General features: G+C 22.7%; 68 protein-coding genes and 1 pseudogene (2 of these 69 running past the window's edge). 37 read left to right on the forward strand and 32 right to left on the reverse strand.

What is annotated here, in order from left to right; genetic code table 4:
- The 4 genes from ACXUB0_RS06155 to ACXUB0_RS06170 form a co-directional block, all read right to left on the reverse strand.
- On the reverse strand, window positions 1–293 hold the 5' end (the start) of the coding sequence (locus tag ACXUB0_RS06155; protein WP_252319521.1) for an ISNCY family transposase. 952 nt of this gene lie to the left of the window's left edge; the window shows 293 of its 1245 coding nt (coding positions 1–293); it begins with the start codon at window positions 291–293; its stop codon lies beyond the left edge, outside the window.
- A 68-nt stretch (window positions 294–361) separates the two neighbouring features.
- Entirely contained in the window at window positions 362–733 is a 372-nt protein-coding gene (locus ACXUB0_RS06160) for a hypothetical protein (RefSeq protein WP_458258110.1), read from the reverse strand.
- 22 nt (window positions 734–755) lie between these two features.
- Window positions 756–1232 (reverse strand): hypothetical protein, encoded by a 477-nt coding sequence (locus tag ACXUB0_RS06165; RefSeq protein ID WP_458258111.1) that lies wholly within the window; start codon window positions 1230–1232, stop codon window positions 756–758.
- On the reverse strand, window positions 1217–1555 hold the full coding sequence (locus ACXUB0_RS06170) for a hypothetical protein (RefSeq protein WP_458258112.1): 339 nt from the start codon (window positions 1553–1555) through the stop codon (window positions 1217–1219). Before ACXUB0_RS06170 ends, ACXUB0_RS06165 begins: the two co-directional genes overlap by 16 nt.
- 312 nt (window positions 1556–1867) lie before the next feature.
- Here ACXUB0_RS06170 and ACXUB0_RS06175 point away from each other — a divergent pair, with 312 nt between their 5' ends.
- The 5 genes from ACXUB0_RS06175 (at window position 1868) to ACXUB0_RS06195 (ending at window position 7373) form a co-directional block, all read left to right on the forward strand.
- Complete coding sequence (locus ACXUB0_RS06175; RefSeq protein WP_458258113.1) at window positions 1868–2179, forward strand: HU family DNA-binding protein; 312 nt, start codon at window positions 1868–1870, stop codon at window positions 2177–2179.
- A gap of 30 nt (window positions 2180–2209) precedes the next feature.
- The gene (locus ACXUB0_RS06180) at window positions 2210–3223 is read left to right on the forward strand and encodes an alpha/beta hydrolase (RefSeq protein WP_338988026.1); all 1014 of its coding nucleotides are present in this window, start codon (window positions 2210–2212) and stop codon (window positions 3221–3223) included.
- Window positions 3224–3284: 61 nt separating this feature from the next.
- Window positions 3285–4742, forward strand: coding sequence for an FAD-dependent oxidoreductase (locus ACXUB0_RS06185; RefSeq protein ID WP_458258114.1), 1458 nt, complete (start codon window positions 3285–3287; stop codon window positions 4740–4742).
- 198 nt (window positions 4743–4940) lie between these two features.
- On the forward strand, window positions 4941–6461 hold the full coding sequence (locus ACXUB0_RS06190) for a dicarboxylate/amino acid:cation symporter (RefSeq protein WP_458258115.1): 1521 nt from the start codon (window positions 4941–4943) through the stop codon (window positions 6459–6461).
- A gap of 408 nt (window positions 6462–6869) precedes the next feature.
- On the forward strand, window positions 6870–7373 hold the full coding sequence (locus ACXUB0_RS06195) for a hypothetical protein (RefSeq protein ID WP_458258116.1): 504 nt from the start codon (window positions 6870–6872) through the stop codon (window positions 7371–7373).
- Between the two features lie 29 nt (window positions 7374–7402).
- Here ACXUB0_RS06195 and ACXUB0_RS06200 read toward each other — a convergent pair.
- Window positions 7403–8642 (reverse strand): annotated as a pseudogene (locus tag ACXUB0_RS06200) (IS256 family transposase).
- 634 nt (window positions 8643–9276) lie between these two features.
- Between ACXUB0_RS06200 and ACXUB0_RS06205 the strand changes: the two are divergent.
- From ACXUB0_RS06205 to ACXUB0_RS06240, 8 genes are all read left to right on the forward strand, one after another.
- Complete coding sequence (locus tag ACXUB0_RS06205) at window positions 9277–9765, forward strand: hypothetical protein (RefSeq protein ID WP_458258117.1); 489 nt, start codon at window positions 9277–9279, stop codon at window positions 9763–9765.
- 11 nt (window positions 9766–9776) lie between these two features.
- Window positions 9777–9905 (forward strand): hypothetical protein, encoded by a 129-nt coding sequence (locus ACXUB0_RS06210; protein WP_458258118.1) that lies wholly within the window; start codon window positions 9777–9779, stop codon window positions 9903–9905.
- A 39-nt stretch (window positions 9906–9944) separates the two neighbouring features.
- Window positions 9945–11065, forward strand: a protein-coding gene (locus ACXUB0_RS06215) for an IS3 family transposase (protein ID WP_458258119.1) whose coding sequence is annotated in 2 segments (ribosomal slippage) — window positions 9945–10221 and window positions 10221–11065 — 1122 coding nt in all. Because the reading frame shifts where the segments join, the coding sequence is not laid out codon by codon here.
- A gap of 106 nt (window positions 11066–11171) precedes the next feature.
- A complete protein-coding gene (locus tag ACXUB0_RS06220; protein WP_458258120.1) occupies window positions 11172–11696 on the forward strand; it encodes a hypothetical protein in 525 nt (174 codons plus the stop codon).
- A 117-nt stretch (window positions 11697–11813) separates the two neighbouring features.
- The gene (locus ACXUB0_RS06225) at window positions 11814–11996 is read left to right on the forward strand and encodes a hypothetical protein (protein ID WP_458258121.1); all 183 of its coding nucleotides are present in this window, start codon (window positions 11814–11816) and stop codon (window positions 11994–11996) included.
- Window positions 11997–11999: 3 nt separating this feature from the next.
- On the forward strand, window positions 12000–12161 hold the full coding sequence (locus ACXUB0_RS06230) for a hypothetical protein (protein ID WP_458257587.1): 162 nt from the start codon (window positions 12000–12002) through the stop codon (window positions 12159–12161).
- 134 nt (window positions 12162–12295) lie between these two features.
- Window positions 12296–12532, forward strand: a complete 237-nt coding sequence (locus tag ACXUB0_RS06235) for a DUF3800 domain-containing protein (RefSeq protein ID WP_458258122.1) — start codon at window positions 12296–12298, stop codon at window positions 12530–12532.
- Window positions 12523–12729 carry a hypothetical protein gene (locus tag ACXUB0_RS06240; protein ID WP_458258123.1) on the forward strand — a complete coding sequence of 69 codons (207 nt, stop codon included), beginning with the start codon at window positions 12523–12525 and terminating at the stop codon, window positions 12727–12729. Before ACXUB0_RS06235 ends, ACXUB0_RS06240 begins: the two co-directional genes overlap by 10 nt.
- Before the next feature lie 999 nt (window positions 12730–13728).
- Here the strand turns inward: ACXUB0_RS06240 and ACXUB0_RS06245 are convergent.
- The 3 genes from ACXUB0_RS06245 to ACXUB0_RS06255 all read right to left on the reverse strand — a co-directional run bounded on the left by ACXUB0_RS06245 (window position 13729) and on the right by ACXUB0_RS06255 (window position 17976).
- Window positions 13729–16941 (reverse strand): hypothetical protein, encoded by a 3213-nt coding sequence (locus ACXUB0_RS06245; RefSeq protein WP_458258124.1) that lies wholly within the window; start codon window positions 16939–16941, stop codon window positions 13729–13731.
- Window positions 16913–17446 carry a hypothetical protein gene (locus tag ACXUB0_RS06250; protein ID WP_458258125.1) on the reverse strand — a complete coding sequence of 178 codons (534 nt, stop codon included), beginning with the start codon at window positions 17444–17446 and terminating at the stop codon, window positions 16913–16915. Before ACXUB0_RS06250 ends, ACXUB0_RS06245 begins: the two co-directional genes overlap by 29 nt.
- 146 nt (window positions 17447–17592) lie before the next feature.
- Window positions 17593–17976: a hypothetical protein gene (locus ACXUB0_RS06255; protein ID WP_458258126.1), complete on the reverse strand. Its 384-nt coding sequence runs from the start codon at window positions 17974–17976 to the stop codon at window positions 17593–17595.
- Between the two features lie 123 nt (window positions 17977–18099).
- Between ACXUB0_RS06255 and ACXUB0_RS06260 the strand changes: the two genes are divergently transcribed.
- Window positions 18100–19275 carry an Mbov_0401 family ICE element transposase-like protein gene (locus tag ACXUB0_RS06260; protein ID WP_458258127.1) on the forward strand — a complete coding sequence of 392 codons (1176 nt, stop codon included), beginning with the start codon at window positions 18100–18102 and terminating at the stop codon, window positions 19273–19275.
- 722 nt (window positions 19276–19997) lie between these two features.
- On the opposite strand, the gene ACXUB0_RS06265 is transcribed toward ACXUB0_RS06260, so the two are convergent.
- Genes ACXUB0_RS06265 through ACXUB0_RS06280 form a run of 4 tightly spaced genes read right to left on the reverse strand, consistent with a single transcriptional unit; the run spans window position 19998 to window position 24780 of the window.
- Window positions 19998–20519 (reverse strand): hypothetical protein, encoded by a 522-nt coding sequence (locus ACXUB0_RS06265; protein WP_458258128.1) that lies wholly within the window; start codon window positions 20517–20519, stop codon window positions 19998–20000.
- A gap of 20 nt (window positions 20520–20539) precedes the next feature.
- Window positions 20540–23203 (reverse strand): cation-translocating P-type ATPase, encoded by a 2664-nt coding sequence (locus ACXUB0_RS06270; protein WP_458258129.1) that lies wholly within the window; start codon window positions 23201–23203, stop codon window positions 20540–20542.
- Between the two features lie 2 nt (window positions 23204–23205).
- Window positions 23206–24102 carry an aldo/keto reductase gene (locus ACXUB0_RS06275; protein WP_458258130.1) on the reverse strand — a complete coding sequence of 299 codons (897 nt, stop codon included), beginning with the start codon at window positions 24100–24102 and terminating at the stop codon, window positions 23206–23208.
- Between the two features lie 27 nt (window positions 24103–24129).
- Window positions 24130–24780 carry an NAD(P)-dependent oxidoreductase gene (locus tag ACXUB0_RS06280; protein WP_458258131.1) on the reverse strand — a complete coding sequence of 217 codons (651 nt, stop codon included), beginning with the start codon at window positions 24778–24780 and terminating at the stop codon, window positions 24130–24132.
- Between the two features lie 402 nt (window positions 24781–25182).
- Between ACXUB0_RS06280 and ACXUB0_RS06285 the strand changes: the two genes are divergently transcribed.
- Entirely contained in the window at window positions 25183–25824 is a 642-nt protein-coding gene (locus ACXUB0_RS06285; protein WP_458258132.1) for a PGDYG domain-containing protein, read from the forward strand.
- A gap of 55 nt (window positions 25825–25879) precedes the next feature.
- On the opposite strand, the gene ACXUB0_RS06290 is transcribed toward ACXUB0_RS06285, so the two are convergent.
- The 6 genes from ACXUB0_RS06290 to rpsL all read right to left on the reverse strand — a co-directional run bounded on the left by ACXUB0_RS06290 (window position 25880) and on the right by rpsL (window position 31829).
- A complete protein-coding gene (locus ACXUB0_RS06290; protein ID WP_458258133.1) occupies window positions 25880–26725 on the reverse strand; it encodes a hypothetical protein in 846 nt (281 codons plus the stop codon).
- A complete protein-coding gene (locus ACXUB0_RS06295) occupies window positions 26700–27347 on the reverse strand; it encodes a nitroreductase family protein (protein ID WP_252320126.1) in 648 nt (215 codons plus the stop codon). Before ACXUB0_RS06295 ends, ACXUB0_RS06290 begins: the two co-directional genes overlap by 26 nt.
- A 102-nt stretch (window positions 27348–27449) precedes the next feature.
- On the reverse strand, window positions 27450–28706 hold the full coding sequence (gene tuf, locus ACXUB0_RS06300) for an elongation factor Tu (protein WP_286641788.1): 1257 nt from the start codon (window positions 28704–28706) through the stop codon (window positions 27450–27452).
- 103 nt (window positions 28707–28809) lie between these two features.
- Window positions 28810–30912, reverse strand: coding sequence for an elongation factor G (gene fusA, locus ACXUB0_RS06305; RefSeq protein ID WP_458258134.1), 2103 nt, complete (start codon window positions 30910–30912; stop codon window positions 28810–28812).
- 15 nt (window positions 30913–30927) lie between these two features.
- Entirely contained in the window at window positions 30928–31395 is a 468-nt protein-coding gene (gene rpsG, locus ACXUB0_RS06310) for a 30S ribosomal protein S7 (protein ID WP_458258135.1), read from the reverse strand.
- 14 nt (window positions 31396–31409) lie between these two features.
- Entirely contained in the window at window positions 31410–31829 is a 420-nt protein-coding gene (gene rpsL, locus ACXUB0_RS06315; RefSeq protein ID WP_458258136.1) for a 30S ribosomal protein S12, read from the reverse strand.
- Between the two features lie 712 nt (window positions 31830–32541).
- Between rpsL and ACXUB0_RS06320 the strand changes: the two genes are divergently transcribed.
- From ACXUB0_RS06320 to ACXUB0_RS06330, 3 genes are read left to right on the forward strand one after another with little or no spacing between them, the layout of a single operon-like run.
- Entirely contained in the window at window positions 32542–32820 is a 279-nt protein-coding gene (locus ACXUB0_RS06320) for a transposase (RefSeq protein WP_353306568.1), read from the forward strand.
- Window positions 32821–32861: 41 nt separating this feature from the next.
- Window positions 32862–33314, forward strand: a complete 453-nt coding sequence (locus tag ACXUB0_RS06325; protein ID WP_458257953.1) for an IS3 family transposase — start codon at window positions 32862–32864, stop codon at window positions 33312–33314.
- Between the two features lie 14 nt (window positions 33315–33328).
- Entirely contained in the window at window positions 33329–33472 is a 144-nt protein-coding gene (locus ACXUB0_RS06330; RefSeq protein ID WP_458258137.1) for a hypothetical protein, read from the forward strand.
- A 317-nt stretch (window positions 33473–33789) separates the two neighbouring features.
- Here the strand turns inward: ACXUB0_RS06330 and ACXUB0_RS06335 are convergent, their stop codons facing one another.
- Complete coding sequence (locus ACXUB0_RS06335) at window positions 33790–34194, reverse strand: hypothetical protein (RefSeq protein ID WP_458258138.1); 405 nt, start codon at window positions 34192–34194, stop codon at window positions 33790–33792.
- Between the two features lie 320 nt (window positions 34195–34514).
- On the opposite strand from ACXUB0_RS06335, the gene ACXUB0_RS06340 reads away from it, so the two are divergent.
- Window positions 34515–34757 (forward strand): hypothetical protein, encoded by a 243-nt coding sequence (locus tag ACXUB0_RS06340; RefSeq protein WP_458258139.1) that lies wholly within the window; start codon window positions 34515–34517, stop codon window positions 34755–34757.
- Window positions 34758–34978: 221 nt separating this feature from the next.
- Here the strand turns inward: ACXUB0_RS06340 and ACXUB0_RS06345 are convergent, their stop codons facing one another.
- On the reverse strand, window positions 34979–35902 hold the full coding sequence (locus ACXUB0_RS06345) for an Mbov_0401 family ICE element transposase-like protein (RefSeq protein ID WP_458258803.1): 924 nt from the start codon (window positions 35900–35902) through the stop codon (window positions 34979–34981).
- A gap of 1011 nt (window positions 35903–36913) precedes the next feature.
- Entirely contained in the window at window positions 36914–37180 is a 267-nt protein-coding gene (locus ACXUB0_RS06350) for a hypothetical protein (RefSeq protein WP_458258140.1), read from the reverse strand.
- 123 nt (window positions 37181–37303) lie between these two features.
- Here ACXUB0_RS06350 and ACXUB0_RS06355 point away from each other — a divergent pair, with 123 nt between their 5' ends.
- The 16 genes from ACXUB0_RS06355 (at window position 37304) to ACXUB0_RS06430 (ending at window position 51638) form a co-directional block, all read left to right on the forward strand.
- The gene (locus ACXUB0_RS06355) at window positions 37304–37669 is read left to right on the forward strand and encodes a hypothetical protein (RefSeq protein WP_458257906.1); all 366 of its coding nucleotides are present in this window, start codon (window positions 37304–37306) and stop codon (window positions 37667–37669) included.
- 138 nt (window positions 37670–37807) lie between these two features.
- Complete coding sequence (locus ACXUB0_RS06360; RefSeq protein ID WP_458258141.1) at window positions 37808–38359, forward strand: hypothetical protein; 552 nt, start codon at window positions 37808–37810, stop codon at window positions 38357–38359.
- 14 nt (window positions 38360–38373) lie between these two features.
- Window positions 38374–39693 (forward strand): hypothetical protein, encoded by a 1320-nt coding sequence (locus tag ACXUB0_RS06365; RefSeq protein WP_458258142.1) that lies wholly within the window; start codon window positions 38374–38376, stop codon window positions 39691–39693.
- A gap of 2 nt (window positions 39694–39695) precedes the next feature.
- Window positions 39696–39983 carry a hypothetical protein gene (locus ACXUB0_RS06370; protein ID WP_458257610.1) on the forward strand — a complete coding sequence of 96 codons (288 nt, stop codon included), beginning with the start codon at window positions 39696–39698 and terminating at the stop codon, window positions 39981–39983.
- Window positions 39952–40737 (forward strand): hypothetical protein, encoded by a 786-nt coding sequence (locus tag ACXUB0_RS06375; protein ID WP_458258143.1) that lies wholly within the window; start codon window positions 39952–39954, stop codon window positions 40735–40737. Before ACXUB0_RS06370 ends, ACXUB0_RS06375 begins: the two co-directional genes overlap by 32 nt.
- Complete coding sequence (locus ACXUB0_RS06380; protein WP_458258144.1) at window positions 40737–41648, forward strand: hypothetical protein; 912 nt, start codon at window positions 40737–40739, stop codon at window positions 41646–41648. The genes ACXUB0_RS06375 and ACXUB0_RS06380 overlap by 1 nt, the downstream gene beginning before the upstream one ends.
- Window positions 41649–42167 (forward strand): hypothetical protein, encoded by a 519-nt coding sequence (locus ACXUB0_RS06385; RefSeq protein ID WP_458257607.1) that lies wholly within the window; start codon window positions 41649–41651, stop codon window positions 42165–42167. It abuts the gene before it with no gap.
- 3 nt (window positions 42168–42170) lie between these two features.
- Window positions 42171–42509, forward strand: a complete 339-nt coding sequence (locus ACXUB0_RS06390; RefSeq protein WP_458257606.1) for a hypothetical protein — start codon at window positions 42171–42173, stop codon at window positions 42507–42509.
- A 43-nt stretch (window positions 42510–42552) separates the two neighbouring features.
- A complete protein-coding gene (locus tag ACXUB0_RS06395) occupies window positions 42553–43515 on the forward strand; it encodes a hypothetical protein (protein ID WP_458258145.1) in 963 nt (320 codons plus the stop codon).
- Between the two features lie 142 nt (window positions 43516–43657).
- Window positions 43658–44548 carry a hypothetical protein gene (locus ACXUB0_RS06400; protein WP_458258146.1) on the forward strand — a complete coding sequence of 297 codons (891 nt, stop codon included), beginning with the start codon at window positions 43658–43660 and terminating at the stop codon, window positions 44546–44548.
- A gap of 4 nt (window positions 44549–44552) precedes the next feature.
- Window positions 44553–46025, forward strand: coding sequence for a hypothetical protein (locus ACXUB0_RS06405; RefSeq protein WP_458258147.1), 1473 nt, complete (start codon window positions 44553–44555; stop codon window positions 46023–46025).
- Between the two features lie 2 nt (window positions 46026–46027).
- On the forward strand, window positions 46028–47389 hold the full coding sequence (locus ACXUB0_RS06410; protein WP_458258148.1) for a hypothetical protein: 1362 nt from the start codon (window positions 46028–46030) through the stop codon (window positions 47387–47389).
- The gene (locus tag ACXUB0_RS06415; RefSeq protein ID WP_458258149.1) at window positions 47319–50231 is read left to right on the forward strand and encodes a hypothetical protein; all 2913 of its coding nucleotides are present in this window, start codon (window positions 47319–47321) and stop codon (window positions 50229–50231) included. The genes ACXUB0_RS06410 and ACXUB0_RS06415 overlap by 71 nt, the downstream gene beginning before the upstream one ends.
- A gap of 37 nt (window positions 50232–50268) precedes the next feature.
- Complete coding sequence (locus tag ACXUB0_RS06420) at window positions 50269–50451, forward strand: hypothetical protein (protein WP_458258150.1); 183 nt, start codon at window positions 50269–50271, stop codon at window positions 50449–50451.
- A 258-nt stretch (window positions 50452–50709) separates the two neighbouring features.
- Window positions 50710–51177: a Panacea domain-containing protein gene (locus ACXUB0_RS06425; protein ID WP_458257589.1), complete on the forward strand. Its 468-nt coding sequence runs from the start codon at window positions 50710–50712 to the stop codon at window positions 51175–51177.
- Window positions 51165–51638 carry a hypothetical protein gene (locus tag ACXUB0_RS06430; RefSeq protein WP_458257588.1) on the forward strand — a complete coding sequence of 158 codons (474 nt, stop codon included), beginning with the start codon at window positions 51165–51167 and terminating at the stop codon, window positions 51636–51638. The genes ACXUB0_RS06425 and ACXUB0_RS06430 overlap by 13 nt, the downstream gene beginning before the upstream one ends.
- 80 nt (window positions 51639–51718) lie before the next feature.
- Here the strand turns inward: ACXUB0_RS06430 and ACXUB0_RS06435 are convergent, their stop codons facing one another.
- The 11 genes from ACXUB0_RS06435 to ACXUB0_RS06485 form a co-directional block, all read right to left on the reverse strand.
- Window positions 51719–51961 carry a hypothetical protein gene (locus ACXUB0_RS06435; RefSeq protein ID WP_458258151.1) on the reverse strand — a complete coding sequence of 81 codons (243 nt, stop codon included), beginning with the start codon at window positions 51959–51961 and terminating at the stop codon, window positions 51719–51721.
- A gap of 3 nt (window positions 51962–51964) precedes the next feature.
- Window positions 51965–52147 carry a hypothetical protein gene (locus ACXUB0_RS06440; protein WP_458258152.1) on the reverse strand — a complete coding sequence of 61 codons (183 nt, stop codon included), beginning with the start codon at window positions 52145–52147 and terminating at the stop codon, window positions 51965–51967.
- Entirely contained in the window at window positions 52147–52704 is a 558-nt protein-coding gene (locus tag ACXUB0_RS06445) for a hypothetical protein (protein ID WP_458257584.1), read from the reverse strand. Before ACXUB0_RS06445 ends, ACXUB0_RS06440 begins: the two co-directional genes overlap by 1 nt.
- The gene (locus ACXUB0_RS06450) at window positions 52697–52858 is read right to left on the reverse strand and encodes a hypothetical protein (protein ID WP_458257583.1); all 162 of its coding nucleotides are present in this window, start codon (window positions 52856–52858) and stop codon (window positions 52697–52699) included. Before ACXUB0_RS06450 ends, ACXUB0_RS06445 begins: the two co-directional genes overlap by 8 nt.
- A 285-nt stretch (window positions 52859–53143) precedes the next feature.
- Window positions 53144–53293: a hypothetical protein gene (locus ACXUB0_RS06455; protein WP_338987125.1), complete on the reverse strand. Its 150-nt coding sequence runs from the start codon at window positions 53291–53293 to the stop codon at window positions 53144–53146.
- A 429-nt stretch (window positions 53294–53722) separates the two neighbouring features.
- On the reverse strand, window positions 53723–54451 hold the full coding sequence (locus tag ACXUB0_RS06460) for an ERF family protein (protein WP_458258153.1): 729 nt from the start codon (window positions 54449–54451) through the stop codon (window positions 53723–53725).
- A complete protein-coding gene (locus tag ACXUB0_RS06465; RefSeq protein WP_458257579.1) occupies window positions 54451–54627 on the reverse strand; it encodes a hypothetical protein in 177 nt (58 codons plus the stop codon). The genes ACXUB0_RS06460 and ACXUB0_RS06465 overlap by 1 nt, the downstream gene beginning before the upstream one ends.
- A 15-nt stretch (window positions 54628–54642) precedes the next feature.
- On the reverse strand, window positions 54643–54849 hold the full coding sequence (locus ACXUB0_RS06470; protein WP_458257578.1) for a hypothetical protein: 207 nt from the start codon (window positions 54847–54849) through the stop codon (window positions 54643–54645).
- Window positions 54850–54851: 2 nt separating this feature from the next.
- Complete coding sequence (locus ACXUB0_RS06475) at window positions 54852–55034, reverse strand: hypothetical protein (RefSeq protein WP_458257466.1); 183 nt, start codon at window positions 55032–55034, stop codon at window positions 54852–54854.
- A 132-nt stretch (window positions 55035–55166) separates the two neighbouring features.
- Window positions 55167–55655, reverse strand: coding sequence for a hypothetical protein (locus ACXUB0_RS06480; protein WP_458258154.1), 489 nt, complete (start codon window positions 55653–55655; stop codon window positions 55167–55169).
- Between the two features lie 325 nt (window positions 55656–55980).
- A complete protein-coding gene (locus tag ACXUB0_RS06485) occupies window positions 55981–56292 on the reverse strand; it encodes a UPF0236 family transposase-like protein (RefSeq protein ID WP_458258155.1) in 312 nt (103 codons plus the stop codon).
- Between the two features lie 485 nt (window positions 56293–56777).
- Here ACXUB0_RS06485 and ACXUB0_RS06490 point away from each other — a divergent pair, with 485 nt between their 5' ends.
- Both ACXUB0_RS06490 and ACXUB0_RS06495 read left to right on the forward strand, forming a co-directional pair.
- Window positions 56778–57182 carry a hypothetical protein gene (locus tag ACXUB0_RS06490; protein WP_458257568.1) on the forward strand — a complete coding sequence of 135 codons (405 nt, stop codon included), beginning with the start codon at window positions 56778–56780 and terminating at the stop codon, window positions 57180–57182.
- A 310-nt stretch (window positions 57183–57492) separates the two neighbouring features.
- Window positions 57493–57671, forward strand: the start of a protein-coding gene (locus ACXUB0_RS06495) for an NUDIX domain-containing protein (RefSeq protein ID WP_458258156.1). It continues 703 nt past the right edge of the window; only the first 179 of its 882 coding nucleotides appear in the window; its start codon is at window positions 57493–57495; its stop codon lies off the right edge, out of view.

Genomic DNA, 57671 nt, shown 5'->3' on the forward strand with positions numbered 1-57671 from the left:
TTAATTAATTTCTCATGGAAATGTTGAAAATTAAAATTATAATATTTGGTTTTATACAAGTTTATAATTTCATTTTTAATTTTAATATTTGTTGCTTTATTAGAAATTTTATTACGTGATTTATGAATAAAACCAATTTTACCTTCTCTATTAAAAATTTGAATTAATTGATTAATTCTTCTAATAGTTAAGTTAAGTTTACTTTTAGCTTGATGCTTAGATAATTTTTTAATAGTAATGTCGTTTATAATCTTATATTTATATTTTTCTTTCATAGTCATGCTTCTTTCCATATTTATCACCAAGTATATTTAACTTCACTTTTGGGAAATTTTACTCGATAACTAATAGGAAATTATCACTAAATAATGACACTAGAAGTTGATGGTTGTAATTCTTGTTGAGCATTACTTTCTTTATAGTTATTAAACTGTTTTATACTTTTTAAAAATTCACCATATTTATTTTCTCCAAAAAAAGTAGTGAAATTCTTGATAATAATTTTAAGTGCAGCATCATAATCAGTAACTATTGATATAGAATTTTCAATTTTAGAGTTTTTAATAAAAAAATATTCACCTAAAAATTTATCTATTTGTTCTTTTATTGTAATGAAAAACTTAAAATCTTCTTTTATTTTTTCATGAAAAGTTTTAAATTCATTAAATAAATTAATAATATCATTACTCTTTTTGGTTATATTCAATTTATTTTCACTAAAACAACTATTCATTTTATTATTAATTTCACTTAATTTATCCCTTATTTCTTTTATATTTTTTTTCAATTTTATGTTTAATTTTTTTTATATCAATTTCTAACTTTAATTGTTCTTGCGTTAGTAATATTATTTCTTTTTTTTGGTTTTTAATACTACTTTCGTTTTCCAAAATTTGTTTTTTATAACTTGAAATTTTTGTTTCTAAAATTTGAATTCTTTCTTTTGCATTTTTAACTTTATTATTATAATCGATTCATAATGCATCTCAATGCTTTTGTATGTTTGCATCACTTGAATTAACTTCAATTAAGGTTGATACTACTTCAACATATTTTATTTTTGTTCTCATAGTAGCTTGGAAATCTTCAATATTTTTTTGAGTTTCTTGAAAAGTATCTTTATCTATCTTTGTGATTTTTTCTTTAAACTCTTCTTTATCTTTTTGCAAAGCTTTAATTTCTTTTCTTATTATTTTTAATTCTTTTTGAACTTTTGCTATTTTTTCATCCAATGTTTGATTTCTAAGTTGATTATTAGTGCTACTTTTGTTAAATCTTCAATATGACTTTTTAAGTTTTTTAAATCATCTTCTTTATAAGCTAAATCCTTTTCATATTTACTATTTTCTAATTCTTCTTCTGATAAAATATCTTGATATCTTTGTTTATAATTACGTTGTTCCTCAACACTTTCATTTATGAAAAATGTGAATTCTTTTTTAAAAATTTCTAAATTTTCTTTAAATTTTCTAATCTTATTTTCAATATCACTTATTGAAACATTTGTTGTCGCTATATCTAGAATAATTTTAAACCTCTCTTTCTTTTCTTTCAAAAATAAAAAACCACTTGCTTTAAAACTAAAGCAATGGTCAAACACTTTTATTTTTGTAATTACATTTTATAGAAATTATAATTATAGTTAAGGAATATACTTACTTATACTATTGAATATAATAAAGAAATTTTTATCTTTGATTCTTATTATTTTTAATGTTAAAATTATTCAAATTAAATATGTAAAATGCCTTTTATATATAAAATTATTAACAAGCAAAGTACGAAAAATTTAAAGATTACATTTTATAAATAAAATAATATAAAATAATATTAGAAGGATATGGGCAAACAGATAGGGTTGATTTTTATGAACGCAAAAGAATTAATTGCAAGAGTATCAGATAAAACTAAATTTAACATTCAAGATATTGAAATAGTTTTTAATTGTGTAATTGAAGAAATTAAAAATATTAACCAACTAGGTAAAGTAATTACTATTCCTAATTTTGGTACTTTTAAAATCAAAAAAGTAAAACCCTGTTTACGACGAAATAGTAAAAATAATGGACAACACGTAGTTAGCAAATACAAATATATTAAATTTATACTTTATAAAAAATATAAAAAATATATTCGTTGTAAACCAAAACCAACAATACTAAATAATGTCGACTATTAAAATGTATGACCTAAAATGTGAGGAAAACAAATGAAACAAAGTAGTATTAATAGAATAAAATTAAGACAAAAAGTTAATATAAATTCAATTGAAATGTTTAAAGCATGCTTGCAATATAATTCACAATTTCAACCGAAAGTTAAAATTGAATTAGCAAAATGGCCAATGTATTTTGAATATTGAGAATACCTAGAAAAACATGAAAATATAATTCCTTTTTCAATTAAAACATCAATTGATAATTTAACATTATACGGTAATCTTTTAAAAAGTCCTCTTAAAAATGAAAATAATAATAAAACAATAATTCTATTACACGGAATAACTAATACAAGATTTTGAATATTTAAACAAGCTTTCATTTTTTTACGTGCTGGCTACAATGTTATTTGATATGATGCTCGTAACCATGGTGAAAGTGATGCATCACCAACAACTTTTGGTTTAAAAGAATCACAAGATTTACAAGACATTATTGAATACTGTTGTAAAACATATAAACAAGAAACTACTGCTTTAGGATTATATGGTTTTTCATTAGGTGGCGCAACAGTAGTAATGTGAAGCAATTTATATGCAAAACATAAAATTAATCAAAAAGTAAAATTCATTATTTCTGATTGTACATTTAGTCGCTTAGATCGTACCTATAGTGAAAAACTATACAACTATGCTTTCTTACCTACTAATTTAATGCTGAAATTAAGTCGTAAAAAAGCACAAAAAACATTTGGTGTTGATGGTTTACAAGAAATACAACCAATTAAATATTTAAAACTAATACCTGATATGCCAATGTTATTTCTTCACGGTCAAAATGATCACTTTATTAACTACACTAATGCTAACGAATTATTTCAAGAAAAAATTCGCTATGAAATACCAAAAAAAAGTTCATTATACACTATCCTTGATGCTAACCACGGTCAAAGTTTTTTAATTGGTGATTTAGACCACACAGTTGTTAATGAATATAATTTAGTAACTGATAAGGGTATTAGTGACACTACTTTAGAATTTGTTCAAAAATGAATCAATACTTAAGATAAACACTATTAATTGATTTTTTTATTAAATATATATTATAATTAATGAGAGTGGAGCGATGATAAAAATGAAAATTAAAGTTATTATTATTGGTGCTGGTGCGACTGGGATGGGAGTTGCGAGTAAATTATTACGTAGTGAAAAAAATAGTGATAAAAACTTTGATATCCATGTTTATCAAGAAAAAAACTATATTTCACTTGGTGCTTGTGGTATTCCTTATTATATTGCTAATGAATTTAAAGATAAAAAACTTTTAAATGACCGTACAAAAAAAGATTTTTCAGAAAAAACTAATAATAAAAATAAAATTAAAATTCATTTAAATCAAAATGTTATTAAAGTCGATACAGCAAAACAAGAAATTCATGTCAAAAAAACAATAGACGATAAAACTAAAGCAAAAGTTGTATCTTATCATGCCTTAGTTATTGCAACAGGAGCCAAACCAAAAATTCCGCCACCTTTTAGTCATGGTATTTTACCACATAATGTTTATAATGTTTTCACTAAAGAAGATGCCATAAATCTAAAAAAAGCAATGAAAAATGCTAAAAAAATAGTTATTATTGGTGGTGGATTTATTGGCATGGAAATGGCAGAAGCGTGCTTAAAACAAAAAAAAGATGTCACAATCGTTGAAATGAAAGATCGATTAATGGCAGACGTTGTTGATAAAGAATTTAGTCAATTAATTTATGATGAACTAACCAAAAAAAATATTAATCATAAAACTAAATCAAAAAACAATGTCACTATTTTACTAAACTATCAAGTTGAAGAACTAATGATGACTCATAATAATGTTAATGATTTGCGTTTAAGAAGTGTAAATGATAAAAAAAATGGAAAAACAATACCTTGTGATTTAGTAATACTAGCAGTTGGTTTTGAACCAAATACGAATTTTTTACAAAATAGCAATATTGAATTAAACAAAAATAAAGCAATTATTATTAACGAATTCTGTCAAATTCCTTCTAAAGAAAATGTTACAAAAAAGTTTTCAAATATGTATAGTGGTGGTGATTGTACACAAATATATAGTCAATTTGATAAATCATCAATATATGTTCCCTTGGCAACTAATGCTAATAAAATGGCACGTATTATTGCTGATAATATTAAAAACCCAGAACATAAATATCCAGGAACTTTAGGGTCAAGTATTTTACGTGTTGGTAATTTAGAAATAACAAAAACTGGTAGTTTTGATACGATTGATAAAAATAAAATTGGTAGTGTTTATATTAAAGATTATGATCTACCAAGATACTTAAAACAATCTCGTCCTTTATACTTAAAACTATTTTATGATAAAACAAATTTCCAATTACTGGCAGCACAAATGGCAGGTTATAATCATGCCACATTAAGAATTAATGCTCTTGCTACTGCCATTTGAAATAAAATGGACATCCGTGATTTACAAAATTTAGATTTAGTTTATTCACCTCCTTTTGCTCGTACTAGTGATATTATTCATATAGCAAGCAGAAAAGTAACATCGTCATAACCTATAAAAAATAAAAAGAATGAGGTAGCAACTATGACAACTCTTAGTAGTGACAATATTAACTTATTAAGAGACTTTGTTGGTATTTCACACTGACAAAGTCTAATCGGGATAATTGTCTTTTTTAGTATTATCCTAGCACTTTCTATTTTTATTAAAAAAACTAAACCTAAATTTCCAATTCGTATTTTTACTGCAATGGGATTAGGACTAATTTTTGGTATTACTATCCAAGCTATTACTGGTTTTAATAGTCATAACATTACTTATCCTAACTTACCTGGAACACCAATAAAACCTAATCCTGACTATATACCCTGAGTTGCAGAAATTGTACACTGAATTGAATTATTAAAAACTATTTTTATTATTGGTATTACTATGTTAACTATTCCATTAGTATTTTTAGCTATCGCTAGAATTACTAGTAAAAAAAATAGTAACTCAAAAACAATAACTAAAGTTTCAGGAGTTGGTATTACTATTTTATTAATAAATGTGGCTATTGCTTTTACTATTGCCTTTGGACTAGGAATTGCTTTTAAAATTGGCCAAGGTTTTAATTTAACTGATGGTGGTAGTTACGATAAAACTACTGCCAAAACAATTCCCGAAATTATCATTAGTTACGTTCCTAGCAGCTTAATTGGTGTTTTTACTCAAACATTAATTATTCCAATCATTGTCCTTGGTGCTTTAATTGGATTTGCAATTAAAAAACTAACTAAGCATAATGAAGAACGAATGGACAAAGCAAGAAACACTTTAGAAACAATGTGAAAAATTATTATTTCAATATTAATGATGTTTATTAAAATTATGCCATTTGCTGTTATGAGTATGCTAGCAACAGCAATTATTAATCAACCAATTGGTGCACTTGCTAATATTGGCATTATTATTGGAGTTGCTTATTTAGCACTACTTATTACTTTCTTATGACATTTATTATCATTATATTTATTTGGTATTAATCCTTATCGTTGATTAGTAAAAGCACAGAAACCAATTATTGCTGGTTTTACAACGCAGTCTTCTAATGCCGCTTTACCAATCGCTATGAATACTTTAAAAGAAGATTTAAAAGTGAAAGAAGAAGGTAGTGATACAGTAATGCCGCTTTCAACAACAATAGGTTTAAGTGGCTGTGCTGGAGTGCAAGCTGGAATTATTTTATCTTTCTTATGATTTAGTGTTATCCTTCCTGGTAATTTTCCCAACTGAACAATCGCTATTTTATTTATTAATGGTTTAATTGTAACACTAGTTGCTTCATTAGGAATTGCGGGAGTACCAGGAACTGCTGCTGTTGTAACAGCTGGTGTTTTAGGTGGTCTTGGTTTTGGTAGCTATTATGCTGCTGTTTATGGTATTATTGGTGCCTTAGATGGTTTATTTGATATGGGCAGAACTGCAGTTAATATTTCTGGTGGTTTACAAGCTACTGTTATTGCTTCTCGCAATCAAGAATTAATTGAAGATGAAAAACTTTTATTAAAAAAATACCCTTTTAGGGGTTTACACATTTTAACAAAGAAAGTTGGAACCAAATTGTTAATTAGATCTGAAAAAAATGATAAGATTCAAGCATTAAAAAAAGATACTAAAGTTAAAATTGAAGCATTAAAAAAAGTAAAAAATAGTGAGAATGATATTAAATTTTTAAAAGAACAGTTAAAAAAAGATATTAAAGCAATTAAGAATGACAAAGACATCTAAAATATAAATTTTATTTATAAAAAATAAAACCATTTAGAAATGTAAATTAATAATTTCATAATTATGTTATATTATTATAGTTAAAATTATTTTTTAAATTATAAAATAATTTTATTTTTTTATATTACTTTTTTCATTATATCTTAATATTACAAAATAAGAAAATAAAAACCTATTTACTTAAAATATTGATAATATAAAACATTACACACATTTATTTTCTACTTGACTTTTTAAAATTTAAATTATGGAATAAGTCTAGTTCTTTATTGCTTTATTTTTATAAAATTTTATAATCTCAATAGATATTTAGATTAATAAAAATGTAAAAACTTAAAAAAGGTTTTTTAACTATTGCTTTATTTTAAAAATAAATGAGTTTTTATGTTTAAACAAGAGGTATTTAAAATGAAGTATTTTAGTCCAACTTATTGATTTAAGTTACTAATATTAAGTGCACCATTTTTTAATGAAGAAACTACCAAATCAATTGATAATAAAGATATTAAAGATTGAACAAATACTAGTTTAGATTCAATAAGTGATCAATTAAATTTTATAATTAATAATCAAACAAATTTCATGAATTATCAACAATCTTTAAAAACACAAACATTAGATAATAATTTAAATTCAGAAAATTCAATAAATAAATATAAACCACATTATACATCTACGATGAAAAGAGATAATTATAATTTAAATCTAGAAGATATAATTCCACAAATACAAACATTTACTACAAAACAAGTACAAGAGTTTACTGAAGAACAAATGATAGTATTTGATGAAAAAAGACAATTAAATAATAATACTATAAAATTAATCAATAAAGAACAAGATTTACCAACAATTGCTAATCATACAGATGAAATTTCAAAAAATATTAAAATATCTTTAGAGGCTTTTTAGAAATCTGTGTATCTTTGTTTTACAAAGTACTAGTTAAGATTAATTCTATCTTCAAATTTTATCATAAAATGAGCAATTGCTGTATTTCAATTTTGAATGGGCATTGTTCATTTTTTTGTTATATTTTCAATTGCTAAATAAAATGTTTTCAATTCTTCCATATCATTAGGAAAAACTTTTTTATTTCTGATAACTTTTCGTAATTGACTATTAACAGATTCAATAGCATTTGTGGTATAAATTACTCTTTTAATTTCTGTTGGATAACTAATAAAAACTATCAAATTTTCTCAATTTTTATATCAAGATTTAGCAATTTGAGGATATTGTTTATTTCACTTATTTTCAAATGTTTCTAAAGCCTGCATTGCTTGTTCTTCACTACCATGCAGTATAAATTGGTTTTAAATCTGCAACTAGAGATTTTCTATGCTTATATGAGACATATTTCAAACTATTTCTAATTTGATGAACGATGCATAATTGATGTTCTGTTTTAGGATAAACTGATTGTATTGCTTCTGACATTCCTGTTAAATTATCACTACAAGCAATAAGAATATCATTTAAGCCTCGATTTTTCATTTCTGTGAAATTGGCTAATCAAAATTTAGAACCTTCATTTTCACTAATTCATAAGCCTAAAACATCTTTTTTACCTTCTAAATCAACTCCTAAAGCTATATACACAGATTTGTTAATAATGCGTTTATCTTGTCGTATTTTAACTACTATGCAATCAAAATAAACAATCGGATAAATACTATCTAATGGTCGATTTTGCCATGCTTTTACATCATCAATAACATCATCAGTAATTTGACTAATAACACTTTCACTAATATCAGCACCATGATATAACTCTTGTAATTGCATTCTAATATCTGATAATGTCATACCTTTTGCATATAAAGAAAGAACTTGTTGATCAAAACCATCAAATCTTCTTTGTCTTTTTGCAATTATTACAGGATTAAAATTACTATTGCGATCTCGTGGTACATCAATCTCAATTTTACCTTGTTGAGTTATTAATTTTTTTGAACTTATACCATTACGAGCATTGTCACTATTACTATGTTGATTCTTATCATATCCTAAATAATTTTGCATCTCAGAATTCAACATTTTTTCTACTAATCTTTTTGTTAATTCTTTATACAAACCTCCCTCTTTAAAAACTGTTGTTAAATCTTCAGTATTTTCTAATAATAAATCTACTGCTTTTGATATTGGATCATTATTATTAATATTTTGCTTTTTAGCCATCTGTAATTCACTCTTTCTAGTTTTATTATAGAATTAATTAAACATAGTTATTTTTGTAAGTTACACAAATTACTAAACATTACCTATCTTTTTATAACATATTATAAATTTTAATTAAATCTATAAATATTTATTTAAATGTTTTGAATAGTGTTGTTACTACTTCTATCGGTTCTTCCATTTTTAATAACACTAATGTTTTTGAAACTTCTACCACTTTTATACAAACTTCTGCTTTGGTTCTAGCTACAGTAACTTTATTTCATAATAGGCCGAATAAAAAATTGGTATATTTTATAAAAATGACATGAGAGATAAAACTCTCATTTTTAATTGTTGAACAATTATAATTAATTATTTTGATAAATCTGTACTTTATTAAAGTAATTAATTATTACATAACTAAATAAAAATTATTAAAGGCTATAGTGCAGATATAACTAATAGTAATTTTTGTGTTGCTCTTTTAAAACTTGATATTTTTTGGTTCCCTTCCCCTAGAACCCCTACCCTCCAAGGCTTTGCTACTTACAGTAGCATAAGCCTTACGTATAGTAGTAGAAGTATTTAGTTATTAGTATATAAGCCTTTTATCACTGTAGGTGATAAGGCTTATACATAGAAAGGATTCGTAATGATTAATGTTAATTTAGATATTAAAAATAAAGTAAGAGAAACAACTAAAGGTATGTTATTAGAAATTGGTGAATATGAAACATGATTTCCAATTAAAGATACTATTATTAATCAAAATAATAAAAAAATAACATTAAAAATAATTGAAGATTTTAATTATAAATTAGGTAAAAAATCAATTACAAAAGATATTGAAAGTATTAAAGGTAGTGAAATTTTAAAATATATTAAAAATATTTCAGATATTACTACAAATGAAAATAAATTAATATCTTGTGAATTTTATGAACAATATAATGGTTATTATATTTTTACAAATGATAAAAATCAAGAATGTTTTAAATATAACATTACATCAGAAAAAGATATGAAAAGTTTTAAAATAAATAATCCATATAAAGATAATGATTTAGTAATAAATTATATTGTTACACCAATGAAAGATATAAATACTCATAATGAAAAAATATTTTATTTAAAGTATTAAAGGAAAATAATATGTTATTAAATGTTGAAAAAATAGAATTAATTAAAAATTTATGTAATGAAAAATTACTTAAAAATAAAAAATATATTGAAATACAAGAAATTGGATGGGTTACACTTTATTGGACACTAATTACGTAGACAAGTGAACAAATTAGTGAAAAGAAAGGAAGTATAATTATGGCCAATATTAACTCATATTCAGATGAATTTAAAAAACAAATAGTAGCTTTATATCAAAGCGGTAAGTCAGTGTCTTGTCTTGCTAAAGAGTACAATGTTACAAGAGCAGCTACTTATAATTGAATTAAGCAATTTACTAATTCAGGTAGTTTTAAAACTAAAGATAATCGTTCTGTTGAAGAAAATGAATTAATTAAATTAAGAAAAGAATTAAAACAATTAAGAATGGAAAATGATATTTTAAAGCAAGCAGCACTAATAATAGGCAGAAAATAAAAATTATTGTCAAAAATAAAGTTAAATATAAAATTCGCACAATGTGTCGTTTTTTGAAAATATCTAAATCAACATATTATTTTAACTTAAAGAAAAAAGAAAATAAAATCAAAAATAATATGTATGATGAAGCTGTTATTAGTGCTTTTAAAGAAAATAAAGAAGTTTATGGTACTAGAAGATTAAAAAAAATTTTAGAAAACCAAGAAATTTATTTATCACGCAGAAAAATTAAAGAAATTATGAATAAGCATAATTTAATATCAAAATACACTAAATTATCATTCAAAAATCATCATAATAAAGTCAATAATAGTCAAATAACCAATCTTGTTAATAGAAACTTTAATAATAGGGTTAAAAACGAAGTTATTGTTAGTGATTTAACTTACGTTCAAGTTAATGGTAAATGAAACTATATTTGCCTATTAATAGACCTATTTAACCGCGAAATTATTGGACATAGTGTTGGAGTTAAAAAAGATGCATTACTAGTATATCAAGCATTTATGCAATCAAATCGCTGTTTAAAAGATATCCAAATATTTCATAGTGATCGAGGTAATGAATTTAACAATAAAATTATTAATAATCTTTTATTAGCATTCAATATTACTCGATCTTTAAGCAAAAAAGGTTGTCCTTATGATAATGCTGTTGCTGAAGCAACTTTTAAAACTTTCAAAACTGAATTTATTAATGATAAAAATTTTACATCATTAATCCAATTAAAATTAGAATTATTTGATTATATCAATTGATACAACAACATAAGAATCCACAGCACTTTAAACTACTTAACTCCTATCAAATATCAAGAACAAGTGTCTACCAAAAAATAGTCCTAAAAAGTGTTGCCATTCCATAAATTTGAAATAAATAAACTTTTTAATAGACTTTATGAATTAGAAAAGTGATATGAAGCTATTATAAATGGAGAATTTGATAATGAATAATTATTTACTTTCAATTGACCCAAGTATTAAAAATACTGGATTTACTTTTTGAGAAAATAGAAGACCAATATTAGTGAAAAGTTGTAGTTTTAAAAAAAATAGTAACGATTTTATAAATATAACTAATGTTTTATATGAATATTATTATTTACGAAATTTACGAATTAATATTTTTTATGAACATTTAAATTTAATTATTGAACGTGGTACTTTTCATTCAAAAAATGGTATTGGTTATGAAACTCAAGAACATTTAAGAGGTTTTATTGCTGGACAATTTAATAAATTATTAACAAAAAATATGTTAATAAGTCCTTCTTCATGAAAAAAATGATATAAAAGTCAATCATTTATAAATATTTTAATTAATGATGAATGAGATAAAGAAAGTTCAATAAGACTAGCAACAGTATTAATTGAACAAAATAACTGAAATATAACTATATCAAATCATGATGAAGCAGATAGTTTATTAATTGGTTGATATTATTTAAATAAGGAGAATAAAAATGACTAAACAAGATATTTTAGAAATAATAGATAAATTAAAAGAATTAAAAAATTTAAATGGATTAACTATTAATATAAATATTGAAGATATTAATATAGAAAATAATTAAGGAGTATTTGATTAATGCAAAAACAAAAACAAGAAAAAGTATTACTTAAATGTATTGTTAAAGATTGTAATAGTAAAGTATTAGTTACTTTAAAAACTTTAAATATAGAAGATAGTGTAGTTCAATTTTTTAATATGTGTTATTTTCATAAAAAACAATTTAAAAATAAAGTAAAAGAAATAACAAATAAGGAGTAAATAATGACTAAAGAAATTGAACAAAAAATTATAGAATTTACTAATCAAATAAGTCATAAATTAAATACAACTGAACAACAAGTATTAAATAAAATTATTAATAATTATATAAATTTAAGTAAAACTTTAAATAAAATAACAGATAATCATATAAATAATCATTAAATTATCTATATTAAATATAGAAAATATGATTTAATTAATAAAGAGAAATTACTCATTCCTAAATAATTTCTCTTTTTTTATTTTTTTAATTTATAATATTATTAACTAATAAAAATAGGAATTAGTTTTTATTTATGAGTAATAATGAGTATTGAATATTTATTGATGATAGCGGTAATCTTGAATTATCAGATAAAGAAACTAAATATTTTGTATATGGAGCATTATTGTTTAATAATAAAAATGATTTAGAAAATTTTAAAGAAGAATATGAAGGAACTTTAATTATTTATTTTGGTGATAATGTTGAAAAAAAAGGAGCAGATGATATTGAAGATAAAAAAAGAGAAAAAATATATAATTGATATTAAATAATAATTGTAAATTATTTGCAATCATTGTAGAAAAAGATAAAACATATAAATTAAAAGTTATTGAAGAAAATTATAAAAAATCAACGAAATCTAAAAAAAAGAAAAAAACTGAAAGAAGAAAAGAATATGGTTTACATAAATCTTATTTAATTGCACAATTAATAACAATAAAAAATAAAAATATTAAATTATAATATATCAAATTTCATATTTTTTCTGATAAAGAAACTATTTTTATTAAAGGAAAATATGATACTCTAGAAGAATATTTAAAAAATGGTAATTCTATATTAAAAGAGTTTTCTAATTTTAATTATATATATAAAATGAAAGATTCAAAAACTGATTATTGTATACAAGGTGCTGATTTTATTGCAAATGCTTTATATAAATTTTATAATAAAAAAAATGATAAATGAGTTAATTATATTACTGTGAAAAAATGTATAAATTTAAAATTTTTACCTTGAAATCATTATAAAAATTTATAAAATATGATATAATTTAAATTAGAGAAGATAGCCGTAGAAATAAATTTTTAATTTTATTTTGTAGAGCGGTGATATATGATGAATTTCATGTCTTCTTTTTTTATTTAAATAAATATAAAAAAAGTTACCAATTAAGGTAACTTTTTAATTAGGTGCCAACCTAATTATTTAGAACTAATATAATAAATTTGAGAACTTTTTTATTTCATATACTTACAAAAGTAAGTATTTTTATTATACATTGTTTAAGATTGCGGGGAAATATTATTTTGATTAGATTTTCTTTTAAATTTAAAAAATAGATTTTAATTTTGGGAATTTTTGAATTAATTTTAAAATTATTGGAATAAAATAAAAATATAATAACTCAATACATGCAAAAATGATAAATATATAATAAACATTTTTTATATTTAAATTATTAGCAAAAAAATAAAAAAGTAAAGGACATATAAGAAAAAAAGTTAAACTAGCATATATATATATATATATATTTTAAAATTCTTATTATCACAAAAACGAATAAATAATTTGTATGGTACAAACATTAGAAATAAAAATGTTAGAGATATAGCGATTGAAATTGTGTAAGGAGAATTTATAAAATCATTTCATCATGGTCAAAATTCATTACGATTTAAAAAAAACATTTTTATTCACTTCCTAGAATCTACAATTTAATTATATTTTAATTTTACCAAATTATCTTGCATTTAAAACTATTTTATTAATATTAGATTTAATATTTGATATATATCTATATGCTCAACTTTTATCGGGTTCTCTTTGTGCAGAATTGGTATATTCTATTTTACCTAAATTACCTTGTAAATAAATAATTCAATTTAATTTTTCAGAGTTATTAACTATACTAAATGCTATAGGATAATCATTACTTATTTTTTGTTGATAAGAATCATAAGACTTCTTAATTTTTAAATCAAATGCATAATCACATAATGAATATGAAGTAAAAACATTATAATTACTAATACTTTTATAATAAGCATTTGCAAAATAATCAGTAACTTCTTTAGGAGCAACTGTTCCAAATTTACTAAAAAATTCAGAATCTGGAAAGTTACCTTTGTTTATTTTTAAATCTTTTAAATTAATAGTTATACTTGTAGTTTCTTCTTTTGATGGACTAAAAGTTTCACTATTAATATCAATAGTAGTTAAATCAGAATTCTTAGAATTTGATATTGTTTCAAACTTATAACTATAATATATTGTTATACTTTTATAAAATCTTTGTAAATCATTAAAAGTATTAATTAATAATGTAGGGTCTAATAAAGAATTTAAATCTATTTCATATTTACTAAATTTACTTGTATTTTTATCTTCTCATTCTTTTATATTACTATATCCGTTTTTTATTAAAAATACATCATTTGCTGTTATTTCTATTTTTAAATCTGGATTAATAATTATTGATTTTGCTATATTTTGTGGACTTGGTGGTAATATTTTGGCTGGATAACTAAATGTTGTTTCTTCACTTTCTGAATATTCATCATGATTTAATTTATATAAAGTTGTTCAATTAAAAGCATTACCAGTTAAATAACCCATATTATTATAACGAAATTGAGCAACTGATATTTCATTATAATCACCTTGATAAGTAAAAGGATTATCACTATAAAATGTATGTCTTTCTTCACCTTGATGTAATGATTGAGTTACAATTGTATCAATAATATAAGCATAATTTGAACCATCAATAACTCCATTACTTGTTGGATTTCATTGACATTCAGTATCTTCATTAGTTAATGGTGAAGCTATATCTAAAAACTCTGTATCTTCTGCTAAAATATAAACTTTATTATTTTTCTTTTGTGATAAATCAACAGTTGATATTTGTTCTTTTACAGTTAATTTCTTACCAGTAGTAGGGTCTCATGGATAAACACTTACTCTATCACTTAATTTCATTGTCATAGCAGTTGTTGAAACATTTGCACCTAATAATTTACCAATAGTAAAATCATTATCATTTGTAAATGCATTTAAAGGAATTAAACCACCATTACCAATAATACTTTCTAAATTACTTGTAAAAAATGCACTCATAAAACCATTAAAATATAACATTTTTTTATATTGTTGAACATTTTGAGTAATAACTCAACTACTTCAAATACCTAATGTTAAAGCATTTAATAATTTACCAATTAAAGGAATATCACTTAAAGCAAAAGGTAATCATTGATTTGAATCATAAGGCATTTGTATTAAAGGACTAAATACTACACTATTAAAATTTAATATTGCTGACATATATTTTTGACTTATTTTTGAATAATCAACAGTTGGACTTCCTATAATTAATCCAGATTCTGGGTCTTTATATTTAAAATTACTACTCATATCTACATTATAATTACCCGTTAAATTATTTATATTTCATTCACTATCTCAAAAGAATTTTGCTTCTCCAATTGCTGTACCATTATTTTTTGTTGCTTTATCTTTATCAAATGCTAACATACCTTTAAAATCTTTTGTTACAAATAAATTATCTTGAAAATTTAATGAAGTTTTTAATCATTCTGTAAAATTTTTAAAATTAGTAAATCCAGTAGGTTTTGCATCCATAATATTATAAAATGTAGTTTCTGGATGACTACTTGTTGTTATTTTATCATTTATTCCAGCAAGTAAACCACCATTAGTTTTAATATTAGTTGTAGATTTTTCATTATTACCAGCAATAAATAATCTTCTTGAAGCAAATACTTTACTTTCAAATATTTCTTCATTATTTTGTTGAATAGGTTCATCATATAAAGTTGATTGATAAGTTGCATTTTCATTTTTAGGATTAGTTAAAAAATCTTTTGCTCTTGCTTCTTTAATTTCTGCAAGTGTAGGCATAGTTGGTCTAATTAAATACATTAAATTAGGTCTAATAGCACTTGGTAAAGCAAATAAACATTTACCAATAATTTTAATATTATCTGTATCATTATCTAATTTTTGTCTTATTTTAGTAAATGAAATAGGCATACCTCACATATATCTATTAACTACAAATCCATGTGTATTTTTTAAACTATAATCTTTTTCTAAATGCATTGCTTTTTCAGTATCATGAATAAATTCTTGTTCTAAATAAAAACTTTCTCAAAATTCCATACCAGCAATTAAACTTGTATATCTTCTACCATACGCTAATGTATCTGCTGAAATTTGACTATAATTTAAAACCGTAAATGCTTTTGATAATCCTAAATTACTATCAATACCAGTTGCTCCCATTAAATCTTCTCTATTAGTTCCTACAGTAATATAATTTACTAATTTAATTAATTTATTATTTCTTGCTCAAATTGTATAATAAGCTTCTTTTGCTTGTTCTGCATTCATATTAATTAAATCTAAAGGTAATACTAATGATTTAGCAATAGCATAATCTTGAATACCATTTAAAAATATTAATTCTAAGTTTTCACCTAAATTTCTCATAAATGAAGCTGTTCAATTTGAAACAATTTGTACTGCAATATCTTTTGGTGCTTTCATAAATCTTTCAATATCAAATTCTGGAATTTCAAAATCAATTGTTAAATATTTATTAATTTCTAATTTAGTTGTATAAACATCACCTTTTTGTCTTTTAGTACCTTTATCTCATGTTCATGTTGAACCTCATAATACACGTACTGTTGCTCTATATATTGCTATAGCAACACCAGCCATTTCACCAATTTGAGAAGCACTACAAGTTCCACGCATAAACATTGTTGATTTTTCACTTGTTAATTCACCACGTACTTGTGCTTCAAGTACACTTAAAATAGCATTTTCTGTTGGATTATTACCTTTAATAAAAATGCTTCAGGTATTTTTATTGCTCCCATAATAAAACTTCTTTCTATTTACTAATAGATTGAAAAGCTTCATTTCTAGTAATTTCAACTAAATCTTCTAATTCTTTTTTATTAGTCATTCCTTGTGTCGTTGCTTTATTTTTTAAATCTTGAGCAATTTTAAAATGGTCTAATGAATTATTATGTAATTTTAAAATTAAATCAGTAGGATTAATTGAATTATCTTGTTGTTTATTTTCTTGTTTAATAACTTCTGTTTTATCAATTAAAAAATCTTTATAATCTTCATTTATTTTATTAAATGCTTCTTGTTTAGATAAAGATTTATAATTATCAGTACTCATTAAATTTTTAATTAAATTTACTTTTTTAGTATCTTTAATATTTGAAAATAATTGTTGCTCTTCAAAACTATTAATTTTATTTTCATATTCTTTTAATTTTGTTTCATATTCACTTAATTTAGGTTCAATATTTTTTTTACTTTCAGCATATACTACATTTCTATGTTGTTTTAGTAAATTTTTAACATCATCTAAACTATAATTCTCTTTTTCATCAAAAGTAAAATCACTCATACTTTTAATCTCCCTTTTTATTAAATTTTAATAATTCACTTGGTTAATAGGTCACTTTTATATATGTTATTTAACATATTCACTTTATTATATTATATCATTTTTCCCTTTAAAATAAAGAAAAAACCTATAATAAATATAGGTTTTTAATCATTATTTTCTATTTTTCTTGGTTCACAAATATTAATAATTATATTACTATTATTTGTTTCTATATCTTGATTATCTATTAAATCATCAAACATTTCTCTATGATTTGTTCTTAAATATAATCATTCATATTGTGCAACTTTAGTTACATTTTTTAATCGTGCAATTCCTATTTTAAGACATGCTTTATCATATTCTTTAATAAAATCTTTTTGTCATTTTGTCGACCTTCTTCGGCAATCAAATATATATTTATTATCCACATTTAAAATATAATTTAATTCTTGTTTAGTACATTTTTTTAAATTATCTTTATTTTCTCTTAAATATTCTTGTATTTTTTCTTTATAATTTCCTAATTCTTTTCTTTTTGCTGGCATATTATATCACCTATATTCAATAATTTATATATTAATTATAACATTTTAACTAAATCATTTTCCAACACTCACTAGTTAATTATTGTTATACTCAAAGTCATGTATTTAGAAAGGAATAATTTTATGCCTTGAAAAAATGATAAATATGATTATGATACTTTTGATATTGAATATGCAAATCAAAAATTAGAAGATTATAATAAAGATTTATTAGATTATGATTATTATTGATATAAAAATAAATATGATAAAACTAAATTTAAATTAATACAAAGAAGAATGAAATTATTAATTAATCCTTTTGGAAAATCTTATCTTCCATTACGGATATATAAAAATTTAGAAACAAATGAAAATATAATTCCAGTTAAACAAGCAATAGGAATTAAAAAATATAAAAATTGTACTAATAATTTAACATTATTTATAATTAAACAAATACATAAAGGTAAAAGACAATGTGATATTAAAGATATGTTACCTTATTGTAATATTTCTAAACAAACTTATAGTAATATAATAAAAAATACAAAAATTGAAATTCAATTACCAATAAATAAATATGAAGTTAAAGATTATTTACATATTGATATGGATGATTGTTTTGAATATTTAGCAAATGAAAAAGGAATAATTGAAAAATATTGTATTAGAATTTTCAGTCTTTATACTCATAAAATTAATATTTATAAAAATAGGAATCAATTACAAAATAAAACATGAGCATATATGATTTTTAAACCAAGTGATAATATAACTCAAGATAAAGTATATGATTTTATATATACAACTAGTATTAATCATTATAATATTAAAATTAATCATTTTACTGATATATTTTGACAAAATAATAATTTAATTATTGGTGGAGATGGTGCATTATGAATTAGAGCAATGGCAAAATGATTTGGTGGAAAATATGTATTAGATTGTTTTCATGGTATTAGTTATTTATGAAAAGCATTTATTAATGTAAAAGGTAAGAAAAAAGCAGATACAAATTGACCTAATTATTTTGATACATCATTTAATTTTAAAAATGGTAATTATAATGAATTACTTGATATTTTAAAACCTAATGTTGATAAAAAAACATTTAATTACTTTGCTAATAATGAACAAGGAATTATTAATCAAGGTAAAGATTGAAATATTGGTTGTCATGCTGAAAGTACTGTTTCACATTTAGTTAAATCTTTAAAAGGTTATGGTGCAAAATCATATAATTATAAAACATTTGTAAATATGTTAAATACAAGAATTGCTCATATAAATAATCAAAATATTATTATTTGTTAATTTTATAAAATTAAATAAATCTAAACCTAAATAGTTAGGAATTTTTAAATTATATTAATAAAAATGTGGTACAAAATACTTTCATTTTTATCTATAATATGTTATAATTGTTGTAACAATTAAAGATATTTTTCTCTCATAGAAAATATACTTTATACGCATTTTTTAAACGACCTCATAATAACACTTTTTCTTTTGAAATATCAAATACTGTAGCTATCTTTATTTCATTTTCTAAATGCTTTTAACATATCTTTTGCTTCTTTTGTTCCTAATTTTAATGATTTAATTTTTTGTTTTCATAACTCTAATTCTTATCACTCTTCTTCTCTAACTTATGTTCATGATTTCAGTATTGCTGTTAATTCATCAAATATTTTCTTTGTTCCCACACATAAACCATATATTAACCTTGCAATATTAATTCAAATAGTTCCATAATGAATAAATTTTCCTTCTTAATTAAAATAAAAAAATATAAATCTTTTAAAAATAAAATAATAAGGTTTTAAAAACTATATTAAAATTTAATATTTAATTCTAATTATTATTATAAATATAAAAGGAGGTATTATGAAAGTTTTTAAACGTATCATTACTGCTATTTCTGTACTTTTATGTATTACAATTATTTGAATTCCTATTCATTTTTTCTTAAAAATTTTAATATATGGAGATAAACGAGAAAATCAAAGAAATTAATAGTAAAAATATAACTTAAATTACACTTCCAATAAAAAATTATTTATTTTTTCAAAAACAATATTCATATTTAATTTCTTAGGTTTAAAAGAACCATTGTTATTAATTTTCATAAACATTTCTTTATACCACAAAGAAAGTTGTTCATAAAAATCTTTATTTATTTTATCCTTATTTTTAATTGTCATCATCATAATTTCATATCAATTTAAATTACATTTATATGGCTGAAAACCTTTTAAATCTCATTGTATGCAACATTCAATAATTAAAAAATCAGGAGTTGCAACAAATTCAAAATCATTGTATTTAGTATAACATTTAAATAATGAATTAACATAATGATTTCGTTTTTGCATTTCTAATTCTCATTTACATAAAAGTAAATTAAAGTAGTTGCGTTCCAAATCTAAAAATGGTTGCATTGCCATATTTGTAATTTTTTTATTTAAACAATGATCATACATTAGTAATTCCTTACGTAATGCAGTTAAACTCATATCTGGTGTATAACTAAATAATTCATACGGAATAATTCTCATTATTAATTTTCCATTCTATATTATTTAACTTTTACTTTATTTTGTTCTTTTTTAATTAATTTATTAACTAAAAGTCTAATTCCTTTATACACTTCTAATAATCACATTGGTATTGTTGATAAAGCAATACAAAGTAATCAATCAACTGCACGAAAACCAGCACCAATACCAAAAGCATTGCTAACAACAGGTGTAAAAATAATAAAAGTATTAATAGCAAAAGCACTAATCGCCGCAACTCAAATATATTTATTTTTTCAAGTAATCTTATTAAAAATACTTGTATTAGCACCTGAAACAAAAGAAAATGCATAAAAAACAGGAACATTAGTCATTATAACAAAAACAAAAACAAAACCTTCACTATTATTTTCATGTAAAATTTGAGGTAAAAAATGAAAAGATAATAGTAACAAGGTACTTAATATTATACTAACAATACCAATAAATCCTCAACTACCAGTAAGAATTCTATCATTCCGTTTCGTTGGTTTTCTAAGCATTAAATCAGGGTTATTAGGTCCCATTGACATTGGAATTGCAATAACAGATTCAACAATTAAATTAATTCATAAAATTTGAATTGGTTGCAATAATTCATTTCATCCAAAAATAGCACCAATAACAATTGAAAATACTTGGGCCATATTAGTAATTAAAATAAAAATAACAATTCTTTTAATTTTACTGTAAATATTACGCCCTTCTTCAATAGCATCAACAATAGTAGCAAAATTATCATCAGTTAATACTATTTGTGAAGATTCTTTAGCAACATCGGTTCCCGTAATACCCATCGCTACTCCAATATCTGCCGCTTTTAAACTAGGAGCATCATTAACACCATCACCAGTCATCGAAACAACCTTATTATGACTCTGTAATGCTTTAACAATCTTAACTTTATGTTCAGGAGAAACACGAGCAAAAACTCGATATTGATTAATATTAGCATTAAATGATTCTTCTGGAATATCATCAATTGTATTACCACTAAGTGCTTGTGTTTTATTTTCAATCAAACCTAATTCTTGACCAATAGCAACAGCAATATTTAAATGATCACCAGTAATCATAATTGTATCAATACCTGCTTTTTTAGTTTTAACTAAAGAATCTTTAACTTCGTTTCTTGACGGATCAATCATTCCAACTAATCCTAAAAAAGTTAAATTACTTTCAATTTCACTAATATTACTATAATCTTTCGTATTATTAACAGTTTTATAACTTGCTCCTAAAACACGTAATGCTGAATTTGACATTTCTTCCATACTTGCAATTATTTCTTTTTTAATTTGTGCAGTTAATACTACCCTTTCGTTATTAATAAGCGTATGAGTACAAATATTAATCATATTATCAACCGCGCCTTTAACAAAAACATAAGTTTCTTTATCGTATTCATTAATTGTTGACATTAATTTACGATTGGAATCAAAAGGTATTTCATGAACTCGAGTATGTTTATCACTAAGTGCCTTTGTTGGAAACTTTAATGTTTCTGATCAATTAATAAGTGCTGCTTCTGTTGGATCACCAATAGTTTTATTTTTACTAACTTCACTATTATTACATAATACTAAACAATCTAAAAATAATTGTTCTTGTTTAGTTTTCTTTTTAAAGTCATTACTATCATTAACTGATTTTGTTAAATAATATTTTTTAACAGTCATTTTATTTTGTGTTAAAGTTCCGGTTTTATCAGAACAAATAATATCAACTTGACCTAATGTTTCAATAGCAGGTAAATGTTTAACAATAGCATGTTTTTTTGCCATTCTTGAACTTCCCAGTGATAATGAAACGGTGACAATAACTTGCAAACCTTCAGGTATTACTGCTATTGTTAAAGCAATTCCAAAAATTAAAGCATTAATAGCAGGTACTTTAATTAAGAAAAATTGTAGTAAAAACATAGCTAAACCTAATAATAAAGCAAAAACTGAAATTATTCTAATTAAAAAAGACATTTGTCGCGTTAATGGTGATTTAGGTTCTTTTTCTTCTTGTAATAACTTAGTTATTTTTCCAATTTCAGAAGTTTTTGCTGTTGCATAAACTAAACCAAGACCACTACCTGTCGCAATAGAAGTAGACATAAAAGCAAGATTAGTTCTTTCACCAATTGATAATTTTTCTTCAGTTAATGCTTCAGTAGTTTTACTAATTAAGGTTGATTCACCAGTTAAAAGTGATTCATTAGTACGTAAATTATAAGACTGAATAATACGCAGATCAGCAGGTACAAACATTCCAGCATCTAAATAAACCAAATCACCTACCACTAAATCTTTAGCATCAATATCGTATTTATTACCATTACGAATTACTACTGCTTGTGAAGAAACTAATTTCTTTAAAGAGTCCAAAGAAGCTGCAGCTTTTACTTCTTGATAAGTAGTCAAAGTAGCATCAACAATTACAATTAAAAAAACAACTAATGCTTCTTGTCATTGACCAATAACAGTAGCAATAATTGCTAATGCAATTAATACTAAAACAAATGGTTCAATAAAATGTGCTAAAACTATTTTTCAAATTGGCTTTTTTTTCGTAACTGGTAATTGATTAGGTCCTGTTTCTATTAGCAATTGAGCTGCAGCTTCTTCAGTTAAACCTGTAACAAAATTAGTATTTAATTTTTTTGCTAATTCCTTAGTTGTATCATTTCAAATCACAATTATTTAACCCCCTTTTTAAATTTAATCCATCATAATTCCTTTTCAAAATTTTTATCATTAGATTGTGGGCCTAAAGCAGTTTGTGGTAATTTTTGAATTTTTAACATTTCTTCTTCTGTTAGTTCAAAACCCCCAATATCGGGATTACTAATAATTCGCTCTGGATTAGTTGATTTAGGAATAACTACTTGACCCAATTGTCAAGCTCATCTTAAAGCAATGTGACTAGTAGTAACCTTGTATTTATTTGCTAATTCTTGTAATAATGGTATTTCATCTGCTCTACCACCTAGCATTGTTCTTCATGAAGTAACAGCAATATTATTCTCGTAACAAAATCTATTGTGTTTTTTTTGATTAAAACCAGGATGTGTTTCAATTTGATTAATTGCTGGTTTTATTTTTATTTTTTTTAAAAAATCTTTTAATTGTGAACTATTAAAATTTGAAACACCAATTGCCCTAACTTTACCATATTCATAAAATTCTTCTAAGGCTCTTCAACATTCAAAACTTTGTTTAGTTGGTCAATGAATTAAACATAAATCTAAATAATCTAGTTTTAAACGAGTCAGGATACCACGCAAAGCATCTTTAGTAAGTTCATATTCATGATTGTCATTTCAAATTTTAGAAGTAATAAATAAATCTTCCCTTTTAACTTCTGGATTTTCTGCTAAAAAATCTTTAATTGCATTACCAATTATCTCCTCGTTTTTATAATATTCTGCAGTATCAATATGACGATAACCATTTTGCAAAGCACAAATTACTGAATTATAAATAGATTTACTAACAACCATTAAATATGTACCTAATCCAAATTGAGGAATTTTGACACCATTATTTAGAGTTATCGTTTTTTGTAAAATTTGTTCTTTTGTAAGTTTTACCATTTGTCTAATATCCTTTCAAACAAAATATTAATTATAACCCGCTGTAAAACGTTTTTTAATAAATTTTTGTTCTTTAATCTCATTAATAATAGCAATTGCAGCATCACCATAACTAATCTCGCTTTTTCCTTCTTTATTAACAATTAAATGATTGTTACCAATTTTAAATTTACCTAAAGTTGGTAATTCTGGGTCATAGTATAAAGAAGGGCTAAAATATGTTCAATTAATGTCACTGCTACGATAAGTAGCTAATGCTTGAACTTGTTGTTGTGCATGTTCTTTTCATGCTTCAGGAAATACACTTGTTTCTACTAATATTTCATTCTTATCATCTAACAAACTACCAGCACCACCAACAATTAATAACCTTTTAATATTTTGACATTCATGCATGATAGTAATTAAGTTTTTAGCAACTTGCTGATGAATATTTTGGGGATTATCAATAGTAGGGCCGTAAGCACTAATTAAAATATCAACATCATTAACAACCGCTTTAATACTACTTTTATTAGTAAGATCAGCTTTTTTAATGGTCAATCGATTATCATTATTAAGAATTGGCATTTTAATAGGATTTCTAGTAATGGCAACAACTTGATATCCCTGTTTTAAAGATTCTTTAGTTAAAGCAAGTCCCGATTTTCCTGATGCTCCAATAATTCCGATTTTCATAGTTAATACTCCTTTTCAAACTTAATTTTAACGAAGAGTCAATAATATACTATAGTAATTATAGCATAAGTACACCTTATATTAGGTATTAGTTTGGGCGTTAGTAAATCATAAAATTATGATTTTAATTTATAATATTGCTACTTTTACTCATAAATTTACAATTATATATAATAATTTAATTACAAAAATATTTTAAAAAAAGATAAAAAAATGATATTATTAATAATAATTTATTAAATGTTCATTACTAATATAGATATTTTTATCTATATTAGTTTTTTTAATTTTATTAAATTATTTTAAAAAAATAAAGATAAATATTGAAATTTAAAATTTACTATATGTTTATTTTTAAAATAAAGTCTTTATTCAAAAAAACAAAAAGATGAAGGAGAAAAAATGTTATTTAAAGAAAATACAGAAAATTCAAATGTTACATTTTGTATTAAAAACCCTACTGTAAAATATGAATTTCAATTACATCAAGATAATAATCCATTAGAAATTGAAACACTAGAAAAAGTAACAGTAATTTGTCATCGCGGTGATTATATTATTACAGGAGTTATTGGTGAACATTGAGTTGTTAACCAAAAAAAATTTAAAACTACTTATATTCCAGTTATTAATAATATAAGTAAGGGGGAAGCTTGAGCAAATCCCGATTCTAAAATAAAAATAGTTAATCTTAATAAAGATAATAAAAGTGGAGAATTATCACTACCTTGGGGTCCAAATGGTACTAAAAAAGAAGTACAATATACTAAAGAAGATGTTTTAATTTGAGATGAAGATGGATATTGATATCCTTGCAAAAAATCAGTGTTTGAAAATACTTATTTAATTAGTCAATCTAAAACAGAACTTGAAGAACAATTTCAAAATTTACTTAAATTAACAAATAATGATGATAATTTAGAAACTCAAGATGTAAGTTCAAATAGTGAAACAAGATTGAATGTTAATGAAATTAATAATTTAATGCCTTTATCAACAAATACAACAATATATAATTCACAAACACCAAAAAATTTGAACTAAAAAAATAAAATGTAATAAAAAATATTAATTTAAATAATTAATATTTTTTATTTTCTTAATATTTATCACAAAAAGTATAAAGTAATGATAAGATTGCAGCGCCAATTAGAACATCATTTTGATTATGATTTGCTACTTGCGTAGTAAAACTAGGTAATAAACAAATATTATTAAAAAAATATTGATCAATAATTCTTCCAATATTATTATTTGTTAATGAAAATTGTTCTTTTAATATTTTACAATAATCATTATTATTTTTAATTAGTATTGAAGTTTTTTTAGTAGCACCAACATCAAGATGTAAACCTTTTTTATATAAAGGTAAATTTAAAACTTGATCATTATTTCAAATGTCATATAAATCAAAAATTTTATGTTTTTGAAAAAAATAACTAACTTTATTTTTGAATTTACTTTCATCATTATGATAACTCAAATAGTTTTTTAACATTAATATCTCAGTTCTAGCACCAAGTAAAATCAAAGATTTAATGTTATGTTTTAATAACTTATTAATTAAAAATTTAAAAAACTGTTGCTGATGTTTAACAAGTTTTAAATCTTCATTTAAAATATTTGGTTGTGGAATAACAGTTTTAACGAACAAATGTAACTTTTTATTTTGTAAATTACTAACGCTTAAATCTTCTTTTTTATTAATAATTAATAATGCAATTGAAAAAATTTTTTCAAAATCATGAGCATACGAATTGTTCTTTTTTTTATGTAATAAATTACGAAAAGTCTCAAAATCAAAAATAAGAATTGGATATTCAATCTTATCTAAAAATTTACCAATAACATTAATATTTAATTCAATATCTAAGTTATTTATTTTTAATTTTTCCATTGTAATACCTTTTCTAATACATTTATTTGATAAGCGTACTGATTTCACTAACTTCGTTTTTAATAATTTTAGTTTTTGATGGATAACCATAACCAGCAGACACTAAAATTGTAACATGATACTTATTAGGTTCAATAATCTTATTTGATTCTAAGTAAGTTAATAATTGTTGTTCATTAAAACCACCTAATACAACATTATCAATTTCATGAGCAGTTAATAATAATAAAAGATTTTGTAATAAAATAAAAGTTTGACATTGTGCCCAATGATTTATTTGTGTTTTTTTGTCATGATCAAAGAAATTATTAAATGTTGATTTATAAATTTCGTATTGTGGTTTTGTTAAATTACGTCTTTTCATAACAGTATCAACAAATCATTGATTACTAGTATTGAAATTTTCACCACTATAACTTAATAAAATAAATAAATGTGAACAAGTACTAACTTGTTGTTGATTATTTATGATTGGTTGCAATTGTGCTTTAATTTTAGAATTACTAATAACTAAAATTTTTCATGGTTCTAAACCATATGAAGATGGGGTATGACGCACATAGTTAAGAATATCGTTAATTTTACTATCACTAATAATTTTACTAGGATCATAATTACGAATTGATTTACGATTTAAAATTAGACTTTCCAGCTCTTTAACATAAGGCATTGATTTGTCATCTCTTTTCTATAAATTAATTTTACTACTAAAATATTTTTAATTAAAAATCTTTATTCTCTTTTGAGAATAAAGATTTTTAATTTAATGTGATTATTTAATAACTTCAGTAACTTGTCCAGCACCAACAGTTCTTCCACCTTCACGGATTGAGAATTGAGTACCTTTCTCAAGGGCAACTGGGTGAATTAATTCAACAGTAATAGTAACGTTATCACCTGGCATAATTAATTCCGATTTTTCACCTTTATTAATAAAGTCTCCCATACTTCCTGTAACATCAGTTGTACGGAAATAAAATTGTGGTCGATATCCTGGATTAAATGAAGTATGACGTCCACCTTCTTCTTTAGTTAGAATATAAACTTCACCTTTAAATTTAGTATGTGGAGTAACTGATCCTGGTTTAGCAATAACTTGTCCACGTTGAATATCTTCACGTTTAACTCCACGTAATAATACTCCAACGTTATCACCAGCTTGTGCTTCATCTAATAATTTTCTGAACATTTCAATACCAGTAACAACAACTTTTTTAAGACCTTTGTTAATACCAATAATATCAATTTCATCATTAACTTTTAAAGTTCCACGTTCAATTCTTCCAGTAGCTACTGTTCCACGTCCAGTAATAGTGAAAACATCTTCAACAGCTAATAATACTGGTTTATCAACTTCTCTTTTTGGTGTTGGAATTCATTCATCCATTGCTGTTAATAATTCTTTAATTTTTTCTTCTCATTCTTTTTTACCATCTAATGCTCCTCTTGCAGAACCACGAATAATTGGTGTATCATCACCTTCAAATTCATACTTAGTTAGTAATTCACGAATTTCCATTTCAACAAGTTCTAATACGTCATCGTCTACACTTTCCATATCACACTTATTTAAGAATACAACAATTTTTTTAACTCCAACTTGACGTGCCAATAGAATGTGTTCACGTGTTTGTGGCATTGGACCATCAGTTGCAGAAACAACTAACACTGAACCATCCATTTGAGCTGCACCTGTAATCATATTTTTAATGTAGTCAGCGTGACCTGGACAGTCAACGTGTGCATAGTGACGAGTTGGTGTTTCATATTCAACGTGAGCTGTATTAATAGTAATACCACGTGCTTTTTCTTCTGGAGCAGCATCGATAGAGGCATAGTCCTTAAACATACCTTTATATCCATCTGCTTCATGTTTTGAACAATAACTAGTAATTGCAGCAGTTAATGTTGTTTTTCCATGGTCAACGTGACCAATTGTTCCAACATTAACGTGCGGTTTTGTACGTTCAAATTTTTGTTTTGGGCCTGTTGATACAGGCTTTGATTTTTTTACTTCTTTTTCTGCCATTTTTGTTTCCTCCTTGGAAATAATTAATACTTATTTTTATTTAATTAAATTAAACACTAAGATAATTTTAAAGTAAAGTTATTATACTTTCAATTAAATTATTTTATTTTTTAGTAATTCTTCCTTTTTGATATTTACCAGCAACTGCTTCAGCAACTGATTTTGGTGCTTCTTCATAGTGTGAAAAAGACATTGTATATGTTCCACGTCCTTGGGTCATTGAACGTAATTCAGTAGCATAACCAAACATTTCAGATAAAGGCACTTTAGCTTTAACAACTTTACTGTTACCACGCATTTCATCTGCTTCAATAGTACCTCTTTTACCAGAAATTTTACCAACAATAGAACCATAATATTCATCTGGAATAATAACTTCAACATTCATAATTGGTTCTAATAATACTGGTTTTAATAAATCTTTATTATCTTGTAAAGACTTAGAAGCTGCAATATTAAAGGCACGTTCTGAAGAGTCAACAGGGTGGAATGAACCATCATATAATGTTGCTTTAACGTCAATAACTGGATATCCAGCAATTAAACCATTAGCTAATGATTCAATTAATCCTTCTTGTACTGGTTTAATGTATTCACGTGGCACTTTACCACCAACAATTTTATCAACAAACTCAAATCCTTTATCTGGATTTGGTTCAAATTTAATAATAACATGTCCATATTGGCCGCGACCACCTGATTGATGAATATATTTACCCTCAGCGCGCTCACAAACTGCTTTAATTGTTTCACGATAAGCAACTTGTGGATTTCCAATGTTAGTTGCTACTTTAAATTCACGTTTTAAACGATCAGTTAAGATGTCTAAATGCAGTTCTCCCATTCCTGAAATAATTGTCTGTCCTGTTTCTTTGTCTGATGAAACACGGAATGTTGGATCTTCTTCTGCAAGTTTTTGTAGACCTAAACTCATTTTTTCTTGATCAGCTTTTGTTTTAGGTTCAAGCGCTAATGAAATAACTGGTTCTGGAAACACCATTTTTTCTAAAATAACTTCATGTTTTTCATCACATAATGTATCACCAGTAGTTGTATCTTTTAAGCCAACAATAGCAGCAATGTCACCAGCATAAACCTTTTTAATTTCGGCACGACTATTGGCATGCATTTGTAAAATTCGACCAACACGCTCTTTTTTTTCTTTAGTTGAGTTTAATACATAACTACCAGATTCTAATCTTCCCGAATATACTCTAAAAAAAGTTAATCTTCCAACAAAAGGGTCAGTCATGATTTTAAATGCCAACGCTGAGAAAGGTTCTTCATCACTAGAATGACGTTCTACTTCTTTTGATGAAACAGGTAATACTCCTTTAATTGCAGGTACATCTAATGGTGAAGGCAAGTAATCAATAACTGCATCTAACATTAATTTAACACCTTTATTTTTAAAGGCACTACCACATAATACTGGGAAAAACTCAGCAGCAATTGTTGCTTTACGAATTACTGTCTTAATTTCAGCAACCGTTACTTCTCCTTCAGCATATTTCATAAAGAAATCATCATCAAAGTGAGAAAGTGCTTCTAATAATTCCTCACGTCTACTTGCAATAACATCTTTAAGTTCTTCAGGAATTGCAATTTCTTTATAATCCTCATTTGGTTTACCATCAAAATGGTATGCTTTCATCTCAATTATATCAATAATTCCATCAAAAGCATCTTCTGCACCAATTGGTCATTGAATTGCATGAGCATTAGCACCAAGACGATCTTTTAATGTTTGAATTGAATGAGCAAAGTCAGCCCCAATTTTATCCATTTTATTTGCAAAAACAATTCTTGGTACATTATACCTAGTTGCTTGATTTCAAACAGTTTCAGTTTGTGGTTCAACTCCAGTTTGCGCGTCTAATACAGCAACTGCTCCGTCTAAAACTCTTAATGAGCGTTCAACTTCAACAGTAAAATCAACGTGACCCGGAGTATCAATAATATTTATTCGATTATTTCTTCAAACAGCAGTTGTTGCAGCTGAAGTAATAGTAATACCACGTTCTTGTTCTTGTTTCATTCAGTCCATAGTTGCGGCACCTTCATGTACCTCACCAATTTTATGAATTTTACCAGTATGGTATAAAACTCTTTCTGTTGTTGTAGTTTTACCAGCATCAATATGAGCCATAATTCCAATATTTCTAGTATTTGCTAGTGAATATTCTCGACCTGATTTTTCTGCCATTTTCTCTCTCCTTTATTATCATTTATAGTGAGCAAAGGCTTTATTAGCTTCAGCCATACGATGAATTTCATCACGTTTTTTAATTGATGAACCATTACCAGTAGCAGCATCCATAATCTCAGCTGCAAGTTTATCTTGCATACTATTACCATATCTTGCTTGTGAATAAGAAACTAATCAACGAATTGCTAAAGTTATCTTACGAGTAGCACTAACTTCAATAGGAACTTGATAGTTTGCGCCACCAATTCTTCGAGTTTTAATTTCTAATTGTGGTGTAATATTAGCAATTGCCTTTTCAAATACTTCTAATGGTACTTGTTGGGTTTTTTCTCCAACAATTTTAAAAGAATTATAAACAATTTTTTGAGCTACACTTTTTTTACCATCAATCATAATGGCGTTAATTAATTGAGTAACAATTTTTGAATCATAAATTGGATCAGCAACTAATTCTCTTTTAATATCTTGATTTTTACGCATTTAGTTTTACCTCCTTATTTCTTATCTTTTGGTTTTTTAGTTCCGTATTTAGAACGACCTTGATTACGATTTACTACTCCGGCAGTATCAGAATACCCACGAATAACATGGTATCTAACTCCAGGTAAGTCTTTAACTCTCCCACCACGGATTCCAACAATAGCATGTTCTTGCAAATTATGACCTTCTCCAGAAATATAAGCAGTAACTTCCATACCGTTAGTTAAACGAGCACGAACAATTTTTCTTAAAGCTGAGTTAGGTTTTTTTGGTGTTCTTGTAGTAACTACAAGCGCTACACCTTTTTTTTGCGGACTGCTAATTGAAGAAGTTGTTTTTGTTAATGAATTATATGAAAGATTTAACGCTGGTGATTTAGATTTGTATTTTTTATCTGTACGTCCTTTACGTAATAGTTGGTTCATTGTTGGCATTAATCGTTAGCCTCCTTTATGATTTTAAAGAATTAATTATATACACAATTCCTAGTGTATCAAAATTTAGTCTAATAAGTATAATACCAGTTTTTAATAGTAATAGTCAAATAAATTTTGAAAAATAATTAGAAAAAAATAACATAATTTAAATTGTGTCATTTTAATTATAATAAAATATTATATTTCTTATTCGTGTACTGTTAGAACCTGTTTAGGATCTTTTTTAACTTATTTTTGATTAAATTAATATCATAAATGTTATTTTATAGTTGAAAAATAAATTTTTAATCGATAAGTTGTCAAATGATAAAATCTTTTTAACAAAAAAATGACAAAGAAAATAAAATGTTAATTAACTGTCAGGTTAGAAATAATTATTCCCTTTTTTAGTTTAATTATGTTTAAAAGATTCCAAACAGGTTCTTACACCAGTTAATTTAACAGCAACTGCAACATCTTTTGATTGCCCAAGCGTAACTTTAATATTAACTGTATTATCTCCTACAGTTAAATCTGTATCTCCTTTATCAAAAGTAAATGTTGCTTCACCAGCTTTATCTTCATCAGTAACTTTTTTAATTGCTGCTGTAATAATATCTTTAGCATCATTTTGTTTTTGTGAATCATTTAATGTGGATGGGTTACACTTTATTGGACACTAATTACGTAGACAAGTGAACAAATTAGTGAAAAGAAAGGAAGTATAATTATGGCCAATATCAACTCATATTCAGATGAATTTAAAAAACAAATAGTAGCTTTATATCAAAGCGGTAAGTCAGTGTCTTGTCTTGCTAAAGAGTACAATGTTACAAGAGCAGCTACTTATAATTGAATTAAGCAATTTACTAATTCAGGTAGTTTTAAAACTAAAGATAATCGTTCTGTTGAAGAAAATGAATTAATTAAATTAAGAAAAGAATTAAAACAATTAAGAATGGAAAATGATATTTTAAAGCAAGCAGCACTAATAATAGGCAGAAAGTAGAAATTATTGCTAAAAATAAAGTTAAATATAAAATTCGCACAATGTGTCGTTTTTTGAAAATATCTAAATCAACATATTATTTTAACTTAAAGAAAAAAGAAAATAAAATCAAAAATAATATGTATGATGAAGCTGTTATTAGTGCTTTTAAAGAAAATAAAGAAGTTTATGGTACTAGAAGATTAAAAAAAATTTTAGAAAACCAAGAAATTTATTTATCACGGAGAAAAATTAAAGAAATTATGAATAAGCATAATTTAATATCAAAATACACTAAATTATCATTCAAAAATCATCATAATAAAGTCAATAATAGTCAAATAACCAATCTTGTTAATAGAAACTTTAATAATAGGGTTAAAAATGAAGTTATTGTTAGTGATTTAACTTACGTTCAAGTTAATGGTAAATGAAACTATATTTGCCTATTAATAGACCTATTTAACCGCGAAATTATTGGACATAGTGTTGGAGTTAAAAAAATGCATTACTAGTATATCAAGCATTTATGCAATCAAATCGCTGTTTAAAAGATATCCAAATATTTCATAGTGATCGAGGTAATGAATTTAACAATAAAATTATTAATAATCTTGGGATATTGTCAAAAATCCGGAATAAATTAAATCGTTGTAGTCTTATTATATTTTAGACAAGAAATAATTTGGATTTTTATGAAATTGTACATTTATCTTACTATTTTTTAAAAGATAATACAACTAAAATACTTATAATGTCATTATTTAGTAAAAATTTCCTATTAGTTATCGAGTAATAATTTCCCAAAAGTGAAGTTATTTATATAACTTATAATTAATAATAATTCGATTTAAAACAGCCCTAAAAAGGGCTGTTTATTTTTTGAATACTATAAACCATATAAATTTTTAAATCGTTTGAATATGAGCAAATTTGGTTCCTTAAAATTCATTTTAAATATATAAAGATATTGCAATTGCAATATCTTTTTTATAATTTTAGTGAGTTTATTTTAAAACCCTTATAATTTTTATTTTCAAAGCTATTAATTTCAACTTCATCAAACTTTTTTATTTTTAACTTTTCTAAATTTTTGTTATAAATTTCCATTTTTAAATTTGATATTTTTTTTAATTCTTCTTTTATTGAATTAAATTTAATTTCAAAATAATTTACTTTTTGAGAAATAATTCTATGTTCATTTTCATATTTTCTTATTTCATTTCTTGTTTTTAATTCATTTTTATTGTTAATATCTTGATTTGTTAAACAGGATATTTTTTTATTTATTTCTTTTTCTTTTCTTTTTTCATTATCTAGCTTTTTCTCCAAACTTCTAAATTCATTACTTAACTTAGAAATTTGATTTTGACTTTCTTGTAATTGTTTATCCATATATTAAAAATCCTTTCAAAATTAGAAACCTAATTGTTTAAAAATAAAACAATTAGGTTTCTAAAACTATTTTTAATTCATATTTATTATATTCATTAAAAATTGGTTTGTAAATAAAAAAGTTCCTATATGAAAACAAGGAACTAAATTTTTAGGGGTTATTTAGAATTTGTGTTTATTTAACAGTGTAACTTTCCAAAATAATTTAATTTTTGATAAATATTTTTGGGAAATTTTCACTCGATATTGACACTAAAATACTTATAATTAAGTTTAGTAAGTGTTAAACTTATGAAGTAATATTTAAGGAGAATTTAAAGATGAAAATTAAAACACTGAAAAAATTACAGTTAATAACTGTATCACTATTTATTTTAACTATTTTAATTATAATTAATGGACTATTATTACTTGGTTTATTTCACGGAAAAGAAGTAGTAACTGTTAAAAATAATTATTTATTTAAAAATACAAAACGTTTAATATATGAATATAATGGTTTTACTTTGTGAAGTAAATATAGTTGATATTACATATTAACCAATAATAATATTTTTTTTTAAAGATTTTGGAAATGAATATATTATTGATAATTATTATAGTTATCCTTTATTATGGTTAAAAATTGCAGTTATTTTTTCTACAATTGTAGTTCCGATTTTTGTCTCTATAATTTTGTCATTAACATTCTTAATTATTGGTTTAAAAAGAAAAATAAAAAATAATAATTTTTGAGATGCTATTGCAAATTGTGAAATAATAAGTAATTATTACATTCATTAAATTATGTTTCTAAATTTATTTTATTACATTTAAAAATAACCATTTTAATGTAAATACTAATATTATATGTTCTATTACCAAGCATTTCTTTTAAAACGTGTCAAATATTAGTTTCAGTAAAACAACCAATATTTCACTTTGCACTTTGATTTTCAATACCTTGTTTATTATTTTTAAAATATTTTTTCTTTAATTTTTTATGATTATCTAATTCTTTATATAAATAATCAATTAATTGTTTATAATTACCATTATTAATTAAATTTTTACAATGATTATATTCTTTTAAATATTTTCCTTTATTTCCCACCATTATTCCAAGATATAATGTTCTAATTAAATGAAATTTATCTAAAACAAACTGTGCACCTAAATAATCAGCAACTTCTTTAATTCATCCTGCACTATCACCACAAATAATAATTTTTGCTTGTTCAATATTTTCATAAAATTTTTGACAATGCTCTTTAACAAATTCAGCAGTCTTTTTAACTCCAATTACTGTTCTTGTTGGTCTTATAATTGCCTTTACTCTTTTATTTTGTACTTTGTGATTAATATTATCTGTATATGTTACTATTAATCGCATAGAGTGTTTTATACCTTTACGTTTAAAATTTCAAAATTTTCGATGTCCATCATCAATCGCTACAAAAATAGGTTGATTTTTTTCTAATTTTACTTTTACTGGATTTGCTTCAATTATTTCTAAATTTTTAAAAACTCTATGAACAGTACTAACACTAATACCTGATTTTTTACAAATAGCACAAATATCATGATATCTTTTTCCATCAGCAAAATATTCAATAATAGTTTGTTCAACATCTTCACCAATTCTTTTATATTTAGGTAATTTTAGGACGTATTTCAAATGTGGATATAATTTAATTTTCTCTAAATAAAAGATAAAATAAATTATTAATTGTTATAACAATTATAACACATTAATTAAAAAAAATAAAGTATTTTGTGTCACATTTTTATTAATATAATTTAAAAATTCCTAACTATTTAGGTTTAGATTTATTAAATTTTATAAATTTAAACAAACACTTTTAATTTATTAATTCTTGCTTGTTTTAATTTTAATAAATTAAAAAATGCTTCTTTTGAATAAATTTTTGCATTATTATTAGATATAGATTTTATTAAATGATAAACATCACTTTCAGCACTACAACCTATATTTCAAATAGCATTTTGATTTCTAATACCTTCTTTATTATTTTTAAAATATTCATATATTTTTTCATCAGCATTATTTTCTTTTAAATAATCTAATAATTTATAATAACAACCATTTAAAAATAATTCATAATAAGCATAATTTAATTTTTTATTATTTTCTTTTGTTCTTTTACCTTTTCCTACAATAAATACTTGTTTTAATTTTTGTAATGGATGTCATTTATCTACAGCATAATCAATTTTTAAATAATTAGCAGTAGATTTAAGATAAGTTGCACCATCACCAGTTAATTTTAAATTTTCATTAGTATAACCAATAAAAATATTATCTAAATTAGTTATTATTGATTTACCAAATTCTTTTTTAGTAATTCTTTGACCTTTTCTAGTTGAAATAACAAAAATATATTTATTTTCTAAAACATGTCTATTATCAGTAGATTTATTTAAATCAAAACCTAAACTAATACTTACCGTTCTGTGTCTAAATTTTCTTTTTTGCTTATTATCAATTAAATTATTATATGATTCATCTGATTGTATATAAATATAATCAGTTGGTAATATTTGTCTTTTTTCTTTTGGTAATTCTTGAACAAATATAATAGTTTCTTTTAATCTTCTACAAATAGTTGATAAAGATATATTTATTTTTAAATTATGTTTAATTATAGGATATGTAATATTATTTAAATCTGCATTAATTATTATTAATTTATTAACTCAATTTGTATAATTTTTATATTTATCAATATCAATATATTCTTGTTGGAGTTATAATTTCATTTGTTAATTTATTTTTATATGTTCTTAATGGTAAATAAGATATTCCAAATTCACTTTTTATTAAATGTTTTCTACGTTTTATTAATTTATATTTATTTCTATCATATTCATTTAAAAATCAATTATTATCATATTTTAATATTTTATTATCATAATCTAATAACATTTGTTTTTCATGATTAATTTTATGTTGATAGTTGTCAAGTTTTTCAGATAGTAAAATCATAATGCTTTTTCCTTTCTAAATACATGACTTTGAGTATAACAATAATTAACTGGTGAGTGTTGTAGTATACTTTAGTTAAAATGTTATAATTAGTATATAAATATTGAATATAGGTGATATAATATGCCAGCAAAAAGAAAAGAATTAGGTAATTATGATGTTACAATTAGTAATTATTTAAGAACTAAAAATAAAACATTAACACCACAAGGATTAAATAATGCACTTGGAATTGATAGAAAATTTATATTTGATTGCCGACGCAGAAGCAGTCCATGACAACGTAATTTTTTAAAAAGTTATGATAAAGCACGTAGTATTATTTCAACTCATATGTTAGAAAAAGCATTAGTAAAACCAGAATTAATTTATCAACATTGATTAAAATCTCATCCTAATGAATTTGATATTAATGAAGATGATAATACTACTCAAAGTAATATAATTATTAATATTTGTGAACCAAGAAAAATAGAAAATAATGATTAAAAACCTATAATAAATATAGGTTTTTTTCTTTATTTTAAAGGGAAAAAATGATATAATATATTAAAGCGATTATGTTATTTATTAACATAAGTTACAAGGGATTATCAAAAAAGCGATTATTAACAAGGGAGTATTTTTATGTCTAATTTTGAAGTTAAAGAAAAAAAAGAAACTTATACTTTTGAAGAATTACAAGAAACTTTAAAACAACAAAGAAATGTTGTATATGCACAAGCAAAAGATGAATTTCTTAAAAAAGAATTAGAACCAAAAATAAATGAATATCAAACAAAATTAAAAGAATATGAAAATAAAATTAATAGTTTTGAAGAGCAACAATTATTTTCAAATATTAAAGATACTAAAAAAGTAAATTTAATTAAAAATTTAATGAGTACTGATAATTATAAATCTTTATCTAAACAAGAAGCATTTAATAAAATTAATGAAGATTATAAAGATTTTTTAATTGATAAATTAGAACCTATTAAACAAGAAAATAAACAACAAGATAATTCAATTAATCCTACTGATTTAATTTTAAAATTACATAATAATTCATTAGACCATTTTAAAATTGCTCAAGATTTAAAAAATAAAGCAACGACACAAGGAATGACTAATCAAAAAGAATTAGAAGATTTAGTTGAAATTACTAGAAATGAAGCTTTTCAATCTATTGGTAAATAGAAAGAAGTTTTATTATGGGAGCAATAAAAATACCTGAAGCATTTTTTATTAAAGGTAATAATCCAACAGAAAATGCTATTTTAAGTGTACTTGAAGCACAAGTACGTGGTGAATTAACAAGTGAAAAATCAACCATGTTTATGCGTGGAACTTGTAGTGCTGCTCAAATTGGTGAAATGTCTGGTGTTAGTATTGCAATATTTCGTGCAACTGTTCGTGTACTTTGAGGTTCAACATGAGATGTAAAAAATGGAACTAAAAGACAAATTGGTGATGTTTATACAACTAAATTAGAAATTAATAAATATTTAACAATTGATTTTGAAATTCCAGAATTTGATATTGAAAGATTTATGAAAGCACCAAAAGATATTGCAGTACAAATTGTTTCAAATTGAACAGCTTCATTTATGAGAAATTTAGGTGAAAACTTAGAATTAATATTTTTAAATGGTATTCAAGATTATGCTATTGCTAAATCATTAGTATTACCTTTAGATTTAATTAATATGAATGCAGAACAAGCAAAAGAAGCTTATTATACAATTTGAGCAAGAAATAATAAATTAATTAAATTAGTAAATTATATTACTGTAGGAACTAATAGAGAAGATTTAATGGGAGCAACTGGTATTGATAGTAATTTAGGATTATCAAAAGCATTTACGGTTTTAAATTATAGTCAAATTTCAGCAGATACATTAGCGTATGGTAGAAGATATACAAGTTTAATTGCTGGTATGGAATTTTGAGAAAGTTTTTATTTAGAACAAGAATTTATTCATGATACTGAAAAAGCAATGCATTTAGAAAAAGATTATAGTTTAAAAAATACACATGGATTTGTAGTTAATAGATATATGTGAGGTATGCCTATTTCATTTACTAAAATAAGACAAAAATTAGATAATGATACAGATAATATTAAAATTATTGGTAAATGTTTATTTGCTTTACCAAGTGCTATTAGACCTAATTTAATGTATTTAATTAGACCAACTATGCCTACACTTGCAGAAATTAAAGAAGCAAGAGCAAAAGATTTTTTAACTAATCCTAAAAATGAAAATGCAACTTATCAATCAACTTTATATGATGATATTAATAAATTAAATTTAGAAGATGTTATTTATTATAGAAATTTAGGAAAAATAACTATGGCTGGTGCAAGTCCTACTAATGGTGAATTAGAAGAAGCAATAATAAATGCTGGTAATGTTGGCTATGAAAAAGGTAAAGCAATATTTAGTGATATTAAATCAACAAGTGTTACTATGACTGGTAATAATACTGAATATTATGGAGTAGTAAATTTAAAATTTTCTAAAAAATAATTATGGAATATATTTATAAATATTTTGATGAAAAAGCAAATATTACTATTTATTCACCAAAGCCAGCAGATTTAACTACAAGTAATGATATTAGAGCAATTTTATTAGATGAATATCCTAAATTAAGAAATGATTATTTTATAGTAAGTGATGTACATGATACTTATGCTATATGTGTAGGAGATAATATTCATTGTGAAGGTAAAGTAATTATTAAAATAGAAAAACAACCTAATTTATTAAAAGGAGTAAATGAAAATGCCAATTTCTGAAACTATACAATCAAATAATTATACTTTATTAAAGATAATTCGTTCTTCAATTAGTCCATTAGCAGCAATGATTGGTACAAGTGCTTATTATGGTCAAGTAATTGCAAATCCAGTATTAGGTTCAATTAATAGTTTATTATTTGGTAAAAAATTAGGTTTAGATATTTGAAATTTAAATCAAAGACCAAATACTAAAACTAAATTAATTAATAGTAGTAAAAAAATCTTATTAGTTTTAGGAACAATTGGTTTAGTTAATTATGCTAAATTTACTAATATAAATATTAATCCTAATCCAACTCCTAATCCATTTCCAAGTACAACACCAATTAATCCTTTTCCAGATGATTTATTATTAATGAAAAATAATACTAATAATTTAATGGATTGAGATACATATTTTAGTTTAAATGCTTATGGTATTTCAAATCTAATTGGTGGATTAAGCGAATTAATACCTAATAGATTTGAAACTATACGTAAAATAGCAAATATGGCAACTGGTGGTTGTTTAATATCAAGTGGTGTTGCTATGGGTATTAATAATGATTTTAATAATGCTTATGCAGTGCCAACAATAGTTGCTGGTGCAAGTGAAATTATTCATAATTTATTACCTATGGAAACTACAAATCATATTGAAGAAATGCAAGAAACACCATTTAATAATGAAACTGCAAATCTTATTAATGATAGTATAAGTCAATATGGTGCTATTAGTGAAATTAGTGAATCAAATTTAAGATGAGATTATAGTCATATGAGTTTATAATGTTACCTTTAATTATTGAATGAATATATTATGCATTAGCAAGTAATGATATTAAATTAGCGTTAATAAATGCTTTAAAAACTTATTATAAAAATCAATCATTAAAAGCAGTATTTGATAGTGAAAATATTAGTGAAAAAGAAATACATCAACCATATAGTGTTTTTAATCCAAATATACTTAAAAAATTAACAAGTATATTAAAACCAAGTGAATTATCTATATTAAAAAATGAAATTAATAAATTTAAAAATCCAATAAATAGTTTTAAAAATTTTATTATACCAACAGAAATTAGAACTGTTAAAAATTATGTAAATAAATTTAATAATTTATTTAAAGAAAATGAAGAAGAAATACCAGAAAATGCATGAGAAGTATTATCAAGTTCATGATTTAAAAAAGGAAGATTTATTGTTGATAATAAAAATTTAAAAATTGGAACTTTAACAACATTATTTCAAAGTGATAATGATAAAAGACAAATATGATATGGTCCTTATACTTATCCAGCATTTCCACAAGAAATATGAATATTAATGACACAAGCAAAAGGAAAAAATGGTACTGGTGCTGGAACTATATTTTGAAAATTTTGAAATAGAAAATGATTACCAAGTCAATTAAGAAAATATGTTAAAAGTGAATTAGCTAAAAAAGGTAAGTATTACGGGTCTCAAGATACAAATGTAATTTATCCAAATAATATTAATGTTCAAAAAACTATGCATTTTATTAATAGATTAGAAAAAGGTTTTTTTAAATTAAAAGAATATAAAACTTTATCTAAAAATGAAATTGGAAGTACACAATGAAGATATGAAAGAAAACAATTATTAAAAAATTCTTTACATACAAGAAAATATATAAAAATTAAACAAAATTCTAATTTTTATAAAACATGAAAGTAGGTGGTAATTATTATTGAATTAGATAAACCAATTAAACCAATTGGTATATGAAATACTATTAATCCATTAAGTAAAGATAATAAAGAATATAAAAGATTAAATAAGATTTGATTTAATAAAAATAGTACTCATATTGATAAAATTAAAATTTTAATATCAAATATTTTAAAAATAACTAGTCATAGTCTTGGTATGTTTATAACATTATTTTTTACAATAACACCTTGATTAATACCTAAAATACCAATAGAAATGGGAATAGGCAATTATACTAATCAATATAATTTTACTTGACCTGACCATTTAATATTAACGTTATTTCCTATGTTTGGTCATATTGGATTAAATATTATAACTAAATTAGGTAATTATGGAAAATTAATTAAATATATATTAATAACAATCCCAATTATTATTACAAGTCCTTATTTAATATATCAATATAAAAATATTAGAAAACATAAAAAAGAATGTCATTTATGTAAACAACATTCAAATAAAATACAATTGGAGGAATAAAAAATGAATATATCATGAAAATTATTAGAAATTATTATAATTGCATTAATAAGTGGTGGCTCAATTAGTGTTATTTCACCATTAATTTTAAGAAAAATTAAAAAAATAAAACATAGTAAATTAGCAAAAGAATTAAAAAAAGAATTAGAAATTAATTATATTATTGAAAATATTAAACAATTAAATTCTCATTTACAATTAGAAACTACTGATACTGCTAAATTACTTGATAGTTTTAATATTTCTGAAGAAGATATTAAAAAATTTGCAATTACTCAAAAAGCAAAACGTCAAGAATTAAGTGAAAAAGATAAGAAAAAAGTAACTAAATTTAAAATTTAAAGGGTTTAAATACCCTTTATTTTACATTAAGGAGTAAATTATTATGGCTATTAAAGACCCATTAATGTTTATTACAATTGAAGAATTTAAAAATTGAAAAGGTTTTAATAAATTAGAATTTGATGATACAACAACACCAGATAATGAAATTTGATTTGCTATTTCAGTTGCAAGTAATAATATTGATTATTTAAGTGGACATTCTATTTCAAAAAAATGACCAGAAACTACATTAACAGAATTTACTGATGAAATACAAACTGCTACTGCATATTATGTTAGATTTTTATTAACAAAAGATAGTAATTATATTCGTGGTCAATCAAGTATTAGTCAAGGTGGTATGACTTATAGTGAAAATAATCCTAATGAACCTTATTATATTGTTCCAGAAGTATTTAATTGTTTAAGAAAAATTAAAGAATATCCAAATATTACTGGTTTTAATTTAGATGTTTTACCTAAAAGATATGATTTTTTTAGTAATTTTTTTAGTAATTTTGCTGAAGATAGTCCTTTAACCAGATATTTAGAATTAATAAATTTAAAAACAAATGATACAAGAGTAAAAATATATCTTAAACATCCTAAACATTTAATTGGAACTGAATTATGAATTGATACTACTGGTATTAAATCATTTGATAATTTAACAACAATTGAATTATTTACTAAATATTTTAGTAATGATACTATGAAATTAGTAGATGGTAAAGAAGGTCAAGAAAAGAAAGTTATTAGTGCTACTAGTGGTAATTCATTATGAGAAGTTGATAAAGATAATACTAATTTTATTAAATCCAAAGATGATAAAGGTATTAGTGCTAATGATAAAAGAATAATTGATGTTGGTACACCTACATTTTTAACTGATGCAACCAATAAAGAATATGTTGATAAAAAACAAGATAAATTAATTGCTGGTGAAAATATTAAGATTGATAAAGAAACTAAGAACCTGTTTAGGATCTTTTTTAACTTATTTTTGATTAAATTAATATCATAAATGTTATTTTATAGTTGAAAAATAAATTTTTAATCGATAAGTTGTCAAATGATAAAATCTTTTTAACAAAAAAATGACAAAGAAAATAAAATGTTAATTAACTGTCAGGTTAGAAATAATTATTCCCTTTTTTAGTTTAATTATGTTTAAAAGATTCCAAACAGGTTCTAATACTATTAGTGCTACTGGCGGTAGTGGTGAATCATTATGATTAATAGACCCTAATTCGCCTAATATTATTCAACCTAAAGAAAAAAGAATTATTACTTCAAATAATACTAGAATTGTTTATATAGCAGACCCTACACAACCACAAGATGCTGTTAATTTAAGAACATTAAATAAAAATATCCCAGATTTAACTGATTATTATAAAAAAGAAGAAGTAGATAAAGAATTAGAAGATAAAATAGATAAAACACAATTTCAATATGCTTTTGTTCTCAATACTTTTGGTACTGAAATTCCTAATTTAGAAACTAAAGATAAAACTATTGTTGGTGCTATTAATGAGTTAAAAGAAAAAATAAAAGATAAAAAATTTTCAAATGATTATTTTAAATATAATACTGAAACAAATGAAATTTTACTAAATGATGAAGAAAATTCATTACTTTGTAGAGATTTATTAGAAAATAATGAATATAAATTATTAAAAACTCAAAATAAAAAATTATTACAAGCAATTAATGAAATATTAGAAAAACAACCACAACCAAGTCCAAGTGGTTCAAATTGAAAAGAAGTAGGAACAAGAGAAAAAAATAAATGAGATAATTGACAAATTACTTATGATTTTCAAGAGAATAAACATTATAGAGTTTATTATTCTTGAAGTATATATAATCCAGTTTATACTATTCAAGAATTTATTATAACTGATAAAAAAATTGCTGGTGTACAAATACAAATCTTTAATGATAGTGCTAATATAGTAATTTTATCAGTTCAACATGCAAAATTGATTACTATTTATACTGTAAAAGGTAATTTAAAAGGTAATGTATGAAAATTAGAAGAATTGCAGGAATAATATTATGAATAAAGAATTTACTTATTTGCATGAAATTAGTTATTGATTATTAAATAAAAGTGATTTTACTCATAGTGAATATAATTTAAGTGGTAGTAGATATTCAAGTAAAACATATAGTATTGCAGAAGAATTAGCAATATTAATTGCAATTTCAATTAAAGTTAATAAATCAATTGCTATTTATGGATTTAGAAAATTAAATAAAGATATTAATGAATTAACAAAAGAAATATATGAAGCATTTATTTCTTCTGGATTTAATGATTATGTAGACTTTAATTTAAAATATCCAAATAAACAAGCATATTTTAGATTTAAAGGAACTAAATCTTTTATTAGAGTAATGGGTGTATATTCAAATAGTAATGATAGAATACCTTTAAAAGGGCTATCTAGAAGTGAAATAAAAGGTTTTGATTTATCAATAGAATGAGAAGAAGAAGCAAATGAATTTAGTCAAGCAGAATTTCAAGCAATTACATTTGCATTAGGTAATGCTAAAAAACATATTAAAATTAGAAGTTGTAATCCAGATAATATTTATCAATATTTTATTGAATATATGAATAAAATAGTACCTTTTAATTTAGATTTAATGAAAGAAAATAATGAACAAATTAAATCAGTATTTGATAATAATATTTTTAAATTATTTCATTATTCAAATTGAAAATTAAATGAACATAATTTAAAACAAGATAAAATTAATGATTTAGAAGAATTAAAAATACTTGACCCTATTAAAGCACAAAGTTGATATTATGGTGTACCTAGTGTTTTAACTGGTTCTATATTTGCAAGATATATTGATAAACTTAAAACTGAATTAGATTTTAATGTTAATGAAATAGTTGGTGGTTTAGATTTAGGTTTTGCTACAAGTTCACAAGCTCATCCTACTGTTGCTGTTTTATGTTTTATTGGTGAAAATGAAAAAACTAGAAGAATACATCAAGAAAGTGAATTTTATCATAGTAATGCTATTATGAAATTTAAAGATACTTATGAATTAGCAAATAATATTATTGATTATTATTTAGATGAAAGTATTAAATTTCAAGCAATGAAATTTGGTTTTACTTGTTATGTTGATTATGGTAGTGGTGGATTAGCAGTTATTGATATTTTAAAAAAAGAAGTAGAAAAAAGAAGAATTAATTGATTACATTTTACTCCAGTAGATAAAACTACAATGTATTTAAGAGATAGAATTGATTGAGATACTATTTGTATGATTAAAGGTATATTAAGTATTAATTGAAAAAAATGTCCTAATACACATGAAGAATTATCAAAAATGCAATGATTAGCAAAATCTAAATTAGAAAATTCAAATAATGAACCACAAATGCTTGATTTATATGATAATTGTTGAGATGCAAGAATGTATGCTTCAATGCATAAAATGAAATGATTAATTAATAATATTGATAATGAATTATTAATTAATAAAAATAAATTTGGAGAGTGATAAAAATGAATAATCCATTAGAATATCTTTCTTGTAATAAAAGAGAATGATATAGTGATATTCCTATGAGAATTGCTCAAAAATCAACTAAATTATGATTAGGTAAAGGTTTATTATTTGATAGTGAAAAAGATAATATTTTAAAATATTTTACTAATAAAATTATTAGTGATAAATGATTTGAAAAATTATATAAATTTGGAATTCAAGAAAGTTTACTTGGAAAAGTATATATAATGCCTATTATTTATAAAGATAACAGTACAAGTTTAAAAGTATTACCTAATTCATTTGCTGGTAGAGTTGCTAAATATAATGAAGAAGAACAATGTGCAGAATTCTTTTTTATAAATGAACAAGCAGATAGTGCAACTTTAACTTGAGTAATTGCTGAAAATGGAAAAATAAGATTTGAAACTTATAAAAATGATAATAAAAATGAAAAAGAAATTATTTTAGGAACAGCACATACAAAATTAAAACCTAATTTAACTCCAAAATATAGTTATGAAATTAAAAATCCTTGAAATTATTTACCAATATTAGAAATAACAAATTTACCAATGGTTAATTTTTATGGTAATTCAACAACTTTAAATGCATATCCAGATACTTATCCAGTTTGAAATTTAATTGAATATTATCATAAATCATATACTCAAAGAAATGTTGATAGAGAATTAAATGTTACAACTTTATTTGGTGCATTTGATAATAAAACTGTTAAAGATATGATTGAACATGGAAAAATTATTGATAATCCTAAAAAAAATATTGTAGTTAATGTTGGTACTGCTGGCTATAATAAATCTGGTGCTGGTGGTATGGAAGTTATACAAGGTGATTTTAAAGCTAGTAATTATATTTTAGATAAAGATGATTTAGGAAAAGATATATGAAATGGTGCAGGTTATGATTATAGTGAATTTAGTGGTGTAAATTATGAAAATAAAACTAAATCATTATTTAATAATAAAAATGATATGGAAACTACTGAAACTAAAATAAGTCATTATTCATATTATTTTTATAGATTTTTTGATATGTTATTAATTTATGAAAAATTATGAAATGGTAAAGGTGATAGACCTTATAGTTTTAAATTTTTACCTATTGCTATGACTGACCAATTATTAAAACAAGAAATGATTAGTCAAAGATTAGCAGATAGAACATTATCATATACACAAGCTATTGCTGAATTAGATGAAGTAACAAAACAACAAGCAAAAAAACATTATAAAGAAATAATGGAAGAAGATAAAGAAGAAATTAAATTATTAGGAGAAAAAGAAAATGATACATCAACAAATTCAATTAATGAAACATCTACATCTTCAATTAAAAAGACAACAATTGCTAATTAAAAGATGTAGTTATTGAAAAATATTTCCATTTGTTATTAATAATGGTGCAATTCCTTTAACTGAAACTGGTTATAAACCAATTAATAGTAAAATAAGTGATTTTGGTCAATATGAATTAATATTAACTGGTACTACTCCAGTTGTATGTATTTGGAAAAATAGTACAAAAATATATCAAAAAAATAAAGGTAAAATTAATGAAGAAACACATAAAGTTAATGGTCAAGATGAATTTTATACAAAACAATATAAAATTGGTGATTATTGAAATGCTTATTTAATTGATGATACAAGTGGTGTTGATTTTAGTAATTTACCAAATAATCAAATATTTAAAACAGTACAAACAAAAAGACAATATACTTTAGTAATGTTTGAAGAACATATTACAATTGATGATTATTTACAATTTTTTGTTGTATTTAATGATGAAAATGAAAATATTGGTGGTAATAGTGGTAAAAATCAAGATAGACAATTATTATATATTTCAAATGTAACAAATTATTATAGTCCTTATAATGGTGCATTTAGTATGCAAGTATTAACTTTTAGTAGTTTAAATGATAGAGTAGTTTCTAGTGGTCAAAATACACTTGATTTTGTACAATATGCAAGTCCTGGTAGTGGTTATGCTTTTCCTACTATTCAACAAGGAAAAGTAACATTAAATCGTACTTTAATGCGTGATATAGGAGTAAGATATAGTCATAGACAAAGTTATGGATTAGAATTATTATCAAGTTGTTATTATTATGGAAGACCAATAATTCAAGGACAAGAACCAATACAACAAAATAATGAAGAAATATTTGAAAGTAAAGTATTTGCTTCAAGAAGATTATTTATTGCTGGTAATAATGAAAAATCTACAACTGATATTAAAACTAATGGTGGTTTACTTGATGGTATAAATGATAAAATAACAACAAGTAGTCATCCAGAAACTACATTTTATAATATTATGGATGCAAAACCTACTGGATTTACTAATTTTAAAAATTTTACAGAATGATTAAAAACTTCATTAAATTTTCAAGATAATTTATTTGTAACAAAAGATTTTAAAGGTATGTTAGCATTTGATAAAGATAAAGCAACAAAAAGTAATGGTACAGCAATTGGAGAAGCAAAATTCTTTTGAGATAGTGAATGAAATATAAATAATTTAACAGGTAATTATAATGTAGATATGAGTAGTAATTTTAAATATAAAGACCCAGAATCTGGATTAATTATAGGAAGTCCAACTGTTGATTATTCAAAAATAAGTCAAAAATATATGTCAGCAATATTAAATTTTAATAGTGTAGTATTTTCTCCATTAGTTCAAATGCCTTATGATAGTCAACAATGATTACCATTTGCTTTAAGTGATATACCTTTAATTGGTAAATTATTAAATGCTTTAACATTAGGTATATGAAGTAGTTGAGTTATTACTCAAAATGCTCAACAATATAAAAAAATGTTATATTTTAATGGTTTTATGTCAGCATTTTTTACAAGTAATTTAGAAAGTATTATTGGTAATGGTGGTTTAATTCCTTTAAATGCATTTACAAATGATAATGATTTTACTATTGGTAAATTATTAGGAGCAAATGTTTCAACAACTGCTATGACAATGAAATTAAGTGATAGAGTAAGTGTTTATCCATGAGACCCTACTACTGGTAAGAAATTAACTGTAAAAGAACAAATATCAACTGTTGATTTATCACAAAAGAAAAATAATAAAGTTTATATTTTAGCAGAAGATACTGAGTTTTTAGATATTGCTTCACCATTTACAAATGAAGATAAGGATTGTCAATGAAATCCAACAAGTAACGGAGTTATTGATGGTTCAAATTATGCTTATATTATTGATACAATTGTAACTCAATCATTACATCAAGGAGAAGAAAGACATACATTTTATAGTGATAATCCTTTTACTTATCAAGGTGATTATAATGAAATATCAGTTGCTCAATTTCGTTATAATAATATGGGTTATTTAACTGGTAATGCTTTTAATTGAACTACTTTATATAAATTAAATCATGATGAATATGAAGAAAGTGAAGAAACAACATTTAGTTATCCAGCAAAAATATTACCACCAAGTCCACAAAATATAGCAAAATCAATAATTATTAATCCAGATTTAAAAATAGAAATGACAGCAAATAATTTACCATTAACAAATACAAATTCAATACCAGTAAAAAATAATTTAGATAATTGATGAAATGCAAATCAAAATAAATTAGTTAATTATGAATTTGATTTAAAATTATTATTAGACCCTACATTATTAATTAAAACTTTTAATGATTTAAAAAGATATTATAAATCAATAACTATTTATTATGGTTATGATATTAAAACTATTGAAAATATACATAATGCACAATTTGAAGCAAATTTTTCTACAACTGAAACTTTTAGACCAGCAAAAAATGAAGATACAAGTATAACTATTGATTTAAAAGATTTAATTTTAAGAAACGATTCGCCACAAAATGATATAGATGAAAGTTTGTGATTTCATGCAAATAATCAAGATAGAACAGGTATTAGTTATATTTATGGTAAAACTACTACTGATTACAATTTTAATAATTATGAGTTTACCTTAAGTGAAAAAACTCTTTCTGTTAATAAAAAAATTGAAAATAAAAAATCAATTGGTATGAGTATAAAAGATAATAATTTAAAATGAACAATTTATTTGCAAGGAACATTATCAAAAATAGAAGGAAGATATAATTTAAATCAAGGAATATTTTTCGGAGAAAGATTTATATCTAACATAAAATCTAATATTTACAAAATTATTTTAAATGTAAGATAAAATTTTGTTATAATTTAAAATAAAAAAGGAGTAATAAATGGATACTGGTACCATTGCAATAATTATAATATTTGGAGTTATAATTTGATTATTATTAGTAATTTTTGGTGTAAAATTATGCAATAAAAATAATGCACTTGGTGTTTTATTATTATTTATTTCACTGAATATATTTGGTTTAATATTAGGATGTTGTTTGTTATATAACAAAAGAAAATAATATTTCCCCACAATCTTAAAATAATGTATAATATGAAAATACTTACTTAGGTAAGTATAATTCATTCTGTATATGATTAGGTTGGCACCTAATTAAAAAGTTACCAATAAGGTAACTTTTTTTATTTTAAAATATTAAAAATTGAATTATTAAAATTTATTTTTTAATATTTGTATTATCTATTATTCATTTTTTAAATATGTTAATATTTAAATACAAAAATAGATTTTGTTAAATTATTGTTCGGATGTGATAAAAATGAAAAAAAAGGAAATAAAAAATAATTTATTATCAATTACTAAATATTTAGTTGAAAAATATAAAATTATTCAACCAGTAAAATTACAAAAAATTTTATATTTTTTATATTTAGATTATTTAAAAGAAAATAATGAAAAATTATTTGATGAAGAATTTGAAGCATGAATATATGGACCTGTAGTAACGAAAGTTTTTTATCATATCAAATATCATGGTTTTAATTTTGAAATTGAAGAAGATGATACTTTATTTGAAATATGTAGTTTAAATAATGATAAAATAAAAAAATTTATTGATAAAAAAATTGATAAATACCTAAATAAGTCTACTTTTGATTTAGTTGAGATAGCACATAATACAAAACCTTGACAAAATGCAAGAAAATATTTAAAAGATAATGAAATTTCAAATAATAATATTAATTTTAATGATATGAAAGATTTTTCTAAAATATGAAACATTTAATTGATTTTAGTTTATTTATTTATGATTGTATTTGTATTAATATTCAAAAAAATAAATTTACTTATAAAACTAATAAAGAAATGGTCAACAAAATTGATAAGTTTTATTTTGATTTATTAAAAGATATTTCTAAGTCAGATAATTTTTATAAAAATCTTACAAAAGAAAAAAATTCTGGAATAGTAGATGATTTAAAAACACAATTAGAAATTAAGTTTTTATATAAAAATTATGGATTTAAAGATAAAGAAATTGACCAAAATATAATTAACTTACCAATTTATAAAAAAAGATTTTGTGATTCAAAAAGAAGATTTTTTTATATTATTAATAGATTTAATAATGATATTTTTATAATAAAACCATTATTTCTTGATTTAAATCATACTTTTTACTTTAATTCTACTAGAGATAATATTAAATATGAAATATGTTTAAGTTGTAATAATGAAAAATGTTAATTAAAAAAAGATAAGTAGAATTGAGCAATACTTATCTTTATTTTAATTATATCATATTTTCTATATTTAATATAGATAATTTAATGATTATTTATATGATTATCTGTTATTTTATTTAAAGTTTTACTTAAATTTATATAATTATTAATAATTTTATTTAATACTTGTTGTTCAGTAAATTGTTTTTTATGAAAATAACACATATTAAAAAATTGAACTACACTATCTTCTATATTTAAAGTTTTTAAAATAACTAATACTTTACTATTACAATCTTTAACAATACATTTAAGTAATACTTTTTCTTGTTTTTGTTTTTGCATTAATTATATATCTCCATTACTATCTTCTGTATCTAATTCTAAACTTAAAATAATACATTCTAATATATGAATAAAATTATTTACTAAATCAAATTGTGACATTTTAACTAAATCTTTAATTTTCATTTCTTTATAATATTGAAGATTATGTAATCTAATATTTTCAGCAATTATTTGTTTTTTCATTATTTATTCTCCTTATTTAAATAATATCAACCAATTAATAAACTATCTGCTTCATCATGATTTGATATAGTTATATTTCAATTTTGTTGTCTAATTAAACCACCAACTATATATAATGATTTTTCTTTATTTCACTTTTTATCTTTAAATAAATCATCTTCTTCATATCTTAATTCTTTTAAATATCAATTTTGTCATTCTTTAGGACTTATTAACATATCTTTTTTTAATAATTTATTAAATTGTCCAGCAATAAAACCACGTAAATGTTCTTGTGTTTCAGAACCTTTCATATTAGGAAAACCACGTTCTATAATTAGATTAAAGTTGGATTTTGAATTTTTACTTCCTAATTGAAAATCTAATTCTTTTTCTATTTGATTAAGTATTAAATAATTAAAGTTATTATTATAAATATAATCTGATTTACTAATTTCAACTCCAGTACTATATTTTTTAAAACTATAACTTTTAACAAATATTGGTTTTTTATTTTCTCATAATGTAAATCCAGTATTTTTAATACTTGGGTCAATTGAAAGTAAATAATTATTCATTATCAAATTCTCCATTTTCTATTTTTTCTTGTAATTTCATTATTAATTTCATTTTCCAATTACTAATATTAATTTTAATTTCATCACTAATATCATCTTTAAGTAATTCCATAAATTCATTGTCAAGATAATTAATTATTTTTTCTTTATTCATAATTTAACCTTTCTTTTCTAACTCTTTTATTTTGTTTTTGCTTACATAAGTTATTACATTTATGGGCATAAACTCTACCATAACCACATTTATTATTCTTTTTAATTTTTATTATCATTATTTTTAAAACAATTTTGACAATTTGGTCAATTATAATTTTCTTTACAATCAGTACACATTTTCATTAGTTATTTCTCCTTATTATTTTTTGGATGTTGAAATTGAACAGCTAAACAATCATTACAACGAAATATTAATTCAATGCTTACATCTTCATGTTCACATTTATTCATTATTATCAACTCAACTTTCATTTAATCATAAAAATATTTCATGTAAAACTAATATTGAATCTGCTTTATCTTTATACTTAAACATTAAATCTGTTATATATTTACGTAATACACTTTTATTAACTCTATTTTCTTTTTTCATTATCTAATACCCTTTCTATGTTCTCTTAGAACCTGTTTAGGATCTTTTTTAACTTATTTTTGATTAAATTAATATCATAAATGTTATTTTATAGTTGAAAAATAAATTTTTAATCGATAAGTTGTCAAATGATAAAATCTTTTTAACAAAAAAATGACAAAGAAAATAAAATGTTAATTAACTGTCAGGTTAGAAATAATTATTCCCTTTTTTAGTTTAATTATGTTTAAAAGATTCCAAACAGGTTCTTACATGTTCAATATTTTCTTCATCACCAATCATTATTTCTCCACAAAAAACACATTTATACTTTGTTCAATATCCCATTATTTATTCTCCTTATTTTTATTTAAATTCATAATTAATATTTCTAAACAATTCATACATCAATAATTAGTTAATCAAATTCTTTTATTACAATATTTACATTTATTCATAATTTCTATACTCATTTTTATTATTAGATTTTATATTTTTAAATCTTTCACGAATTTCTTTAAATTTATTAAATAAATTTTTTAAATAATTTTCACCCATTAATATTAAAAAATCTTTACTATTATTTGGATTTAATCTTTCCATATCTTCTCTGATACATTCATCAAATAAAACTGTATTTGTAATCATATATTTTTCAAAATAATCTAATTGTTTTTCACTTGGTTCTCATTTTTCATTTTGTATTTTTACATTATTATTAATATAATTATTTTGTGATTTATTATTATTTTGTATTAAATTAACATTATCATTATCTGGGTCAAGTTCATCTTCACTTAATAACAATAAATTCATTAAAAAATATCTATAAGCATAAGTTTCTGCACTACCTTTTGCTTTTGCTATATCTGTATTTTTAGCACATGCTAATATATCAAAATATTTAATTTCTTTATCATTATCTAAATCAATAATTGTATATCTTTTAAAATAAGTTATTTTTACTTCATTTTTATCTAAATAACTAATTTTTCTATCAGTTGTTAATATATCTTCATGTGTAATAACAATATTTAATTCTTCACATAATAATTTAAATTTATTAAAAATATCACTTAATAATCAATATTTATAATTACCAAATTTATTAAAACCATTTTTAGGTGTACTACCAATTTTTAATTGTAATTTAAGTATTTTTTTATATAAATTATTCATTATTTATCACTCTTTCTTATTGCATTTTTAATTAAACCTCTTATAAATTTTGTAATTGTAATATTTTTACTTTGACAAAAATCTTTAATTTCTTGTTTTTCAATATCAGAAACACGAATTCTTATAAAATTATTTAATAATATTTTATCTTTTGAAATTTTATTTCTAGGTGTCATATTTATTCATCTCCTTTAACCTTTAAAAATTCTTTTATAATCAATAATTACTTGTTCTAATTTTTTTACATCTTCATATATAAAATAATCATTATGAATTTTTAAATCACCATCATTATCAATTTCAACTTCAAAATATTCATATTTACTATTAAATTCTTCTTGTAATTCTTCAAATTTTTCTATTAATTTTCTTGCATTTTCTAATTCTAATCTATTCATATTTACACTCCTTTAAAATTTTCTAATTGTAATTCATTAATATAATATTCATATAAATAATCTCAATTATCACTTGTTAAAAACATATCGTTTTCAATCATGTCATTAATACATTTATTACAATAATATGTATTTTCTAATTCACTAAATCAAATATATTTTTCATTATGAATATTACATTTCATTTTATTCATCCCTTTCTATAATTTTTAATATTTCTTGTATTTCAATATATTTTTTATTTTTAAGTAATTTTTCATTACATAAATTTTTAATTAATTCTATTTTTTCAACATTTAATAACATATTATTTTCCTTTAATACTTTAAATAAAATATTTTTTCATTATGAGTATTTATATCTTTCATTGGTGTAACAATATAATTTATTACTAAATCATTATCTTTATATGGATTATTTATTTTAAAACTTTTCATATCTTTTTCTCATGTAATGTTATATTTAAAACATTCTTGATTTTTATCATTTGTAAAAATATAATAACCATTATATTGTTCATAAAATGTACAAGATATTAATTTATTTTCATTTGTAGTAATATCTGAAATATTTTTAATATATTTTAAAATTTCACTACCTTTAATACTTTCAATATCTTTTGTAATTGATTTTTTACCTAATTTATAATTAAAATCTTCAATTATTTTTAATGTTATTTTTTTATTATTTTGATTAATAATAGTATCTTTAATTGGAAATCATGTTTCATATTCACCAATTTCTAATAACATACCTTTAGTTGTTTCTCTTACTTTATTTTTAATATCTAAATTAACATTAATCATTACGAATCCTTTCTACGTATAAGCCTTATCACCTACAGTGATAAAAGGCTTATATACTACTAACTAAATACTTCTACTACTACGTAAGGCTTATGCTACTGTAAGTAGCAAAGCCTTGGAGGGTAGGGGTTCTAGGGGAAGGGAACCAAAAAATATCAAGTTTTAAAAGAGCATGACAAAAATTACTATTAGTTATATCTGCACTATAGCCTTTAATAATTTTTATTTAGTTATGTAATAATTAATTACTTTAATAAAGTACAGATTTATCAAAATAATTAATTATAATTGTTCAACAATTAAAAATGAGAGTTTTATCTCTCATTTAATTTCTTATTAAACCGTATCCAAGTTTGCAATGCGCCCGTAATTTTAGTCATTCATCAACTAAACAAACACGAACTCATTTTTGTAATTTTTCATCAAAATATTCATAAATTCTTCTTTTATAAGTTACCATTCCATATAATGTTTTTCTTGTTCGATATTGATAATCAACAATTTTATATTTCTTTTTATCTCTTGTATTTTTTATTCTTCAATCTCATTTTTCTCATTTTTTTGTTATATGTTCTAAAACTAATTTATCAATTTTTGCATTTTGTTCTCTAAAATTTCATTTATAATTAAAATTCACATTTGCTTCTCCTAACTTTTTTTAAATTTTAAATTTATTGTAAATATTTTTAAAATATTAATTTACTTGTTTATTATATACATTTATAAGTGTAATTTAAAATTAAATCAAAAATATTTAAAAAACAACTTTCATATTTAGTAAATAATCAACAAGTAACATGTAGTTAATAGTATAGGTATCACAAAATAAACACCTTGTATTTAGGCGTTATTTTAAATTTAAAAGCATACTGTCAATATCGAGTGAAAATTTCCCAAAAATATTTATCAAAAATTAAATTATTTTGGAAAGTTACACTGTTAAATAAACACAAATTCTAAATAACCCCTAAAAATTTAGTTCCTTGTTTTCATATAGGAACTTTTTTATTTACAAACCAATTTTTAATGAATATAATAAATATGAATTAAAAATAGTTTTAGAAACCTAATTGTTTTATTTTTAAACAATTAGGTTTCTAATTTTGAAAGGATTTTTAATATATGGATAAACAATTACAAGAAAGTCAAAATCAAATTTCTAAGTTAAGTAATGAATTTAGAAGTTTGGAGAAAAAGCTAGATAATGAAAAAAGAAAAGAAAAAGAAATAAATAAAAAAATATCTTGTTTAACAAATCAAGATATTAACAATAAAAATGAATTAAAAATAAGAAATGAAATAAGAAAATATGAAAATGAACATAGAATTATTTCTCAAAAAGTAAATTATTTTGAAATTAAATTTAATTCAATAAAAGAAGAATTAAAAAAAATATCAAATTTAAAAATGGAAATTTATAACAAAAATTTAGAAAAGTTAAAAATAAAAAAGTTTGATGAAGTTGAAATTAATAGCTTTGAAAATAAAAATTATAAGGGTTTTAAAATAAAATCACTAAAATTATAAAAAAGATATTGCAATTGCAATATCTTTATGTATTTAAAATGAATTTTAAGGCACCAAATTTGCTCATATTCAAACGATTTAAAAATTTATATTTTAGTATTCAAAAAATAAACAGCCCTTTTTAGGGCTGTTTTAAATCGAATTATTATTAATTATAAGTTATATAAATAACTTCACTTTTGGGAAATTATTACTCGATAACTAATAGGAAATTTTTACTAAATAATGACAAAATTTAAAAGCATACTTGTAAAAATAATGAAAAATAGTACAATTTAGAAGTAAAATTAAATAAAAAGGAAAATGTTAAATGTTAGAAGATGAAATAAATAAAATTTTAGAAGAATATTTTTGTGATTTGAAAAATCTAATAAAAAATAAAGTCAAATTAAATATCAAAGAATATGGTAAAAATATTTTTAATCATGAAAAAAAAATAGACACAAAAATCAATGATTTATTTAATAAATATGAAGAGCTTATATTTTC

Source organism: Spiroplasma endosymbiont of Dactylopius coccus (genome assembly GCF_977110965.1).